Origin of the sequence: Paraburkholderia sp. SIMBA_030, from assembly GCF_046535245.1 — a bacterium.
Taxonomy (GTDB): Bacteria; Pseudomonadota; Gammaproteobacteria; order Burkholderiales; family Burkholderiaceae; genus Paraburkholderia.
Window position 1 is genome coordinate 56,474 of record NZ_JAWRXB010000008.1, and the last position, 57,129, is coordinate 113,602.

The window sequence follows — 57,129 nt, forward strand, 5'->3', positions numbered from 1 at the left end:
GTATAGACGATCAGCTTCACGAGCGCCACGCGCACACCCGACAGACGCGTCGCCTGCTCGTTGCCGCCGATCGCGTACACGTAGCGTCCGAACGGCATGCGTTCGAGCAACACCCACGCGATCGTGTAGATCACCAGCATGATCACGACCGGCGCCTGGATGCCGAGAATCTTGCCGCTGCCGAAGAAGCTGACCCAGTCAGGCAAACCGTCGATCGGGTAGCCGCCGGTGTAGATCAGTGCGAGACCGCGTGCGATACCCATCGTCGCGAGTGTGACGATGATCGGCGGCATGCCGGCGAATGCGACGAAGAAGCCATTTGCCGCACCGAAGCCCAAACCGACCGCGACGCCGATCGCAAGCGCCGCCACCGCGTTCATGCCCGCAACCATCAAGCCGGCGGAAAGCGTACCTGCTAGCGCCATCACCGACCCAACCGACAGATCGATCCCGCCGGTCAAGATCACGCAGGTCATACCGACGGCGATGATCGCGTTGATCGACACCTGGCGCAGCACGTTCTCCAGATTCGCGCCGGAGAGAAAACTGTCGCTTGCGAACACCATCACGATGCAAACCACCAGCAAGCCGATGAACGGATAAAACAGCGTCGAGCGTTTCAAAGCGGTCCATGTAAGACGCGGTGGAGCGCCCGGCGTGTGCCCCAGCGGGACTTCCTTCGGGGCGTCGCCACTAGCGGTCCGGGTTTTCGGCGTAGAAGAAGGGTTATGCATGTTCATGTGCTGCTCCACGGGTGCCGGCTGTTGCATAGGTCATCACGGCGTTCGAATCGATCTCGTCGCCTTCGAGCAGCGCCTCGATGCGGCCCTGCCGGAACACGGCGACGCGGTCGCACATGCCGACGATCTCCGGCAACTCGGACGAGATCATGATGATCGAGTAGCCGCGCGCGGTGAGTTCGCGCATCAGCAGATAGATTTCGGCTTTGGCGCCGACGTCAATGCCCCGCGTCGGTTCGTCGAAGATCAGGATGTTGGTGTGGTGATTCAGCCAGCGCGCGATCACCACCTTCTGCTGATTGCCGCCTGAGAGCGTGGCGACCTCGGTATGCATCGTCGGCGCCTTGACGCCGACGCGCTTCATGATGTCGGCGGTCGCGCGCGCTTCGCTGCGCCGGTCGATGAAGAAACGCAGCGAGCGGTACTTGCCGAGGTTGTTGATCGAGATGTTCTGCCTGATCGAGAAATCGGTGATCAGGCCTTCGGTCTTGCGGCTTTCGGGCAGGATGCCGACGCCGGCTCGCAGCGCGTCGGCGGGATCGGATAGCTTCGCGGCCGCTCCGTTGATGCGGATTTCCTTCACGTAAGCCGGGTCCGCGCCGATCACGGCCAGCGCGGTTTCCGTGCGGCCCGAACCGACCAGTCCGGCAAAGCCGAGAATCTCGCCTTCGCGCAGCGTGAAACTCAGCACCGGGCTGTCTTTGAGCAATTGCAGCTTGTCGACTTCGAGCACGGTCTTCGCATCGGCGCGCAACGGCGGCTTCGGCGGAAAACTGCTCTCGATGCGGCGCCCCACCATCATCTCGACCAGGCGGCCCACATCGGATTGCGCGACCTCGGTCATGCCTACGTACTGGCCGTCGCGCAGCACCGTAATGCGGTCGCACACCTCGAAAATCTCTTCGAGGTGATGCGAGATGAAAATCATCGCAACGCCCTGCTGTTTCAGATCGCGCATGATCGCGAACAGATGCTCGGCTTCCGCGGGCGTGAGCGTTGCGGTCGGCTCATCCAGAATCAGAATGCGCGCTTCCAGCGACAGCGCCTTGCCGATTTCGACGAACTGCTGCTGCGCGACCGATAATTCGCGAATCGGCACCGACAGATCGATCGCTACGCCGAGCCGCTCGAAAATCGCCGCTGCCGCGCGCCGCATCTTGCCGCGTTCGAGCAGACCCAAACCGTTCTTCAACTCGCGGCCGAGAAACATATTCTCCACCGCGTTCAGATACGGAATCAGGCTGAACTCCTGAAACACGATGCCGACGCCCGCAGCGACCGCATCGTGATAGTTCGTGAAGTGGCGCACCTGGCCGTCAATCGTGATGGTGCCTTCGTCCGGCTGATAGATGCCGCACAGGATTTTCATCAGCGTCGATTTGCCCGCGCCGTTTTCGCCGAGCAATGCGTGAATCTCGCCGCGCGCAATCTCCAGGTGAATCGCTTGCAGCGCCTTCGCGCCGGGAAAGCTTTTAGTGATCTGGTCGAGTTTGAGAATCGTGTCCATCGGGTCCTCCTCTGCGGCGAACTGCTGCACTCCGCAAGAGCGCAGCAACTCGCACCCGGCTTACCAGCTGAAGCCCTTCGCATTGCTCTTGTCGACCATCTTCACGTCGACGGGAATCGCTTTCGGCACATTGGCGCCCCACTTCTTCGCCAGTGCGACGCCGAGCGCGATGCGCACCTGGTCAGCCGGGAACTGCGCGGAGGTTTCGACGAACTTCGAATTCGGTTTCTGGATCGCGGCAATCGCTTCCGGCGCACCGTCGACACTGGTGAGCTTGATATCCTTGCCCGACGCTTCGATCGCCGAGAGCGCACCCATCGAGCCGCCGTCGTTCACGCTGAACACGCCCTTCAGATTCGGATGCGCCTGGATCATGTTCTCGGTGACGGACAGTGCCGTCGCGCGTTCCTGCTTGCCGTTCTGCGTATCGACGAGTTTCACGCCCGGCACTTTCGCGAGCGCCGCCTTGCAGCCGCGCACGCGTTCGAGAATCGGCACGACCGGAATGCCGTCGAGAATCGCCACTTCGCCGCTGCCGCCAATCGACTTCGCCAGGTACTCGCACGCCATCTGCCCCGCGTCGAAGTTTTTCGAGCCGACGAACGAATCGACCGGACCGTTTGCGTTCGCATCGACCGCCACCACCACCACGCCCGCCTTCTTCGCCGAGCTCACCGCCGACTGAATGCCGGTCGAATCGGTCGGATTCACAAGCAGGATGTCGATCTTCTTTTGCAGCATGTCTTCGACGTCGCTGACCTGTTTGCTGACGTCGTGATGCGCGTCGGTGACGACCACCGTTGCGCCCATCGATCCCGCCGCGTCGTTCAACGCCTTTTGCATCGTCACGAAGTACGGGTTGTTCAGCTCCTGGAATGTCATGCCGATTTTCAACGGCGTGGCTTGTGCGGCAGGCGCGGCGATGAACGACAGGCCGAGCGCGAGCGTCGCGAATGCCTTCAACGATGCCTGCTTCGAAGTGAACTGGAATTGCGTCATGGTTGTCTCCGTTATTTGAAAGTGAGCACGCCCGTCACGCTGTCGTGAACAGCGCGATGCGTGTTGAAACGCGGGTGAAATGAAACGCTTCGGCTTATTGCCTGGGCGGGGCTGCGTATCGCTACGTCGGTGGATAAGCGGCGGCTACGGTGCGAGGCAAACCTGGCGCCGGCACGATCGCGGGGGCATCGTCGATGCCCCCGCCGCGTGCCGCCGCTTCTTCGGAAGCGCCGCGGCTCGCGTCGTTCAGTTGCTGATAGCGGCGAAACTTCGAGGGCGCCATGCCCTTGACCGCGAGGAACTGTCGATTGAAATTCGACAGGTTGTTAAAACCGGCCTTGAAGCAGATATCGGTCACGCTCAGGTCGTCGTCCGTGAGCAACTGGCACGCGAGATTGATGCGCATCCGGTTCACGTACTGCACGAACGGCAGCCCGGTATGACGGCGAAAGTAACGCGAAAACGCACTGACGCTCTGCCCGGCGAGCTGCGCCAGATCCGACTCGCGCAACTCGCCCGAGAGATTCTTGCCGATATACGACAACGCGTGATTGATGCGGGTCGACGCGAAGCCCGTAGGATCGGCCTGGTACGCAGGGCTCGCGAGCGTCTCGCGATCCTCCGCGTTCATCAGTATTTCCAGCATCGACATGAACAGCACGAGACGGCGCAACCCGCGCGCCATCAGCAATTCGAGAAATAGCGGCTGGATCGCCGCGCTCGTTTGCGCGCCGAACGACACGCCGCGGCGCGAATCGGCGAGCAGTGCTTCGACCTGACGCCATTCCGGAAAACTTTCCAGACAGCCCGACACGAATTCCTGGCTGAATTGCACAACCAGATTGCGCTGCGCGATGGTTTCGCCTTCCGGCACGTCGCTGACCCAGTTATGCGGCAGGTTCGGGCCCATCAACACCAGGTTGCCGGGCGCAAAGCCGCTGATATGGTCGCCGACGAACATCTTGCCGGTCGTCGCCACGATCAGATGGATTTCGTATTCGGGATGAAAGTGCCAGCGCACCGTGCGATACGGATAGCCGTGCGACCACACTTTGAACGATTCGTCGCGGCGGACGGCAACGATTTCGAGATCGGGTTGCATCGCGTTCTCCTCCTGCTCCCTTCTTGTATAGCGAAAAGTAGACTTCTCACGCGTCGTCCGCCACTAAAAATGAAGCCGCGGACCGATACTTTTTTGCATTCGGGTTATTCCTGGCGCGCTTGAAGTCAAATTTGACGCAATGCAACAGGCTTGCTCAGACGCGGCCCATCACGCGTTGCCCGACCGCCCAGGCCACCGGAAACCCCCGTCACGCCGCGCTGCGCCACGAAAAGCCGTTCACGTCGCCTTGACTTTCGTTTCAAGCGGTACGATCATTCGCTCACAGATAGAGCAAATGCTCCACCCAAGAAAAAACGCACGCACCGAGCCGTGCGATCAAGGACATTCAGGAGACGCACATGAACGGCGGACAAGGCAGCGGCGCGGCCGCACACGTGATCCTGCACATCGGCGCGGGATCGTTCCATCGCGCGCATCAGGCGTGGTACCTCCATCGATTGAACGAGGCGCAGCCGGCCGGCGAACCGCATTGGTCGCTGACGGTCGGCAATATTCGCAGCGACATGAACGCGGTACTCGATGCGCTTGCAGCACAAAAAGGCGTCTATACGCTCGAGACCGTCACGCCGCAGGGCGAACGCGCGTACGAGACGATTCGTTCGATCGAGCGCGTGGTGCCGTGGTCCGAGAGCCTCGATGCGCTGATCGAGGCCGGCGCCGATCCGGCCTGCAAGATCATCGCGTTCACCGTCACCGAGGGTGGCTATTACCTCGACGAACGGGACGCACTCGACACCGCCAACGCCGATCTCGCGGCCGATCTGAAAGGCGGCCACACCACGATTTACGGCGCGCTCGCGGCGATTCTCGATGCGCGCATGAAACGCGGCGCCGGTCCGGTCACGCTGCAAACCTGCGACAACCTGCGCAGCAACGGCGAGCGTTTTCACGCGGGGATGAGCGAGTTTCTCGAACGGCGCGGCGCGCAAGCACTGGCGCAATGGTTCGACGACAACACCCTGTGCCCCAGCTCGATGGTCGATCGCATTACGCCGCGCCCCACCCCGGACGTGGGCGAGCGTGTCAAAGCCGCTACCGGTGTGGACGACGCGTGCCCGGTGATGGGCGAGGCATTCATCCAATGGGTGATCGAAGACCGGTTTATTGCCGGACGTCCGGCCTGGGAAAAAGTCGGCGCGGAACTGGTCGACTCGGTGGTGCCCTACGAGGAAGCCAAGATCCGTATTCTCAACGCGACGCATAGCTGCATCGCGTGGGCGGGCACGCTGGTCGGACTGAACTACATCCACGAAGGCACGCTGGACCCGGACATCTGCCAATTCGCCTTCGATTACGTGAGCGAAGACGTGATTCCGTGTCTCACCCCGAGTCCGCTCGATCTCGAACGCTATCGCGACGTGGTGCTCGAACGCTTCAGCAATCCGTATATCCAGGACACCAACCAACGCGTCGCCGCGGACGGCTTTTCGAAACTGCCCGGCTTTATCGCGCCGACGCTCGCCGAATGCTTCGAGCGCGGCGTCACACCGGCGGCGACTGCGATGCTGCCGGCGTTGTTCTTCCGCTTCCTCGACCGCTGGCAGGCCGGCAAGCTGCCATATGCGTATCAGGATGGCGTGATGGACGAGCGCGTCGCGCGTGGCTTTTTCGCGGCGCCCGATCCGTTGCAGGCATTTGCCGCGGACCGGCTGCTGTGGGGCAGCATGGCGCAGACGCCCGAACTGGAATCGGTGTTGGCGGGCGCATTGGCGCGCGTCGACGTATGGCTCGGCAAACGCGGCGCGGCTTGATTCAGCGCGGCGGCTCATGCCGCTCACGCTGCTCATGCTGCTCATGCGGCGAATACGGCGAATACGGCGGTTATGCGGCAAATACGGCGGTCACGCGGCGGTTAGCGCCGCGACCAGCGCCGTGGCTGGCGCCGCATCGACTCACCACGCTGCCAGGCTTAATGCGCATGGCACCGCTCGCCATGTACGGCTAAAGTAGCGCATCTCCAACGACGAAGGTTCCGCGCCCATGTATCTTGGCATCGACCTCGGCACGTCCGAAGTGAAAGTCCTGCTGCTCGCCTCCGATGGACGCGTGATCGGCACCGCAGGCTCACCCTTTACCGTTTCGCGCCCGCATCAGCGCTGGGCCGAACAGAATCCCGCCGACTGGTGGGCCGGCACGCGCACGGCATTAGCGGCCTTGCGCGCCAGCCATCCCGACGAATTCGCGCAGATCCGCGGCATCGGCCTCTCGGGGCAGATGCACGGCGCCGTGCTGCTCGACGCGCAAGACCGCGTGCTGCGGCCCGCGATCCTGTGGAACGACATGCGCAGCGACAAGGAGTGCGGGGAACTGACCGAGCGCGCACCGGAACTGCACAGCGTCGCGGGCAATCTGGCGATGCCGGGGTTCACCGCGCCGAAGCTGCTATGGGTCGCCCGTCATGAACCGGAAATCTTCGCGCAAACCGCCTGGGTGCTGCTGCCGAAGGATTACCTGCGTCTGCAGCTGACCGGCGGCAAGGTCTCCGATCCATCGGATGCGGCCGGCACGTTGTGGCTCGACGTCGCCAAACGCGACTGGTCCGATTCGCTGCTCGCCGCCTGCGACATGAAGCGCGCGCAGATGCCGCGGTTGTGCGAAGGCAGCGAGCCGTCCGGCACCCTGCTGCCCGAAGTGGCACGCGAATTCGGCCTGAGCGACGGCGTGATCGTCGCGGCCGGCGGCGGCGACAATGCGACCAGCGCGATCGGCATCGGCGCGACGCAACCGGGCGACGGCTTCGTGTCGCTCGGCACGTCGGGCGTGCTGTGCGTGGTCGGCGATAGTTTCAGGCCGAATCCGGCCTCCGCGGTGCACGCGTTCTGCCACGCGATTCCGGATCGCTGGCATCAGATGAGCGTGGTGCTGTCGGCGGCGAGTTGTCTGCGCTGGGTCTGCAAGCTCACCTCCACCGACGAACCGACGCTGCTCGCCGAAATCGAGGCGCTCGCGCCCGCCGCGTTGAACACCGCGCCGCTATTCCTGCCGTATCTCTCGGGCGAACGCACGCCGCATAACGATCCGTATGCGCAAGGCGTGTTCTTCGGCATGAACCACGCCACCGATCGCGCGCTGCTCGGCTATGCGGTGCTCGAAGGCGTCACGCTCGCGTTGACCGACGGCCTCGACGCGTTGCGCGCGGCCGGCACTGAGGCGAAGGCACTCTCGCTGCTCGGCGGCGGCGCACGCAGCGACTACTGGGCCCAACTGCTCGCCGATGCGCTCGACACCGCCACCCGCAAGCACGGCGGTGGCGAAACCGGCGCGGCGCTGGGCGCGGCTCGCCTTGGCTGGCTGGCAGCCGGCGGCGACCCCGCCAAGGTGCTGACCAAACCGCCGATCGAAAAGGAGTTCACGCCGAACCCGCAACGGCATGCCGAATTACGCACGCGCCTCGCAGCGTATCGCGCGCTCTACCGTCACGTGCGACCGCTGTTCGACCCGGCGCGGCAGCCGCTCGCCTAACCCGGCAAACCATAGCCGGTGCTCGCGTTGCGATACGTTGTCATACGTTGCGATGCGAGCACCGGCTGCTATCATCGGCGCACTCAAAGCGAAACGTCACCGTGCCCAAGTCCACCGAAAAACTCGACCTCGCTACGCGCGCCGCCTGGCTTTACTACGTCGCAGGCAATACCCAGAACGAAATCGCCGAGAAACTGCAGGTGTCGCGCCCGGTCGCGCAACGGCTGGTCGCCTTCGCGGTGGAGAAGAATCTGATTCGCGTGCGGGTCGATCATCAACTGGCCGATTGCCTCGCGCTCGCCGCTCAGCTGTCGAAGCGCTACGGCCTGAGCATGTGCGAAGTGGTGCCGTTCGACAGCGACACCACCGAGGAAGTCGACCGCAAGCTGGCGGTGGCCGGCGCGCAGGTGATGGAGCGCTATCTCGGCGAAGAAAAACCGATGGTGGTCGCGGTCAGCAGCGGCCGTACGCTGAAGGCCGCAGTCGATCAAATCGCGCAGCTGGAGCGTCCGCAACACAGGTTGGTATCGATGGTTGGGGCGATCGCCTCGGACGGCTCCTCGAACCGCTACGACGTCGCGCTGCACATTTCCGAGAAGACCGGCGGCAAGTATTTTCTGCTGCCCGCGCCGCTGCTCGCCGATAGCGAAGCCGAACGCGCGCAATGGTGCAATCACCGGCTGTACCGCATCGTCGAATCGCTGTCGGCGCAGGCGGATGTCGCGTTTGTCGGCATCGGCAATATCGGGCCGAAGTGTCCGCTGCACGAAGACGGCTTCATTACGTCGGCGGAAGTGAAGGAGTTGATGCAGAACGGCGCGGTCGCCGAAATGCTCGGCCTGCCGATCGACGCCGCCGGCGCGCATGTCGAATCGCCGACCGGCCGGCGCGTCACCAGCATCGCGCTCGACACGCCGCCCAAGCGCCCGACCATCGCCTTTGCCGGCGGAGCGCGCAAGCATGAAGCGGTGATCGCGGTACTGAAAGGCGGCTGGCTGTCGGGACTCGTGACGGACGAACTGTGCGCACGAGCGGCGCTCGAAGCCTGAACGCAGCACTGACCTGCGCGACCTATAGCGGCGCGGCGCCGCGCCGGACTTTCCACGATGATCCTCATGCGTGAATAAAAAGAAAGCAGCGCGTCCGCCGCTTTCCCCGTCGTCACGCGGCCAGCACTTCGACGATCTTGCGCTGGAAGGCTTTGCCTTCGCTGTCGAACAGATGGCAGTGCTCCGGCGTCGCGCCGAGTTTCTGCATCGCGCCTTTCGACTGGCGATCGAGCGGCGGAATCCGCGCGATCAACCCATCCGGCGCGACGCTCGATTCCGCATACAGATAGGCGGCATCGCCGAGCGACTCGACTGCCATCGTGCGGGCCGAGACGCCGTCTTCGGTCGTGCCGACATGCAGATGCTCCGGACGAATCCCGACCGTCACCTTGTCGCCCTGCTTGACGGTGGACGGTTCCACCGCGACGCGTTGCGTTTCGCCGGTTTCATAGAGCACTGTGACGCCGTCGCGCGACACCGACTGCACCACACCTTCCATGAAGTTCATCTTCGGCGAGCCGATGAAGCCCGCGACGAAACGGTTGGCCGGCGCGTGATAGAGCATTGTCGGGCTGCCGACCTGCTCGACGTTCCCCGCCGATAGCACGACGATCTTGTCGGCCAGCGTCATCGCTTCGACCTGATCGTGTGTCACGTAGATCATGGTCGTCTTCAGTTCGTCGTGCAGACGCGCGAATTCGAGGCGCATCTTCACGCGCAGCGCGGCATCGAGGTTCGACAGCGGTTCGTCGAACAGGAACACCTTCGGCTTGCGGGTAATCGCGCGGCCGATCGCGACGCGCTGACGCTGACCGCCCGAAAGCTGCTTCGGTTTGCGATCGAGCAGATGGTCGATGTGCAGAATCTTCGCCGCATTGCGTACCGCCACGTCGATCTCGGGCTTTTTGGCGCCCGCGAGTTTCAGGCCGAACGCCATGTTGTCGTACAGCGTCATGTGCGGATACAGCGCGTACGACTGGAACACCATCGCGATGCCGCGCTTGGCGGGCGGAATGTCGTTCACACGTACGCTGTCGATGGTCAGATCGCCGGCGCTGATGTCTTCGAGGCCGGCGATCATCCGCATCAGCGTCGATTTACCGCAACCGCTCGGGCCCACGAACACGACGAACTCGCCGTCCGCGATGTCGAGATTGATGTCGCGCATCACTTCGTTGTCGTCGTAGCGCTTCGCGATATTGCGCAGAGTCAGGCTTGCCATGATGTGTCTCCGTGTAATGCTGTGTGTTGCGTTTGCGTTTGCGTTTGCGTTGCTCTAGCTGCGTGGATTCGTTTCCGGGTGTCGTCGGGTGCCGTGCTCAGGGCGTGGCCGCTGTCGCGCTCAATGTCCATTGCGCGACCAGCTCCGGCAACTGCTGCATGTCGTCGAATACATGGCGCGCGCCGGCCGCGTGCAACGCGTCGATCTGCGTATCGCTCGCATGACCGCCGCCGATGAAGCCCAGCACCGTCATGCCAGCAGTGGTCGCGGCCGTCACACCCGTGACGCTGTCTTCGACCACGAGGCAGGCCGAAGGGGCCAAACCGAGCGCGCGCGCCGCGGCCAGATAAACGTCGGGCGCGGGCTTCGGATTCGGCACCGCGTCGGCGCAAAAAATACGATCGCCGAAAAACCTGACAAGGCCGGTGCGCGCCAGCACGAACTCCACATACGGCCGGAAGCTGTTGCTCGCGCACCCTTTGGTCAACGGCACCTGCGCCAGAGCGGCCTCGATGCCCTCGACCGTGGGCGCCTGCATCGCCGCCGCTTCCACCGCCTGCCGGATCGCGTCGATATCGTCGGCGGACAGGCTTTTGCCGAGTTGCGCCGCCGTGCCTTGCAGCACCTTCTCGATGCGCAAACCGAGCAGCGGCAGCACCACCGGCTCGACGTCGGTATCGGGCCAGCGCGCTTGCAGTTCGTGCACCAGCATGTGCGCCGCGACCGCTTCGCTGTCGATCAGCACGCCGTCGCAATCGCAGATCAGCGCGACGTTGCTTGCGGTCGTCACTGCCGTCATTTGACCGCCCCGAAGGTGAGGCCACGCACCAGCTGCTTCTGCGACAACCAGCCGACGATCAGGATCGGCGCGACCGCCAGCAGCGAAGCCGCGGACAGCTTGGCCCAGAACAACCCCTCAGGACTCGAATACGACGCGATGAACACGGTCAGCGGCGCCGCGTTCGAACTGGACAGGTTGATGCTCCAGAACGCCTCGTTCCACGACAGGATCACCAGCAGCAGTGCGGTCGACGCGAGACCCGGCAGCGACATCGGCATCAGCAGGTGGACGATTTCCTGCCAGGTCGCCGCCCCGTCGATGCGCCCGGCTTCGAGAATGTCGCGCGGAATTTCGGCGAAGTACGTGAAGGTCATCCACACCGCAATCGGCAGGTTGATCAGCGTATAGATGATGATCAGCCCCGAGACGGTATCGAGCATCCCGGTGTTCTTCCACAGCAGATAAATCGGCACCAGCACGCCGACCGAAGGCATCATCTTGGTCGACAGCATCCACAGCAGCAAACCCTGCGTGCGGCGCGTCGGAAAGAATGCCATCGCATAGGCGCACGGCACGGCGAGCAGCAGGCACACCACCGTGACGCCCGCCGAAATCAGCACCGAATTCCACGCGAACGCGAAATAGTTGCTGCGCGCGAATACCTCGCGAAAACTGTCGAGCGTAGGGATGAAGAACAGCGACGATGCGTAAGCCTGCTGCTCGGTCTTGAACGCGGTAATCGTCATCCAGAAGATCGGGAAGAACAGCAGCAGCGCAATCGCCCAGGCGACCACACCTGGAATGGCGCGCTTGAAGACGGCCCACGGCGCGTTCTTCGATGATGCCGTCGTCGATGCGACGGGTGAAGCGGCAACGTGGCTCATTTTTCGTACTCCCCTTTCAGGTTCTTCGCGAGCATCCGCACAAGGAAGAACGACACGATGTTGGCCAGCACCACGGCGAGAATCCCGCCCGCCGAGGCAAGCCCGACGTCGAACTGTTGCAGGCCGAGCGCGTAGATCAGGTAAGACAGCGTGGTGGTCGCCGTGCCGGGGCCGCCGCCCGTGGTCGTGTAGATTTCCGCGAAGATCGACAGCAGGAAAATGGTTTCCATCATCACCACGACCGCAATGGCCCGTCTAAGGTGCGGCAGCGTGATGTAGAAGAACATCGAGAACGCGCCCGCACCGTCGATCTTCGCCGCTTCCTTCTGCTCCTGGTCGAGCGACTGGATCGCGGTGAACAGGATCAGGAAGGCGAACGGCAACCATTGCCACGAGACGATCATGATGATCGCGGTGAGCGGATAGTCGGCGAACCAGTCGACCGGCCGCAGTCCGATGGCGCGCATACCCTGCGCGATCAGGCCGTACACCGGATGCAGGATCATGTTCTTCCAGATCAGCGCGCTCACGGTCGGCATGACGAAGAACGGCGCAATCGCTAGCAGCCGTGCGATACCCTGGCCGTAGAACTTGCGGTCGAACAGCACCGACATCAGCACGCCGCCCACCACCGTGATCACCAGCGTGGCGACGATCAGTTCGAGCGTATGGCCGATCGACGGGCCGAACGACGGGTCGGTAGCAAGGTACTGGTAGTTGTCGATGCCGGCAAAACCCTTTGCATCGGGGTTGAGCAGGTTGTAATGCGTGAACGAAAACCAGATCGTCATCGCCAGCGGAATCGCCATCCACAGCACCAGCACGGCCGTGGAAGGTGTCACCAGCCAGCGCGCGGACGCGGCCTTGCGCGTTTCGCGCTCTTTTTCGGTCTGGGGATGGGCATGCATGAGAGGAAGGCGCAGAGGACGCATGATGTGACCACCTGTTCGGTAATGCGCGGAACACGCGCGGCTGAGGTTCAACCCGGGGCGCCGCCGGTCGCGGCGAGGCAGGTGCGACCGGCGTGTGGCTCAGGCGTAACGGTTCAGCCGTGACGGCCCGCTGTGCTGCAAGGGCCGGCTGACTGGCGCCAGCCGGCATGTTTCACGTCACTTCAGATAACCCGCCTGACGCACGGCGCGTCCGGCGGTGGCCTGGCCGGCCGCCAGAGCCTGATCGACCGTCATCTGGCCGGCGAGCGCACCCGAGATACTCTGGCCCACTACCGTGCCGAACGACTGGAACTCAGGAATGCCGACGAACTGCACACCGGTGTACGGCACCGGCTTCGCCGTCGGATGGTTCGGATCAGCCGTCTCGATCGCCTTCAGCACGAAGCCGGCAAACGGCGCCGCCGCCTTGTACTCGGGACGTGCGTAGGTCGACTGACGGGTTCCCGGAGGCGCCGAGGCCCAGCCTTCGTCCTTCGCGACCATCTCGATGTATTCCTTCGAGGTCGCCCATTCGATGAACTTCTTCGCGGCTTCGGTCTGCTTCGACGTTTTCGGAATCGCCAGCGCCCAGGCCCACAGCCAGTGCGAGCCGTGCGGCGTGACTTCGGTCGGCGCCGCGGCAAAGCCGACCTTGTCAGCGATCTGCGATTGCTGCTTGTTGTACAGCATGCCGGCCGCCACCGTCGCATCGATCCACATCGCGCACTTGCCCGATGACATCAACGTCAGGTTTTCGTTGAAGCCGTTCGAGCTCGCTCCCGGAGGACCGTTTTTTTGCAGCAGGTTGACGTAAAACGAGACCGCCTTCTTCCATTCCGGCGAAGTGAGTTGCGGATTCCACTTCTCGTCGAACCAGCGGCCGCCGGAGGTGTTCACGAGCGTCGTCACGTACGCCATGTTCTCGCCCCAGCCGGCCTTGCCGCGCAGGCAGATACCGTAGACGCCGTTGGCCTTGTCGGTGAGCTTGTCGGCGAACTGCTGGATCTGGTCATAGGTCGGCTGATCCGGCATGGTCAGACCTTTCGCCGCAAACAGGTCCTTGCGGTAGTAAGTCATCGAGCTTTCGACGTAGAACGGCAGCGCGTACAGCGAGCCGTTGTAGGACAGCCCGTCGCGGGCCGTCTTCACGACGTCGTTCAGATCGTAGCTGGCGGGCAGGTTCGTGAGCGGCGCGAGCCAGCCGCGCTTGCCCCATTGCGGCGTCTCGTAGGCACCGATCGTCAACACGTCGAACTGGCCGCTGCCGGTCGTAATGTCGGTGGTGGCACGCTGACGCAACACGTTTTCTTCGAGAATCACCCAGTTGAGCTTGATGTCCGGATTGGCCTGCTCGAATGCCGGCGACAGCTTCTTCAGCTCGATCATGTCCGGGTTGTTCAAGGTCGCAATCGTCACCGTCGCGGCGGACGCGTTCAATGCGGCGCACGCAACGGCGGCGGCGCCGAGCGCCTTGAGCGCGGGTTTCATGACGGGTTTCATGGCTGCTATCATCACTTGTCTCCTTTCTAGTACGTTATGTTTTACTGCGTTCTCATGTAAACGGGGCAGCGAGCCGGTGACAGCACGTCCGTTAGCTCATCCAGTTACCGCCGTCGACGTTCAGGGTCTGCGCGGTGATGTAGTCGGCATCGGCGGAAGCCAGGAACAGCGCCGCGCCGGTCAGGTCCTCGGGCAGGCCCATGCGGCCGAGCGGCACCGCCTCGCCGACCAGACGCTTCTTCTCGCCCGGCTGGCGGTTCTCGTAGCGGGCGAAGAGCGCATCGACCTGATCCCACATCGGCGTATCCACGACCCCGGGGGCAATTCCGTTGACGTTGATCTTGTGCGGCGCCAAGGCGAGCGCCGCGGACTGTGTATAGCTTAGTACGGCAGCCTTGGTTGCGCAGTAGTGAGAGACGAGCGCCTCGCCGCGCCGGCCGGCCTGCGACGACATATTGATGATCTTGCCGCCATGGCCCTGCTCGACCATGCGCTGCGCAACGGCCTGCATCAGGAAGAACATGCCTTTTACATTGACCGAGAAGAGGCGGTCGAACACGTCCCAGGATTCGTCGAGCAGCGGCCGCATGTCGAACAGCGCCGCATTATTGAACAAGATGTCGATCTGGCCGAACCGTTCGAGGGTGCTCGCGACAATCCGTTGAATATCCTCGCGACGCGTCACATCGGCGCTGACGGTGAGGACCCGGTCGGCGTGGCCGGCGAGCAGCGCTTCGCCAAAACTGTCGGCCGGCTTCACGTCGACCAGCACGACGCGCGCGCCTTCATCCAGATATCGCCGGGCCACGGCTTCACCGATTCCGCTTGCCGCGCCCGTCAGAATGGCCACCTTGTTTTGCAATCGTGCCGCCACCGCTTGTCTCCGGTTCGTTTCGCTTCTTGAGGCGCAGTGAGCGAACGCTCATTGCGCGAACAATTGCTCTGCTTGTGATCGAATGATCGGATACGCACCGGGTCATGTCAAGCCGCGCGAGCAGATTTCGATGGTGCAGCGCGGCAGGATCTCAGCACTCGTCTCCGGCCCGATCGACACACATAACAAGAAACCTCGAACGGCCGGTCTGCTTTCTGTTCAACGCGCTGACAAAAGACTCGAGATACGTTATATCATTTCGACCTCGCTTCGCTTCGAAACCTTGCCCGTTCGTCAGGAGGTCCGCGCTGATGGCTACCGCGATTCGAGATTCCCGGCGGCGAACTCGCCGAACAGCGGTCGCATAGCGCGCCGGCGCACGGCTTCGATGTGCACCCGCCCACTGATCGAACTGAGCGACCTGTACGCGGCATACACTCATGCCGCCCAGCCCGGCTGCACGTCGCGATGAACGTGAGCAATTGCCATTCCTGACTTTTTTGGTTCATTCAACTCTCACTCAACAGGGGCACAACGATGAAAAAAATCGGCTCGATGTGGAACGCGGCGCGCCGTGCGCTGAAGCTGTCGAAGTACGTGGCCGTGGGCGCCGCGGCGTTCGCACTCGGTCATGGCGCGTTGGCCGCCGACGCGAAAATCCCGGTGGTCGCGGCGGAAAACTTCTACGGCGACGTGGTGCAGCAACTGGGCGGCGACCGGGTCGACGTGACGAGCATCCTCAGCAACCCCGATCAGGACCCGCATCTGTTCGAAGCCAGCCCGAAGACAGCGCGCGCGTTGCAGCATGCGAGCCTTGTGGTCTACAACGGTGCCGATTACGATCCGTGGATGGCCAAGCTGCTCGCCGCCTCGAAGAACGCGAAGCGCACCACGATCGTCGCCGCCGAACTCGTCGGCAAAAAGAGCGGCGACAATCCGCACCTGTGGTACGAACCGTCGACCATGCCCGCGGTAGCCCGCGCGGTGAGCGCGGCGCTCGTCGCGGCTGACCCGGCGCACAAGTCGGCGTACGATGCGAACCTCGCGAAGTTTCTCGATTCGCTCAAACCGATCGACGCCAAGGTCGCCGAACTGCATGCGCACTACGCGGGCGTGCCGGTGACGGCGACCGAGCCGGTGTTCGGCTACATGTCGGACGCGGTGGGCCTGACGATGCGCAACCTGCGCTTCCAGCTGGCGACGATGAACAACACCGAAGCAAGCGCGGCCGATATCGCCGCGTTCGAACGCGATCTGCGCGAAAAGCGCGTGCGCGTGCTGATCTATAACAGCCAGGCAACCGAGGCCCTGACCAAACGCATGTTGAAGCTTGCGCAGCAATCGAAGGTGCCGACCATGAGCGTCACCGAAACCGAACCGGCCGGCAAGACCTATCAGACGTGGATGCTGACGCAACTCGACGCGCTCTCCACGGCGCTGGCCGCGGGCGATGCAGGCGCAACCTCGGCCAGCAAAGGAAAAACGCAATGAATGTGACTGGCCGCGGCGCGCCAGCGAATGCACCTACAAGCGCACCAGCAAGCGCGCCCGCCAACGCGCGAGGCAACGCGCCCGTGCTCGAACTCGAACACGTGACGCTGGAACTCGGTGGCCGCACGATCCTGCGCGACACCGGCTTCGTGGTCAACCAGGGCGAATTCATCGGCGTGCTCGGGCCGAACGGCGCGGGCAAGACGACGCTGATGCGCGCCGTGCTCGGTCTCGTACCTGCCGCCAGCGGCGCGATTCGCGTGCTGGGGCAACCGGTCGAGCGCGGCAATGCGTCGATCGGCTATATGCCGCAAACGCGTAGCGCGCTGGCGGGCCGCCGCGTGCGCGGCCGCGATTTCGTCGCGATGGCCGCCGACGGCCACCGCTGGGGCGTGCCGCACGCGGACCGCACGACCCGCGCCGATGTCGAGCGGGTGCTGGACCTGGTCGGCGGCCGTGCGCTGGCCGCGCGGCCGTTGTCGGAACTGTCGGGGGGCGAGCGTCAGCGTCTGCTGCTCGCGCAATGCCTGCTGGGCAATCCGAAACTGCTGCTGCTCGACGAACCGCTGATCAGTCTCGATCCGCATCATCAGAAGAGCGTGGTCGAACTGGTGCGGCGCGTGCAGCAGGAACTCGGCATCGCCGTGCTGTTCTCGGCGCATGAACTGAATCCGCTGCTGAACTCGCTCGATCGCGTGCTGTATCTGGGCAGCGGTGTCGCCGCGCTCGGCACCGTCGACGAAGTGATTACCAAACCGGTGCTGTCGCGTCTGTACGGTTCGCCGATCGACGTGATGCGCGTGAACGGCCGCATCTTCGTGATGTCCGGCGATGTCGAAGTCGAAAAGCACGATCACGAGCACGAACAGGACGAGAACGGCGGCCATGCGCATTCGCATGCCCACAGCCACGCTCATGGTCACTCACACCAGCACGACTCACGCGACGGACACACGCACGATGTTTGAATACGATTTCATGGTGAACGCGTTCGCGGCGTCGGGGATCGTCGCGGTGCTGTCTGGGGTGGTCGGCTATTTTCTGGTGATGCGCGGACAGACCTTCGCGGGTCACGCGCTATCGCATGTCGGCTTCACGGGCGCGACCGGTGCGGCGCTGATCGGCATCTCGCCGATCTGGGGGATGATCGGCTTCACGCTGGCCGCGGGTGTCGGCATGGGCGCGCTCGGCGAACGGCTTGCCGGACGCGATGTGGCAATCGGCGTGATCCTGTCGCTGTCGCTCGGCTTCGGTTTGCTGTTCCTGCACTTCTTCACCGAGTACGCGACGCAAGTCACCGCGCTGCTGTTCGGCAACGTGCTCGGCGTGAACGCGTCGACGCTCGGCGTGCTCGCGGGTCTGGGCGTCGTCAGTTTGCTGGCGCTCGCGGCGATCATGCGGCCGTTGCTGTTCGCTTCGTTGCAACCGGAACTGGCCGAAGCCAAGGGTGTGTCGTTGCGTCTGGTGTCGGTGCTGTTTCTGGCGATCGCGGCGCTGGCGGTGGCGGCGTGTACGCAGATCGTCGGCGTGCTGCTGGTGTTCACGCTGATGGTCGGCCCGGCCGCCGCGGCGCAGAACATGACGACACGGCTTTCGACCGGTCTCGTGCTCGCCGCCGCGTTCGCATTGTTCCAGGCGTGGCTGGGTCTGACGCTGGCGTTCTATACCGACTGGCCGACGAGCTTCTGGATCACCGTGCTGTCGGGCGTCGTGTATGGCGGGAGTTTGCTGAGGCGGCACTGAACGGCCCTGAGCCGCGCTCGCCGCGATGGCGACCGCACACTTTGCATGCCGTCCCATCGCTCGGCGCGATTTCAACCGAACAGCACCTCCGCGTGATGCGCGATGTGATCTTCGATGAACGTCGAGATGAAGTAGTACCCGTGGTCGTAGCCCGCGTGGCGGCGTAGCGTCAGCGTCTGCCCTGCCGCCTTGCAAGCGGCTTCGAACACGTCCGGGTTCAACTGCTCGGCGAGAAACTGATCCGCCAGTCCCTGATCGACCAGAATCCCCGCCGCGAACTTGCGCGACGCCTGCGCGACGAGCTCGCTCGCGTCGTACTGCTTCCACGTTTCACGGTCTTCGCCCAGATAACCACCGAACGCCTTGTTGCCCCAAGGGCACCGTGAAGGCGCGGCAATCGGCGCGAATGCCGATACCGAGCGGTAAATCTCCGGGTTGCGCAGCGCCAGCACCAACGCGCCATGACCGCCCATCGAATGCCCGAAAATGCCAAGGCGCGCGCCGTCCGCCGGCAGATTCGCGAGCACCGTTTCGCGCAATTCGTCGCGCACGTACGAGTACATCCGATAGTGCTTCGACCACGGCTCTCGCGTCGCATCGACGTAGAAACCCGCCCCCACGCCGAAGTCCCACGCCGCGCTTTCGCCCGGCACGCCCGCACCGCGCGGACTCGTGTCCGGCGCGATCAGCGCAATGCCGTATTGCGCGGCAAAGCGCTGTGCGCCGGCCTTGATCGGAAAGGTCTCTTCGGTGGAGGTCAGGCCTGCGAGATAGAACAGCGCGGGCACGTTCGCGTTGGCCTGCAATGCCTGCGGCGGCAGATACACCGAGAAGCGCATCGACAGACCGATGGTTTGCGAATCGTGCCGGTAGATGCGCTGCTCGCCGCCGTGACAGGCGTGCGACGACAATAGCTCAAGCATCGCGATGCTCCTCGCTCAGTTCAGGATTAATACAGCACGACCGAGCGGATCGACTCGCCTTTCTTCATCAGATCGAAGCCTTCGTTGATCCGTTCGAGCGGCAGACGGTGCGTAATCAGATCGTCGATGTTGATCTTGCCTTCCATGTACCAGTCGACAATCTTCGGCACGTCGGTGCGGCCACGCGCGCCGCCGAACGCCGAGCCCTTCCACTCGCGCCCCGTTACCAGCTGGAACGGACGCGTGCTGATTTCTTCGCCCGCCGCCGCCACGCCGATGATGAACGACTGCCCCCAGCCCTTGTGCGTGCACTCCAGCGCCTGACGCATCACCTTCGTGTTGCCGATGCACTCGAACGAGTAGTCCGCACCGCCATCGGTGAGTTGCACGATGTGGTCAACCACGTTTTCGACTTCGTTCGGGTTGATGAAGTGGGTCATGCCGAACTTCTTCGCCAGTTCCACACGGCCAGGATTGAGATCGACGCCGATGATCTTATCCGCACCGACCATCTTCGCGCCCTGAATCACATTCAGGCCGATGCCGCCGAGACCGAACACCACCACGTTCGCGCCTGCTTCCACCTTCGCCGAATACACGACCGCACCGACGCCCGTCGTCACGCCGCAGCCGATGTAGCAGATCTTGTCGAACGGTGCGTCTTCACGCACCTTCGCGACCGCAATTTCCGGCACGACAATGTAGTTCGAAAACGTGGACGTGCCCATGTAGTGAAACAGCGGCTTGCCGTCGAGCGAGAAACGCGACGTGGCATCGGGCATCAGACCCTTACCTTGCGTCGAACGGATCGCCTGGCAGAGATTGGTCTTGCGCGACAGGCAAAACTTGCACTGGCGGCATTCCGGCGTGTAGAGCGGAATCACGTGATCGCCCTTCTTCAGCGTGCCGACACCCGGGCCGACATCGACGATCACGCCCGCACCTTCGTGGCCGAGAATCGCCGGGAAGATGCCTTCCGGGTCCGCGCCGGACAGCGTGTAGTAATCGGTGTGACAGATGCCCGTCGCCTTCACTTCGATCAGCACTTCACCGGCGCGCGGCCCTTCCAGATCCACTTCCTCGATCGTCAACGGGGCGCCTGCTTTCCATGCGATTGCTGCTTTGGTCTTCATCGTGAAGCTCCTGTGAGTCTGTGAATGCGTGGCGCGTCGCAGGATATCTCGCGGTGCGCCGGTGTTGCGGTTCGGCTGCTGCAGTTAATTCGTGTACCGCGCTGCGCACGGACGGCGTGGCCGGCGCGCGGCAGCGCGTACCCACGAATAACTTAGCGCGCGAAAGCCGTCATGGTATTGCAAAGTACGTCGCGGCGTTGTCTGAACGTGACATCGCCGCGGTTACTGAGCCTTGTCTTCGCCGAACCAGCTTTCGACGCGACCATAGAGATCGAGAAAGCGCGCGTAACGCTCGGCGAGCGCTGTATCGCCTTGCGGGCCGGCGACACGCGTTGCGCCCGGCGCCAATCCCGCCAGATCGCCCGCATGCCAATGGCCGCTCGCGAGGCCGCCGAGGATCGCCGCGCCACGCGGCGCCGCGTTGGGACAATCGACCGCATGCAACTCGACGTCGAGCGCATCGGCGAGCAACTGCCGCCAGCGCGCATCCACGGAACCGCCGCCGGCGAGCTTCAATGCGGCGACCGTCGCGCCACTCCGACGAATCGCATCGAGCCCGGCGCGCAACGAGAACGCCACGCCTTCGAAAGCTGCACGCATCATCGTGCCGCGCGTGTGGTCGAGCGCGAGGCCGAGCCAGCCGCCACGCGCGGCCGGATTGAGCCAAGGCGTGCGCTCGCCGGTGAGGTATGGCAAAAACGTGAGACCTGCTGCTGCGGCCTCGGTGCTGCCGGATGCCTCACCGAATGCTTCCCGATAAGCATCGGCCCACTCATACGACAGCCAGCCCCGCACACGTTCAAGCGCGACGCCGACGTTTTGCATCGCCGCCATCCGATACCAGTGATCGCTCGCCGCGCGATAACGATGCAGGCCTCGCACCGCGCCCGGCGTGTGTTCGGCAAGCACGACGATCTGTCCGCCGGTGCCGGTGGTAAGCAGCGCGTCGCCGTCGCGAGCGAGACCGCTGCCGAGCGCCGCGCACGGCGTATCGGCGGCGCCGGTCGCGAGCACGATGCCGGCGCGCAGACCGAGCGCTTGCGCGGCGTGCGCCGACAACACGCCGCCCGCCGCATACGAGGGCGCCAACGGCGCGAACCATTCATGCGGCAAGTCGAGCCGGCCGAGCAACGCGCGATCCCACACACCTGCGGGATCGGCAAGCGCGGTCGCGCAGGCATCGGACGGATCGGTCGCGACCACGCCGCCCAAGGCGACGCGCAACCAGTCCTTGGGTTGCAGCGCCCAACGCGTCTTTCGCGCGGACTGCGGTTCATGCTGCATGATCCAGCGCAGCAACGGACCGGCCATGCCTGGCGCAACCGGATTGGCTTGCGGCTCGGGCCATAGATCGAGCAACGCCAACGCGCGCGTGTCGGGCCAGAGCATCGCTGGGCGCACCGCTTCACCATCGGCGTCGATCAACACGACGCCGTGCATCTGTCCGGAGAAGCCGATCGCCTGAACATCGCGACGCAAATCGGCGGGCAAACGCGCCGCCGCTTCGCAGAGCGCACGCCACCAGGTTTGCACCGACGTTTCCGCCCAGCCGGGATGCGGTGTATCGAGCGCATAAGCGACGCTCGCCGCCGCTTGCTCGCGGCCGTTTTTGTCGACGATTGCTACTTTTAGAGAGCCGGTGCCGAGGTCGATGCCAAGAAAACTCATGAGCGAAAAAACGTCAGGTCAGGCATGGGAATAAGCACGCAGAAGGTGCCGGGAGTGATGCATTGTCCGTCATCGCGGACCCGCATCGGCAACGCGTCAGGACTCACGCGGAAAACTGCGATTCGCGGGTTAACCCCGCCACGTCGCGAGCCGTAAGAAAACAGTACTATGCGCTGAGCGAGATACACCTCATCGATTCTCACACATATCACCTGAAGCCGGGCTGTGCCGCGCGCTGCCACGCGTCGCCGCTGCATAGGGCTTGCCGCCGTTTTGGGCGGTGCGCGCATTTCTTCTGGCTTTCAAACGCCCTTCGCGCATATCGTCACCGGGAATGCCGGAATAGGCCCCAGCGGTCTTGTTGCACTTTTTCGTTCCGCATACCTTGGAGCCATCCCAAAACGAGATGGTGGAGAGAGACAAAATGCAATCGAACACGGTTCACCCGTGCGACGAGCGGCTGCCCGCAGGCCAGTTGCTCACGCTCGGCATTCAGCACGTGTTGGTGATGTACGCCGGCGCAGTCGCGGTGCCGCTGATCCTCGGTGCGGCACTCAAGCTGCCGAAAGACCAGATCGCGTTCCTGATCAGCGCCGATCTGTTTTCCTGCGGCATCGCCACGCTGATTCAGACACTCGGGCTGTGGATCTTCGGCATCCGTCTGCCGGTCATCATGGGTTGCACGTTCGCCGCCGTCGGTCCGATGGTCGCGATCGGCACCAATCCTTCGCTCGGCATTCTCGACATCTTCGGCTCGACGATCGCGGCCGGGGTCGTGGGCATCGTCCTCGCCCCTGCGATCGGCAAGTTGTTGCGGTTCTTCCCGCCGGTCGTGGTCGGCGTGGTGATCTCGGTGATCGGTTTGTCGTTGATGGAAGTGGGCATCAACTGGGCGGCCGGCGGCGTCGGCAATCCCGACTACGGCAATCCGGTGTATCTGGGCCTGTCACTGCTCGTGCTGATGCTGATTCTGCTCATCAACAAGTTCGCCAAAGGCTTTATCGCCAACATTTCCGTGCTGCTCGGCATCGTGGCGGGCTTCGTGATCGCGCTGGCGCTAGGCCGCGTCAACATGGACGGCGTCACGCACGCACCGTGGGTCGGCTTCGTGATGCCGTTCCACTTCGGCCTGCCGCACTTCGATCCGCTCTCGATCGCGACGATGGTCACCGTGATGTTCGTCACCTTCATCGAATCGACCGGCATGTTCCTCGCGGTCGGCGACATGGTCGATCGTCCGGTCGATCAGAAGACGCTGGTGCGCGGCCTGCGCGTCGACGGTCTGGGCACGCTCATCGGCGGCATCTTCAACTCGTTTCCGCATACCTCGTTCTCGCAGAACGTCGGCCTGATCGGCGTGACGGGCGTGAAGAGCCGCTTCGTTTGCGCGATGGGCGGCGTGATCCTGGTGCTGCTGGGCCTGTTCCCGAAGATGGCGCAAGTGGTGGCGTCGGTGCCGGCCTTCGTGCTCGGCGGCGCGGGCATCGTGATGTTCGGGATGGTCGCGGCGAACGGCATCAAGGTGCTGTCGAAGGTCGACTTCGTGAAGAACCACCACAACCTGTTCATCGTCGCGGTGAGTATCGGTCTGGGTCTGGTGCCGGTGGTGTCGCCGCAGTTCTTCTCGAAACTGCCGCCCACCCTGTCGCCGCTCCTGCATAGCGGGATCTTGCTGGCGTCGGTGTCGGCGGTGGTGCTGAACCTGATCTTCAACGGCGTCAAAAGCGAGAAGAAAGCGCAGTGTGAAATTCGCCGGGCAGGGCACGATTTCGACGGGCGCGGCGGCAATGAACCACAAGGTGACGAGATGCTGCGGGCAGCGGACATGCATTGAGCGTCACAAGCTAGCAAGCGCCGCGCAGGCGCTGCGGATAAAAAAAACGCCACGGGCATGCCGTGGCGTTTTTTGATTGCCGGCCGCGTGAGGCGGGCTCCCTGAAACAGAAACCCGCCGCACGCGCTCGCTGCGACGAGGCTTAACCCGCCGTCGCCGCGGAAGCCGCCACCGGCGCACTTGCCGCGCCATAATCGACCGGCGCATCGGCCGGACGCGGCTGCTCGCCGTTGCGTTCGATCCAGCCGCCGCCCAGAGCCTGATACAACGTGACTAGGTTCTGCAGACGCTGCATCCGCGCGGTAACCAGCAACTGCTGCGACAAATACAGATCGGTCTGCGCGGTCAGCACCGACAGATAGCTGTCGACCCCGTTCGTGTAGCGCAGATTCGACAGATCCAGCCGGCGCTGTTCGGCAAAGGCATTGCGCTCGAGCGCCTGAATCTGCTGATCGTACGTGCCGCGTGCCGCCAGTCCATCCGCCACTTCGCGGAAGGCCGTCTGGATCGCCTTTTCGTACGTCGCGATCTGGATGTTCTTCTGCACGTGGGCGAGATCGAGATTGGCCTTGTTCTGACCGCCCTCGAAAATCGGCAGCGTGATCGACGGCGCGAAGCTCCACGCCGCCGACCCCGGCTTGAACAGACCGCCGAGCGTGGGGCTGAGCGTGCCGAAGCTGCCCGTCAGCGAGACCTGCGGGAAGAACGCCGCACGTGCCGCACCGATGTTCGCGTTGGCCGCGAGGAGATTCTCCTCGGCTTCGGCGATGTCCGGCCGGCGTGTCAGCAGATCGGACGGCAAGCCCGCCGGAATGTCCGTGAGGAGATTCTGATTGTCGAGCGTCGAGCCCGGCGGCAGATCCGCCGGCAACGGCTCGCCGATCAGCAGCACCAAGGCGTTCTCAGCCTGAGCCCGCAGACGCGCCTGCGACTGCATGCTCGCGCTGGCCTGCTCGACCACCGATTGCGCTTGCCGCAAATCGAGTTCCGAACCGGTGCCGGTATCGAACTGCAGCTTGGTGATCCGGTACGACTCCTGCGCGGTCTTCAGCGTGCCCTGCGTGACTTTCAGCAGATCGTCGAGTTCGAGCACCGTCAGGTACTGATTCGCCACCTGCGACACCAGCGAGATTTCCGCCGCCTTGCGCGCCTGAGCGGTCGCCAGGTACTGGGCCAGCGCCTGGTCCTTCAGGCTCTGGATCCGCCCGAAGAAGTCGATTTCCCACGAGGCGTTCAGACCGACCGAGTAGGTGTTGGAGATCGTCAGACCAGCCACCGTCAGATCTTTCGGCGTGCGCTGTTTGGTTTGCGACGCCGCGGCGTTGAGCGTCGGGAACAGCGCCGCGCGGGTGATCTGATACTGCGCCTGCGACGCCTGAATATTCAGCACCGACACGCGCAGATCGCGGTTGTTCTTCAGCGCGATTTCGATCAGCCGCTGCAAACGCGCGTCGACGAAGAAATCGCGCCAGCCGATATCGACGGCGGCCTGACCATTCGCGCTGCGCGCGGCGCTCGATGCACCCGGTTGTCCAGTCGTGCCAGGCTGGGTCGCACCCGGCTGCGTTTCGTACACGCCGCCGGCCGGGAAGGCCCCCGACACGGGTGCGGCCGGGCGCTCGTACTTCGGCGCCATCGTGCAACCCGCGGCGAGGAACGCGACCGCCACTGCAATCAAAGAGTGTTTTTGCATCTCAATGTCCGTCCTTGCCCGAGCCGTTACCGTCCGACGCGCCACCTTGCGGATCGTGCGGATGGTGCTGGTTGTAGTGTTCGAGCGCTGCATCCGGGTCTTCCTTCTCGCCGCCGAACTTCGCGCGAATCACGACGAAGAACATCGGGATCATGAAAATCGCGAGGAAGGTCGCCGTCAACATCCCGCCGATCACGCCGGTACCGATCGCGTGCTGGCTGGCCGAGCCCGCGCCGTTACTGATCGCGAGCGGCATCACGCCGAGAATGAACGCGAGCGAAGTCATCAGAATCGGGCGCAACCGCAGACGCGCTGCTTCCAGCGCGGCCTCGATCGGCCCCATGCCTTCGCTCTGCTGCAGCTCGCGGGCGAATTCCACGATCAGAATCGCGTTCTTCGCCGACAGACCCACCGTGGTCAACAGCCCCACCTGGAAGAACACGTCGTTCTCGAGCCCGCGCAGCGTAGCGGCAAGCAGTGCGCCCAGCACGCCGAGCGGCACCACCATGATCACCGAGAACGGGATCGACCAGCTTTCATACAGCGCCGCGAGACACAGGAACACGACCAGGATCGAGATGCCGTACAGGATCGGCGCCTGCGAACCGGACTGGCGTTCCTGCAACGACAGGCCCGTCCATTCGTAGCCGATACCCGCCGGCAGTTTCGCCGCGATCGCTTCCATCGCACCCATCGCCTGGCCGGTACTCTTGCCTGGCGCTGCTGCACCCTGGATTTCGACCGCGGAAATCCCGTTGTAGCGTTCGAGTTTGGGCGAACCGTAGGTCCAGCTGCCCGACGCGAACGAGTTGAGCGGCGTCATCCCGCCCGCCGTGTTGCGCACGTACCAGTAGTTCAGATCTTCCGGATTCATCCGGAACGGCGCGTCGCCCTGCACATACACCTTCTTGATCCGGCCATCGGTATCGAGGAAGTTGTTCACGTAGACCGAGGCCCACGCGATCGAGAACGTCTGGTCGATCGCCGACAGCGACACGCCCAGCGCCGACGCCTTTTCATGATCGATCGATATCTTGAATTGCGGCGTATCGTTCAGGCCGTTCGGACGCACCTGGGCAAGCGTCGGATCCTTCCCGGCCATGCCGAGCAGCATGTTGCGCGCTTCCATCAGTTTCGCGTGGCCCAGACCGCTACGATCCTGCAACTCGAAGTCGAAACCCGATGCCGTACCCAGTTCCGGAATGGACGGCGGATTCACCGGATACACCAGCGCATCCTTGTACGACGAGAAGTGCATGAACATCCGGCCGATCAAAGCCTGCACCTTCTGGTTCGCGTGCTGGCGCGCCGCGTAGTCCTTCAGCTTCACGAATACGAGACCGGCATTCTGGCCGCGGCCCGCGAAGCTGAAGCCGTTCACCGTGAACGCCGATTCGACGATGTCCTTTTCCTGGTCCAGCACGTAGTCCGACACGTCCTTGAGGGCACGGGCCGTACGCTCCTGGGTCGAGCCGGCCGGCGTTTGCACCAGCACGAACATGATCCCCTGATCTTCATCAGGCAGGAACGACTTCGGCAGACGGACGAACAGCATACCGACCGCGACGATCACCACCAGATAGATGATGAGCCAGCGGCCCGAGCGCTTGATCACGTGGTGCACGCCGCTGTGATACTTGTCGCGGCTCGTCTCGAAGGTCCGGTTGAACCAGCCGAAGAAGCCCTTCTTCACTTCGTGATGGCCCTTCGGGATCGGCTTGAGAATCGTCGCGCACAGCGCCGGCGTGAGAATCAACGCGACCAGCACCGACAACACCATCGCCGCCACGATCGTCAGCGAGAACTGCCGATAGATCGCGCCCACCGAACCGCTCGAGAACGCGACCGGCACGAACACTGCCGACAGCACGAGCGCCACGCCGACCAGTGCGCCAGTGATCTGCTCCATTGCCTTGCGGGTGGCGTCGCGTGGCGACAAGCCCTCCTCGGCCATCACCCGCTCGACGTTTTCCACCACCACGATCGCATCGTCCACCAGCAGACCGATCGCGAGCACCAGCCCGAACATCGACAGCACGTTGATCGAGAAGCCCACCGCGCTCATGATCGCGAACGTACCCAGCAGCACGACCGGCACCGCGATCGTCGGAATCAACGTCGCCCGCAGGTTCTGCAGGAACAGGTACATCACGAGGAACACGAGCACGATGCCTTCGAGCAGCGTCTTCACCACCTCTTCGATCGACAGGCGCACGAACGGCGTCGTGTCATACGGGTACTTCACGACGAGGCCGTGCGGGAAGTATCTCGACAGATCGTCGATCTTCGCCTTCACGTTCTTCGCGGTCTGCAGCGCATTGGCGCCCGTCGCGAGCTGGATGCCCAGACCGGCGGTCGGCTTGCCGTTGTACTTCGTGTCGAAGTTGTAGTTTTCGCCGCCCAGCTCGACGTGCCCGACGTCCTTGATGCGCACCTGCGAGCCGTCCGTGTTCACCTTCAGCAGCACGTTGCCGAACTGCTCGGGCGTATTCAGCAGCGTCGCCTCGGTAATCGTCGCCTGCAGCATCTGGCCAGGCACCGAAGGAGTGCCGCCGAGCGAACCGCCCGCCACCTGCACGTTCTGCGCCTGCAGCGCAGTCTGGACATCGACCGGCGTCAGATTGAACTTGGTCAGCTTCGACGCATCGAGCCAGATCCGCATCGCGTACTGCGTGCCGAACAGCGTCACGGTACCCACGCCGTCGAGACGGCTGATCGGGTCCTTGACGTTCGACGCGACGTAATTCGCGAGGTCGATCTTGCTCATGCTGCCGTCTTCGGAATTGAACGCCAGCACGAGCAGGAAGCTGCTGCTCGACTTGGTGACGTTAATCCCTTGCTGCTGCACGATGGTCGGCAGAAGCGGCGTCGCCAGTTGCAGCTTGTTCTGCACCTGCACCTGGGCGATATCCGGATTCGTGCCGGCCGCGAACGTCAGCGTGATGGTTGCCGTACCGGAGTCGTCCGAGGTGGACGACAGGTACAGCAGGTGGTCGAGGCCGCTCATCTGCTGCTCGATCACCTGCGTGACGGTGTCTTCCACCGTCTTCGCCGACGCGCCCGGATACACGGCGCTGATCTGCACCGCCGGCGGCGCGATGGTCGGGTATTGCGCGATCGGCAGCGTAAACACCGACGCGACACCCGCGAGCATCAGGATGATGGCGATCACCCATGCAAAAATCGGGCGATCAATAAAGAACTTTGCCATGAAGCAGGCTCCCTGTTATTTCGCGGCCGATGCAGCGGAGGCAGCCTGCGCCATCGCTGCACCGCTGGCCGCCGGCGCTCCTTGAGCAGCGGCCTCGGAGGCCGGCATTGGCGCGGGGACCGTCTTGACCGTCATGCCCGGACGTACTTTGTCAGTGCCGAGCACGATCACACGGTCACCCGGGTTCAGGCCGCTTTCGACCACCCAGTTCGACCCGTAGGTCGACGAAGTGACAAGCTGGCGCACCTCGACCTTGTTTTGCGCGTCGACCACGAGCGCGGTCGGCTGGCCCTTCGGATCGTGCGTAATGCCCGATTGCGGCACGACGATTGCCTTGTCGTTGACGCCTTCGTCGATGCGCGCACGCACGAACATGCCCGGCAGCAACACGCGGTCCTTGTTCTGGAAAATCGCCCGGATCGTGACCGAACCGGTGCCCTGGTCGACCGTCACGTCGGTGAACTGCAGCTTGCCCTGCTCCGAATAGGTACGGCCGTCTTCGAGGATCAGCGTGACCTTCGCCGCGTCCGGGCCGTTCGTCTTCAGACGCCCTTCCTGTACCTGGCGGCGCAGCTTGAGCCCATCGAGGCTCGATTGGGTCAGGTCCACATAGACCGGATCGAGTTGCTGGACCGTCGACATCAGCGTCGCCGCGCTCGCCTGCACATACGCGCCCGGCGTGACCTGGGAAATGCCGACCTGGCCGGTCACCGGCGACGTCACGTCGGTGTAGCCGAGATTGATCTGCGCCGTATCGACCGCTGCCTTGCCAGAAGCCACGTCTGCCGCGGCCTGTCCTTGCGCTGCGACAGCGTTGTCGTAATCCTGCTTGCTGACCGCGTTGGCCGCCACCAGCACCTTGTAGCGGTTTGCCTGCGCGGTGGTCGTGGCGAGATTCGCCTGAGCCTTGGCAAGCGTTGCCTTGGCGCTGTTCAGCGTCGCGATATAAGGCGCCGGATCGATCTTGTACAGACGCTGGCCGGCCTTGACCTGGCTGCCTTCGGTAAATTCGCGGCGCAGCACGATGCCGTCGACCCGCGCACGCACCTGCGCCACCAGGAACGCGTTGGTACGGCCCGGCAATTCGGTGGTGACCGGCACAGCAGTCGGCTGGACCGTGACGATGGCAACCTCGGGGGTTTGTTGCGGCGGGGCCGATTGTTTGGGTCCGCACGCTGCCAGCAATACGGCAGCCGTCGCGGCACTGATTAAGCGGAATGGAACCCGTTCGACGCGCATGGAGCGACCTCTGTCAATGACTGGGAATGAAAAAGTGCGCGCATCCCTACCCCGGGGGGACAACAGCGCACACATGCGTCTTGCGACGCTTGACCGGAAACCCACCGATGCAAACCGAACCTGCAGGGGCAGCCTGAGCGAAACGCGATGCCGGGGAAATGCCGCACGAGCCGCCCGTCCGGGCACGGCGCGATACCGTTTTGAAAGGCAACAGTGACGGATATTAACCGGTCACCCCGGCTTGGGCTATCCGATCGTGGGATGCTATTATATATACATTCACGAATGCATGTAAAAGTGCGTTTACATCCCTTACGGGCGGGGACCCGCAAGATCGCTTCGTAAATCGCTTAACCGTAGATAGATTGTCATCGGGCGTACTTAAAAACGCTCGGGAAAACCCCACAATCGAGATAGATCACACCAATATGGTCAGAAGAACCAAAGAAGAGGCGCAGGAGACGCGCAACAGCATTCTCGACGCAGCCGAACGGGTGTTCTTCGAGAAGGGCGTATCGCGCACGTCGCTCGCCGACATCGCGCAGGCGGCCGGCGTCACGCGCGGCGCGATCTACTGGCATTTCGCGCATAAGAGCGACCTGTTCACCGAGATGTTCGACCGCGTGCTGCTGCCGCTAGACGAACTCAAAGCCGCCTCGCAAGACCCCAACGAGCCCGATCCGCTCGGGCGCCTGATGGAAATCTGCATTGTCTGCCTGCGCGACACCGCCAACGATCCGCGCCGCCGGCGCGTGTTCGACATCCTGTTTCTGAAGTGCGAGTTCGTCGAAGAGATGGGCCCGGTGATGGTCCGCTATCAGACCAACATGCGCGAAGGGCTCGTTAAGATCGAAGGCGGCCTGCGCAACGCAATCTCCAAAGGGCAAATGCCGGCCGATCTCGACACGAAGCTGGCGGCGGCGATGGTGCATGCGTTCGTCAGCGGTTCGCTGCGCGACATGCTGTTCCTGCCGGATGCAACCGATTTCGGCACGCACGCAGAACAGATGGTCGAAGGGATGGTCGATGCGTTGCGGTTGAGCCCGGCGCTGCGCAAGGGCCATGCGGCGTCACCGCTGCGTTAGCGCTTCAAGCCGCAGCCTGGCTGGCACGCGCTTTCTGGTTCGACGCGTAGATGCTGCCGCGTTCGAGCGGCACCCCGTCCTTCACTGCCGCAATCCATTGCGCGGTACTCGCCACCGGCGCGAAGCGCGACTGCAGCACGACGCTGAATACCCGATGAATGTCCTGCGCGCTCGCAAAGCCCGCACTGTTTTCGTACGGGACCGTGCCCGCCGCGTCATGCAGGAATTCGACCGCAAGTCCCGAGTGCAATGCGTGATTGATCGTCGAGGCGTCGCAGTTGTGCGTCATGTAGCCCACTACCGTCAGCGTGTCGATCTGTTGCGCGGCGAGCCAGTCGGCCAGATCGGTCTCGGTGAAGGCGCTCGGCAGCGACTTCTCCATATAGTGATCGCGTGCGCGCGAGCCCACCACCGGATGCAGTTCCGCGCCCGCGCTGCCGCGCGCGAACAGCGGCGAGGTGGCCGGCGCGAAGTTTTGCACGACCACCACCGGCACGCCCGCGGCGCGCGCCGCATCCATCGCGCGGCCGATGTTGGCAAGCGAGGTTTGCACATCCGGGTATTCGATCGGCAGATCGCCCGTCACGTATTCGTTCTGCACGTCGATGACGATCAGCGCGCGGCGTGGTGTGGTCATGGCAAGACTCCTGTCAGATACGGCTCGCGCTGCGTGGCCCGGGATGGGCGCTTCGGAAGCAGCGGCGATGACTGCATTGTTCGCTTGCGACCGCTTTCCCGACAGTGACCCGAATGACAAGATTCGCTAGAATCGGGCCATCATTGAATTTCATGGGGCGGCAGATGACGACACCGATCTCTTCTTCAGCCGAGGCGGCCGCCGCGCCTCGCCATATCGTCGCGGTCGTCGCGTTCGACCACATCAGCCCGTTCCATCTTTCGGTGCCCTGCGTCGTCTTCGGCGAGGACCGCAGCGGCGGCGACGTGCCCGTGTTCGACTTTCGCGTCTGCGCCGCCGAGGCGGGCGCGCTGAGCACCACCGCCGGCTTCTCGATTGCCGTCACGCACGGGCTCGAAGCGCTCGCCGACGCACAGACGATCATCGTGCCGAGCTGGCGCGATCCCGACGAAGCGCCGCCCGCGGCCCTGCTCGACGCATTGCGCGCCGCACATGCACGCGGCGCGTGGCTGGTCGGCCTGTGTCTGGGCGCGTTCGTGCTGGCCGCCGCCGGCATCCTCGACGACCGGCCGGCGACCACCCACTGGGCCTGGGCCGACGATTTCGCGCGCCGCTATCCGCGCGTGCGCCTCGACCCCGACGTGCTCTACGTCGACGACGGCAACGTGCTGACGTCGGCGGGCACCGCCGCCGGCCTCGACTGCTGTCTGCACGTGCTGCGCAAGATGTGCGGCGCGCAGGCGGCGAACTATGTGGCGCGCCGTCTGGTGGTATCGCCGCATCGGCAGGGTGGCCAGGCGCAATACATCCAGCAGCCGGTGCCGCCGAATGTACGCGGCGACCGGCTATCAGGCCTGCTCGATTGGGTCTGCACGAATCTGGACGCGCCCCACACGCTCGACACGCTCGCCGAGCGCGCATTGATGAGCCGCCGCACCTTCACGCGACGCTTCCGGCTCGCCACCGGCACGACCGTCGGTGCGTGGCTGCTGTCACAACGGCTCGCCCGCGCGCAGCAATTGCTGGAGAGCACCGACGAGTCGGTCGAAGCGATTGCGGGAATTGCGGGCTTTGGCTCGACGGCCTCGTTACGGCAGCATTTCGCGGACGCGTTCCGCACTTCGCCTTCCGCATGGCGGCGGGAGTTTCGCGGCGTGTGAGGGAGTCTGAGGGCGTCTGAGGACATGCGAAAGCGGATGAGAGCGCACGGCGCTCCGCGCAGCCAACACCGTTTCGTAGTGAATCACCGAGATTTCGTAGTCGCGCCGACGCGACAGCAACGCGCCGGCGAGTCGAGCTGTGCCGTCAGTGCTCGCTGACCCAGCGCGCCACATACAACAGCAGCGCGACCAGAAAAATCATCGCCGCCCACGCCCAGTTCGGCACCGCGTGCGGACTGGGCTGGCGATGCGAAACACCGTGCGAGACGCCGTGCGACGCACTCGCGGCGCGTCCGGTCAGCGTATGGCCAGGATCGGGCGGGCGCGGGCGCCGCGCGATGCCGCTGAGATTGATCGGCCGTAAAAAGACATGCTGACGGCGCGCCGAAGAACCGCGCGCGCGGTTCGGCCCTTGCCCATGTTTGGCCCTGACGACAGCGCCGAATTCGGTGAAAAAGTCATCGGCAAGCTGATGCAGCGCGTTTTCGAGTTGGCGCGTGGGCAGTTCGGCGAGCGGCCCGGACGACGTCGCCCAGATCGTGTAATCGATCCGCGTGCCGCGCTCCCTGCCGATGCCGTGTGCGGCATCTTCCGCGCGCAACCTCACTTCGATCTGTCCGCGCAGCGAACCGATGCCTTCGGCGCGTGCTTTGAAGTTGATGGTGCGGCGCTGGGCATCCGCCGGTCCGGAATCCTGGCCGGCGACATGGGCGCGCGCTTCATAACGCGCGCGCAAAGGCCCGAGCGGCACGGTCATTGTCAGCGCATATTCGCCGTGGCCGAGCCGCGTGAACGACTCGCAGTTGTCGAGGCTGGCACGCAACAAAGCAAGGTCCTGCAACGCGCCCCAGACGTCGGTCGGCGCGAGCGGAATCCTTAACGCGTCGTTCAGTTCCATGACAACCTCCCCGATGAACGCGCGACAGCGGGATCAGGACGTCTGATCGATGCGGTCGACGCGCGATGCGTAAAACGCGAGATACCCTTTGATCTGTTGCACCGCTTCGAGCGGCGTCTCATAGCTCCACACGGCGTTTTCAATCCGGCCGTCTTCGGTGCGCAAATGGAAGTACGATGCATCGCCCTTGAACGGGCAATGCGAGGTATGCGTGGACCGTTCGAGCCGTGCCATGTTCACGTCGGCGCGCGGAAAATAGAACACGTCCGGCAGACCGGTTTCGGCGAGCGTCAAGCCCGCTTGCGTGTCGGCCACCGTGACGCCGCCGTGAATCACGCGGACCCGGTGGCGGTTGCCGGTAATGACGATGGCGTGCGCGCCCGAGCCTGCACCGGCGCCCTGGCCGGGATTTCCGTGAGGTGTCAAGGCATCGCTCATGTCTCGGCTCCGTGATGGTGGACGGTCATGTAAACAAAAAAGCCACGGGGCGCACCCGTGGCTTCATTATCGGCCAAACTCCGCCGATTGCGCAGTCCTCCTGCACGTCGCGAGGCGGATCCGCCCGACGAAAAATCAGGGAGGCCAGGCGATTACTGGGTATTCCAGTAGAACCCGGCCCGGGCGCTGCCCTTGGCCGGGACTGTCACCGCCCTGGTCTGATCGCGATCCTTGTATTGCGCGTGAACGGTGTAGCGGCCCGGGCGCAGCTTGACCAGCATGTAAGGCCCTCGCGACGTGGTGCTCAGCACCTCGCCGTCGTGCGCATCGACCACCCGCACGTGGACGTCGGCGAGAAAGTCGGAGCCGGGACCCGTAAACTGCAACGACAGCGGCCACTGGCTTTGCGCCTGCTGCAGCGCCTTCGATTCGTCGAGACCGACGCCGCCCGACACGAACGATACGTCGCCCTGCTGCTGAATTTGCGGCAGGCCGCCGCCGTTGGCGTTGCCGGCGCTGGTTTCGTCCGTGGTCGTGCCGCCCACCACCTCGCTCGCCTGCTGCGCATAGGCGCCACCCGCCAGACCGAGCGTGAGCGCCGCGCATACCGCAGCGGCTACGACCCTGTGCTGAATGCGTTGGTTTTTCATCGGTTCGCTCCTTTTTAAGGTTCTTGCCGTCCCGTGCCCTCGGCGGGCCCTGATAGATGCAGACGCAACCTGCGTGCCAGAAAACCGGTTGCCTCTCGCGGAAACCACTGCTCCGCCGCGCCGCGCCGGGCTCAGCGCGATTCTCAATGGCGCCTGAAGCGGTAAAAGAAAGCCGGTCTGCCAGCAGTAAGTGCAACAGACCGGCAAGCGTTACTTCAAACCCTGGCTGAGGCGGCCGGGGAATCAGCCAGGACCCCAAGCCAAAACCCAGGCCAATAGTCAGGCAAAATCAGCCCAGGTCGACCGGCACGAAAATCTGCGCATTGTCGCGCTGGATCAGCAACGCGATGCTGTTACCGGCGCCGGCGATCATCTGCTTCAACTGATCGACGCTCGTCACCGGCCGGCCGTTGACCGCCAGAATCACGTCGCCCGGCTGAATGCCGGCACTTTCAGCCGCACCGCCCGATTGCTGCACCAGCAAACCGTGCGACACCGACGCGCCGCTCTTCTCTTCCGGCGTCAGCGGCCGCACCGCCACGCCGAGACGGCCCTGCAACTGCGTCGGCTGATCGGCCTTGTCCGAGGCCACCTTTACATCAGACATCGAACCGATGGTCACCTTCAGATCCTTGGTGGCCTTGTCGCGCCATACCTGCACGGTCGCCGAGCTGCCCGGCGCGAGACCGGCGACCTGCGACGGCAGATCCGACGAATCGCCGACCGGCTCGCCATTCACCGACAGGATCACGTCGCCCGGCTGCAAACCGCCCTTGGCGGCCGGGCCGCCCGGATCGACCGAGCTGACGAGCGCGCCTTGCGGCTTCTGCATCCCGAACGAATCGGCCAGCGTCTGGTTCATGCCCTGCACCGCGACGCCGAGACGTCCGCGGCTCACGTGGCCGGTCTTGACGATATCGTCCTTGACCTTGATCGCTTCATTGATCGGGATCGCGAACGAAAGCCCCTGGAAACCGCCGGTCTGCGAGTAGATCATCGAGTTGATGCCGATCACTTCGCCTTGCAGATTGAACAGCGGGCCACCCGAGTTGCCCGGATTGACCGGCACGTCGGTCTGGATGAACGGCGTGTAATTTTCGTTAGGCAACGAGCGCGACTTCGCGCTGATGATGCCCGAGGTCACGGTGTTGTCGAAACCGTAAGGCGAGCCGATCGCGACCACCCACTGGCCGACCTTGCTTTGACGCGGGTCGCCGATCTTCACGGTGGGCAGGTTGCTCGCGTCGATCTTCAATACGGCGACGTCCGACTGCTTGTCGGCGCCGACCACCTTGGCGCGGAATTCGCGCTTGTCGGTCAGCTTCACGGTCACGACGTTCGCGCCGTCCACCACGTGCGCGTTGGTGAGGATATAGCCGTCATTGCTGACGATGAACCCCGAGCCCAGGCTCGCGCTCGGCTGGTCCGGCGCATCGCCGCCGTCGCCGCCTTGCATGCCCGGCATGCCGCCGAAGAAGTGCTTGTAGAACTGGTAGAACGGGTCGCTCGGATCGATCGGCAACTGATTGCCGCCGCCGTTGCCGTTGCCGCCGCCGTTGCCACGCAAAGCGGCCTGCTTGACTACGTGCTTCGCGCTGATGTTGACGACCGCCGGGCCGTAGGTTTCGACCAACCCGGAGAAATCAGGAATGCCGGTTTTCGCGGCGGCTTCGGCGGGCATCATCGCGGCTTGCGCCGGCGTGATGACCTGCGGCGCGGGGACGTCGCGATGTCCGGCCACATAACCGGCGGACAGCGCAACGGCGACAGCAACGGCAACCGCGCCGCGGGACAAGGTTTTCGCGTTCATCGTGTACTCCTGACTGGGAGAAAGAGGCTTCTGAATGTCTCGAAGCGTACGTGGGATCGCTTAAAAGAGTCTTAAGCAGCGCCGGATCGCTTTAAGCCGGTTTTTAAGGCTGTTTTAAGTCGCTTTCCCTACAGGAAGCTGTGCGTTCAGAAGCGGATGGTGACCTGCAATCCGCCCGCCGGCGATTCGTCGAGCGTCACCTGCGCATGATGCTGGGTGGCGATGCGGCGCACGATCGCGAGGCCGAGGCCGCTGCCCGCCACGTCGGTGCGCGCGCGGTTCGCGCCTGCGCCGGCGCGATAGAAGCGATTGAACACGCGATCGCGCTCGGACGGCTCGATGCCCGGCCCGCTGTCGGCGATCCGCGCCACCGGGTGGCCGTCTTCCACATGCAGGGCGACGTCGACGCGGCCGCCGTGCGGCGTGTACTTGGTTGCGTTGTCCACCAGGTTGTTAAACATCACGCGCAGCGCTTCAGCGTCGCCGGTCACCGTGGCCGCTTCGCTCGCCTCGATGCCGAGATCGACGCCGCGATTCTGCGCAAGCGGCGCGTAGGCCACGACGCACTCCTGCAGCAGCGCGCGCAGATCGATCGTGTCGCTGACGGTGAGACCGTCCGGCTCCGAACGCGCGAGCGCCAGCAACTGTTCGGCAAGACGCGTCGCGCGCGTGACACCGGCTTGCAGATCGGTGAGCGCTTCGCTGCGCGCGGTGTCGTCTTTCGCGCGCGCCACCAGTTGCGATTGAATCTGCACGGCGGCGAGCGGTGTGCGCAATTCGTGCGCGGCATCGGCGACGAACGCTTTCTGAATGTCGAGTGCGGTGGCGAGCCGCTGGAGCAGGCCGTTCAAGGCCCGCACGAGCGGCTGCACTTCGAGCGGCAAACCCCGATCGGGCAGCGGGTCCAGCGCTTCGGGGTGACGCGCGTCGAGCGCGCTGGTCACGCGCCGCAACGGCCTGAGTCCGCGCCCGACGATCATCCACACCGCGAGGCCCATCAGCGGCAACAGCACGATCAACGGCCACAAGGTACGCAGCGCGACATTCGCCGCCAGCCGGTTGCGCACGGAAACCGGCTGCGCCAGTTGCACGACGTTATCGCCGACGATCGCGCCGTACACGCGCCAATCGCCACGTTCGGTATGCTCGGTGGAAAAGCCGAGTTCGGCGCGCGGCGCGAGCGGCGCACGCGGACGCGAGTAGTACATCAGTACGCCGTTGCGATTCCAGATTTGCAGCACGATACCTTCGTCGCCGGTATCGCGCGAACCGAGCACTTGCGAGAACGGTTCCGACGGCAGCGCCGCGGCGATCTGCTCCAACTGGTAATCGAACAGTTCGTTGGCTTCGGCAAGCGCCTGCCGGTAAATCAGCCAACCCGCGATGCCGACGCCGAGCAACACCAGCGCCAGCAGCCAGAACAACAATTGACGGCGAATCGAACTCATCGGCTCAGGCGTCCTTCGCGATCATATAGCCGAGACCGCGCACGTTGCGAATCAGATCCGCGCCGAGTTTCTTGCGCAGCGCGTGAATGTAGACCTCGACGGTATTGCTGCCGATTTCCTCACCCCAGCCGTATATTTTTTCTTCGAGCTGGCTCTTCGAGAGCACGGCGCCCGGCCGCGCGATCAACGCTTCGAGCAACGCGAATTCACGTGCCGACAATGCGACCGGCGCGCCGTCGAGCGTGACCTGGTGCGACGCGGGATCGAGCGTCAGGTTGCCGTGGCGGATAGTCGAATCGCTGCGGCCCGATTGCCGGCGAATCAACGCGCGCATGCGAGCGCCGAGTTCGTCGAGATCGAAAGGTTTGACGAGATAATCATCGGCGCCGGCGTCGAGTCCCTTGACGCGATCGGCGACCGCGTCGCGCGCGGTGACGATCAGCACCGGCAGCGAGTGGCCGCGCGCGCGCAGCGTGCGCAGCACGTCGAGCCCGTCGCGTTTGGGCAGGCCGAGATCGAGCAGCACCAGATCGTAAGGTTCACCGGCCACCGCGCTTAGCGCCGCTTCGCCGTCTTCCACCCAGTCGACCGCGAAGCCTTCGCCGCGCAGCGCCTTGCGCACCCCCTCGGCGATCATCCGGTCGTCTTCGACTAGCAATATGCGCATGGCAGTACGGTCCTGAATCGTTTGATGATGCCGCATTCTAGCGCCCGGCCCTGACGTGCGCGTCGCGCGACGTTTTTCACCGCAGCGCAGCGGCATGTCTCTACAATGGGCGCTTTGCGTCGCGCAGCTGGATTCGTGGGCTCGCTCCGCTGCGTATGCGGGATGCGTAAATGCGCCGCCGCGTTCGCACGATCGATCGATGCCACACTCGCGAGCGCACGACGAAACCACTGCCCGGACAGGTCACGCGATGCATCAGCGCACTTTCAATTGCCGCGTGCCCTACGCCCCGAAATCCGGCTTTTTCGCCCGTTCCTTTTTCGCCCCTCCAGCCCGTCCATGAAGCACGCTTTCCTGACTTCTCTTGCACGCCATGTAGCGCCGCGCCCGCTCCGCTGTTCCACTGCCGATCTCACGCCCCGCCGCTTCGTGCCGCGCACGGCGGCGTTGCTACTCGCCTGCGCCGCACTCGCCTGCGGCACGGCGCTGCCGCTGTCCGCGCAGGCTCGCGTCAAGGCAAAGCATCCGAGCGTCAACGTCAGCACGGTCTTGCCGCAGCCCGTGATGGCCGGCTTGCAGCGCGCGCGCGTGCCCTTGTCGTCGATCAGCGTGGTGGTCGAAAAGGTCGGCGACCGCACGCCGATCGTCGCGCTGAACGCCGGCAAGCCGATGATGCCCGCCTCGACGATGAAGCTCGTCACCACCTACTCCGGCCTGTCGATACTCGGTCCGGACTATCGCTGGCGCACGAGCGCCTACTCTGACGGCACGCTCGACGGCAACGGCGTGCTGCACGGCAATCTGTACATTCAAGGCACGGGCGATCCGAAGCTCGTGCCCGAAGAACTGATCGATCTCGTGCAGAAGATCCACAAGGCGGGCATCACCGGCATTGACGGCGCGCTGGTGCTCGACAAACGCTACTTCGACACCTCGACGCGCGACCTGCCGCCCTTCGACGACGATGCCACCGCGCCGTACAACGTCGGCCCCGATCCGCTGCTATATGCGTTCAAGTCGCTGTCGTTCACGCTGACGCCGTCGACTGACGGCAGCGTCGCCATCGACGTGCTGCCCGCGCTCGCGCAGTTGCAGATCGACAATCAGATGCGCGCGGTCAACGGCCCGTGCCGCGGCGACGCGGCTGCCGTCTCGCCGAGCGTCACGCCGCAGCCGGACGGCAAGGTGGTGGCATCGTTCACCGGCGACTACCCGGTGCGCTGCGGCCCGCGCACGATCAACGTTGCCGTGCTCGATCACTCCACGTTCTTCGCGGGCGGCTTCCTCGCGTTATGGCAGCAAACCGGCGGCACCTTCAGCGGCGCGACCCACGAAGGCCCGGTGCCCGCCGGCGCGCGCCTGATCGCTACGCACCAGGGGCCGATGCTGTCCGACATCGTTCGCGACATCAACAAGTTCAGCAACAACACGATGGCGCGCAACCTGTACCTGACGATCGGCGCGACGGAAGAAAAGCCGCCCGCCACGCCGACCAAATCGGCGCGCGCGATCGAGGCATTTCTGAGCCGCGACGCCATCAACATGGAGTACCTGACGCTCGACAACGGCTCGGGCCTCTCGCGCGACGAGCACATTACCGCGCTCGCGCTTGCCGATCTGCTGCAGCGGGCCAATGCGAGCCCGGTGGCGCAGGTGTTCGTCGAGTCGCTGCCGATTGCGGGCGTCGACGGCACCATGCGCAACCGCCTGGCCAACCAGGGCGCGGGCGGCAACGCGCACATCAAGACCGGTACGCTGCGCGACGTGCGGGCGATCGCGGGCTATGTCGCGTCGGCGGACGGCAACAGCTATGTCGTGGTCAGCCTGATCAACGACCCGCATTCGGAAGCCGCGCGCGCCGCGCACGACGCGCTGCTCGAATGGGTGTACCAGGGACCGGCTCAGGGCTTCACCAAGGTTGCCGACGCCGTCGAGGAACCGCGCGGCAAGCCCAGGAAAAACCCGCACAAGCGCGGAGCCCATTGAGGATTCCTTCTAGCGAAGCCGCGCGCGGCAACGCGTCCAAACGTGTACGCTGTCGGGCAGTGTTTGAGGCGCGCGGAAAACGCAATGCGTGGCGCGCGAACGGTGCGCCGGTTACGGTCTCCCAAGGGGACGCGCGGCCCCATCAAACGATAACGACAACGTTCGCCGCGGCAAGCGCAGCGTTCAGGGACCACGGAGGAAGACACGATGCAATTCGATGCCGAATTGCTGCTGCTCGCCATGGCGCCAGTCTTTCTCGCATGCATCGGCTGGGAGGCGTGGCACCTGCGGCGCACGCGCCCGGGCGCGCAACTCTATAGCTGGCGCGACACGCTCTGCAACGCCGCGCTCGCCCTGATGCAGCAAGCCGCCGACAAACTCGCGTGGCTCGCGATCATCCCTGTCTACGCGTTTTTCTACGATCACTACCGCGTCTATACGTGGCAGGCGAGCTGGATCTCGTTCGTCGTGCTGTTCGTCGCTCAGGATCTGCTCTATTACGGGTTTCACCGTTGCAGCCACCGGGTGCGCTGGCTGTGGGCCGCGCATGTCGTGCATCACTCGTCGATGGCCGCCGATTTCGCGAGCGTGCGCGGCTGGCGCAATAAATTGCGTGCGCTGTTTGCGCCGCCCGCCTGGGCTGCCGGCTATCACGCGCGCCGCGCCGCCGGGTCAGGGGTATCGGGCGGCGCGGCCAGCGTGAATGAAAACAACAATGCGGCCGCGTGTCGAACATCGCGCAGACCGTAGAAGATTCTGTAAGCTGTCGCCACGCCGCCGACGCGGCGGGCGCTGCCTGCAACACATGGCGCAAGGGCCAAAACATACGAGGAGATGTAGTCAACATGAAACAAACAACATCGAAGAAGCGTCATTTCACGCGCGTCACGCAGGTCGCCATGGCCAGCGCGGCGTTTGCCCTGCTCGCGGCTTGCGGCGGCAGCGACAACAGTTCCAGCAGCAGTAGCACGCCGGCAGGCGGCGTCAAATTGCAGGTTGTGTCGTTCGGCGACAGCTTGTCGGACGTCGGCACGTATGCGCCGGTGATTCAGGCGAGCTTCGGCGGCGGCCGCTTCACGACCAATCCGGGCGAAGTGTGGACGCAGAAGGTTGCCGAATACTACGGCGACACGTTGACGGCCGCGTACGTGGGCGGCTTCGGTAAACCGCTGGTCGCGACGGGCGGGTATGGCTACGCGCAAGGCGGCTCGGACGTCGTCAACGTCCAAGGCGAAGGTTGGGCACCGAACAGCATGGCGGCTACGACGGTACCGGTGGTGACCCAGGTGGCAAACTACCTGAGCGCACATACGAGCTTCAACTCGAACCAGCTCGTGCTGGTGAACGGCGGCGCGAACGACATCTTCCAGTTCTCGACCACCGCTAATCTGACGGCGCTCGGTGCCGCGCTACAGACGCAATACCCGCTGCTCGTGCAGGCCGGCAAACTGCCGAACTCGCAGGCAGGCCAGGTAGAGTTCATCGCCGGCTACCTGCAGCAGCTGGCCAACCCCCAGATCGCGACGGCCGCCACGCAGCTCGCCGCGCAAATCCAGGCCATCGTCAACTCGGGTGCGATCCACGTGGTGGTGTCGACGGTGCCGGACATCGGCAATACGCCGCAAGGCGTCGCAGCCAACGCGGCCTCGCCTGGCGCGGCTCAACTGTTGACGGGGATTACCGCGGCGTATAACGCTCTGCTGGTCCAGAACCTGACGACCCTCGGCCTGGTGGGTACAGGCAAGGTCATCGTGGTCGACGCGTTCACGTGGATTGATCAGCAGTTGCCGAACTATCAGGCGCTCGGCTTCACGGTGTCCAACACCGGCACGGCGTGTAACCTGGCGTCGATGGAGGCCAACGCAACCGCGTACGCCACCGCCAATCCGAGCGCAACGAACGGACTGACCCCGGCCCAGTACGGCGCCCAGTTCGGCTCGTCGCTGTTCTGCTCACCGCAGACCTACACGGTGGCCGGCGCTGACCAGACCTACATGTTCGCGGACTTGGTCCACCCGAGCTCGCACTTGCACGCCTTGTTCGCACAGTTCGTCGAGCAAAAGATCGCGGCGACGGGTTTGGGCAAGTAATGAAGTGAAGCGGCGGATCCGGGTGATCTGCCGCCGTTACCTTTGTGGTGGTGAAAGGCCCGGCTGGGCGAGAAACCCTAACCCTGCGCTTCGAACGCCGCCGCCGCCCGGCCGAGCCGGTCGTTCACCGCGATCCATTCGATCGTATCGGGCAGCTTCTCGATCAGGATGCGCGTCACGTTCGCCCGGTCGAGTGCACGCAGCAAACTGTAGAGTTCACGCGCGTACACATGGGGATCTTCGGGCGCGGCCATGAAGTGCACACCGTCGGCATCGGCCCAGCGGCCGGCGCGCGACACGCGGGCCACCAGCGCCACGCGCTCGTTCGGCTCGCGCGCCGCCAGCAAGGGCTCCAGCGCCTCGAACGGCAGCAGCGCAAGCGGCGTCCGTGGCGCGTAATGCGCTTTCAACGTCCCCGAAGCCCGCGGCGCAGTCGCATCCGATCCATCCGCCAACCGTGGCGCCTCGCCGAGCACATCGGCAATATCCTGCGGCGTCACATGCCCAGGCCGCAGCAATGCGGGAAATCCACGCGATAAATCCAGAATCGTCGATTCAATTCCGACGTCCGACGCGCCGCCGTCCAGCACATGAATCGCCCCGCCAAACTCATCCCGCACATGTTGCGCAGTAGTCGGACTGACATGGCCAAAGCGATTCGCCGACGGCGCAGCCACACCACCATGCCCGCCGCGCAACGCACTGAACGCATCCAGCAAAGCCTGCGCAACAGGATGCGACGGGCACCGTAACCCCACCGAATCCTGTCCGCCGCTCACCGCCGCAGGAATCCTCGCGGCGCGCTTCAGAATCAACGTCAACGGCCCCGGCCAGAACGCGTCGATGAGGCGTTGCGCCTCCGCTGGCAAATGCTCGACCCAATAGTTCGGATCGCCCTGCGGCGCCAGATGCACGATCACCGGATGGTTCGCCGGCCGCCCCTTCGCCGCGTAAATGCGGGCGACGGCGTCCGGGCTCTCGGCATCGCCGCCCAGCCCGTAGACGGTCTCGGTCGGAAACGCGACCAGTTCGCCCGCGTCCAGCAACGCCGCCGCGTGCTCGATCTGCGCAGCGCTTACGGGCGCGGCGCTCACGGCCCTATCAGCGGGTTTGGTTCGATCCGGCATAAGGCTCGCGTCAGCTCGTCAGGATATGCAGGAGCCGCGCGCAATCGCGTGCGGAGGTGCGGGCTTCATCGAGCGTCGCGGCAGTGAAATTCACGTGACCCATCTTGCGGCCACAACGCGCCTCTTCCTTGCCGTACAGATGCAGACGCGCCGCCGGCATCGCCGCCACTTCGTGCCACGGCGGGGTGACCGCCGCGCGCTTCGGACCGTCCGGGAACCAGACGTCGCCGAGGATGTTCAGCATCACCGCCGGCGAATGCTGGCGCGTGTCGCCGAGCGGCATGCCGGTCATCGCGCGCACCTGCTGTTCGAACTGGCTGGTCGCGCAGGCATCGACGGTGTAATGGCCGGAATTGTGCGGACGCGGCGCCATTTCGTTCGCCACCAGCGAGCCGTCTTCCAGAATGAAGAACTCGACGCACAGCACACCGACATAGCCCAGCTTGTCAGCGATTTGCAGTGCGGCTTGCTGCGCCTGGGCAACCAGCGTCGGGCTCGCATCCGGCGCGGGAACGATGGTGTGCGACAGCACGCCGTCGCGATGCGAATTCTGCGCGAGCGGATAAACCGCCGACGCGCCGCTCGACGCGCGCGCGATCAGCGCGGACACTTCGAATTTCAGCGGCAAGCGCTTTTCCAGCACGCAGGGCACGCCCGCCAGCGACGCATGCGCCTCGCGCACTTCCTCGGCGTTGCGCACACGAATCTGGCCCTTGCCGTCGTAGCCGAGGCGCGCGGTTTTGAGGATGCCGGGCAGCACGGCCTCGAGCTTCGCATCCTCGAGCGCGGCGAGCGCATCCGACGACTCGATCACCACGTGCGGCGCCACCGTCACGCCCGACGACGCGATAAAGCGCTTCTCCACAATCCGGTCCTGCGCCACGGCGACACAACGGCCGGCCGGGCTGACGAAGGTGGACCTGGCGAGAAAGTCGAGGCTCGCGGCCGGCACGTTCTCGAATTCGGTCGACACCGCCGCGCACAGCCGCGCGAGTTCGGTCAACGACGTTTCGTCGTCATACGCCGCGCGCAGATGGCGGTCGGCGACGGCGCCCGCCGGACTGTTTTCGTCCGGGTCGAGCACGGCGACGCGATAGCCCATCGCCTGGGCGGCAAAGCAGAACATGCGGCCGAGCTGGCCGCCACCGACCATGCCAAGCCATGCGCCGGGTAGAATCGGTGAAACCGGTGTGTTGTCTGGGTTCATCTTAGTGGTCGGTCGCGACCGGGCGCACATGCGTTCGTGCACGCGTGCCCGGCCGGGGGTCAGACATGGGGACGTCTAAAAGCAATCCGCTATCGCGCTTACAGCGCCGGCAGCACCATCGCGTGGGCCGCTTCGTTCTGGCGCACGCGAAACGCTGCCAGTTTCTCCGCATACCCGGCGTTCGTGCCGCTCAGGATCGACACCGCGAACAGCGCCGCATTCGCCGCGCCCGCTTCGCCGATAGCAAATGTCGCGACCGGCACGCCCTTAGGCATCTGCACGATCGAATGCAACGAATCGACGCCCTTCAGATACTTGCTCGCCACCGGCACGCCGAGCACCGGCACCGTGGTCTTGGCGGCCAGCATGCCCGGCAGATGCGCCGCGCCGCCCGCGCCCGCGATGATCGCGCGAATGCCGCGCTCACGCGCGCTTTCGGCGTACGCAAACATCTCGTCGGGCATCCGGTGCGCGGACACGACCTTCGCTTCGTACGGCACGCCGAACTCCTGGAGAATCGCCACGGCGTTCTTCATCACTTCCCAATCGGAACTGGACCCCATCAGCACGCCGACGACGGGCGCGCTATGTGTATGGGCGGTCTGGACTTCACTCATCTTACGGCTTCCTTGTCTCTCACGCGGCGCGGATCTAACCAGCTGCGCGTGATTAAGCGAGCTTCTGCCCGGTCAGGCGTTCGAGCGCTTCCTGGTACTTCTTACCCGTCTTCGTGACGACGTCGTCCGGCAGCTTCGGTGCGGGCGGCTCTTTCTTCCACGGCTGGGTTTCCAGCCAGTCGCGCACGAACTGCTTGTCGAACGACGGCGGGTTGGTGCCGACCTGGTACTTGTCCGCGGGCCAGAAACGCGACGAATCGGCAGTCAGCGCTTCGTCCATCAGATACAGCTGGCCGTGATTGTCGAGACCGAATTCGAACTTCGTATCCGCGATGATGATGCCGCGCGTGGCCGCGAAGTCAGCGGCTTCCTTGTACAGCTTGATCGAGATGTCGCGGATCGTGGCCGACAGTTCGGTGCCGATGCGGCGTTCCATCTCGTTGTACGTGATGTTTTCGTCGTGGTGGCCCATTTCGGCCTTGGCTGCCGGCGTGAAGATCGGCTCGGGCAGCTTTTGGGCGTTTTGCAGCCCCGGCGGCAATTCCACGCCGCAGACCGCGCCCGTTGCCTGATAGTCTTTCCAGCCGCTGCCGGCCAGATAACCGCGCACCACCGCTTCGACGAGGATCGGCTCGAGGCGCTTCACCACCACGGCGCGGCCTTGTACCTGCTCGACTTCGTCTGCCGCCACCACCGATTCCGGCGCCACGCCCGTCAGATGATTCGGCACGATGTGCTTGAGCTTCTCGAACCAGAAGTTGGCCATCTGGTTCAGCACGCGGCCCTTATTCGGAATCGGCTCGCCCATGATGACGTCGAAGGCCGACAGACGGTCGGTCGTGACGATCAGCAACTGGTCGTTGCCCACCGCATAGTTGTCGCGGACTTTACCGCGGCCGAGCAGCGGCAGCGAGCGGAGCGTGGATTCGTAGAGGGTAGACATCGTCGTGGTTCGCTAAAAATGAGGCAAAAAGTGTGACCGGAACAAAAGGGAAACGCCGTTCCCCGGATGATGCGGGAACGGCGATCTAACGACAACCTGGCCGTCCGGCCAGGTCTTAGGGTATTGACAGCCTGGTTGACAATTTAGCGGACAACTTGCGCGAGGTCGCCCGACTTGTACTTCTCCGCGATTTTATCAAGCGAAACCGGCTTGATCTTGCCGGCCTGGCCTTCGCAACCGAATTGCGTGTAACGCTCGATACAGATCTTCATCGCGGCTTCGCGCGCCGGCTTAAGATAATCGCGCGGATCGAACTTGCCCGGATTCTGCACCATGTAGCGGCGGATCGCACCGGTGATCGCCAGACGCAGGTCCGTGTCGATGTTGACCTTGCGCACGCCGTTCTTGATGCCTTCCTGAATTTCCTCGACCGGCACGCCGTAGGTTTCCTTCATGTCACCGCCGAATTCGCGGATTTCCGCGAGCAGCTCCTGCGGCACCGACGACGAACCGTGCATCACCAGATGGGTGTTCGGAATGCGCTGGTGGATTTCCTTGATGCGCTGGATCGACAGAATATCGCCCGTCGGCTTCTTGCTGAATTTGTACGCGCCGTGCGACGTGCCGATGGCGATCGCCAGTGCATCGCATTGCGTCAGCTTGACGAAGTCCGCAGCCTGCTCCGGATCGGTCAGCAGTTGCTCGCGGGTCATCGTGCCTTCCGCGCCGTGGCCGTCTTCCTTGTCGCCCTTCATGGTTTCCAGCGAACCGAGCACGCCCAGTTCCGCTTCCACCGTGACGCCGATCGAGTGCGCCGCTTCGACCACCTTGCGCGAGACTTCGACGTTGTATTCGTACGAGGCAACCGTCTTGCCGTCGGTTTCGAGCGAACCGTCCATCATCACGCTGGTGAAGCCGCTGCGGATCGCCGCCATACAGACCGCCGGCGACTGCCCGTGATCCTGGTGCATCACGACCGGAATGTGCGGATACGACTCGACCGCTGCTTCGATCAGGTGGCGCAGGAACGCCTCGCCCGCATACTTACGCGCGCCGGCCGATGCCTGCATGATGACCGGCGCATTGACCTTGTCGGCCGCCGCCATGATCGCCTGCACCTGCTCCAGGTTGTTCACGTTGAATGCCGGAAGGCCATAGCCGTTTTCGGCAGCATGGTCCAGCAGTTGACGCATTGATACGAGAGGCATGCTGTAACTCCTTAGATTGAAACGAATTCTGTGCCGTCGGCATCTTTTGGGCGATTTTATCGTGAAGCAAGCCACATACCCGTGCACACATTCCCTAAAGCACGTTTCCTTCACGCGCGATTGGAGCCTGTGCGCCGCCTCTCGCGGGGGCATTGCAGCCTGCTTCCCTCAATCAGGCCGGTGCCGATCGAGCCGTCTCCCGGCTAATCAATACGGCTCACCGACCCGTACGATTTTCAGCGTGTTCGTCCCGCCGGCCTGACCCATCGGCTCGCCGACCGTCAGCACCACCATGTCGCCGCGCGACGCGTACCCCTTGCCGACCACGGTTTCCAACGCCTGTTGCAACGCGGTGTCGCGGTCGGTGTTGGTGTCCAGGTGCAGCGAGGTCACGTTGCGGTACAGCGCCATGGCCCGTTCGCTGCCGACCCGCGGCGTGAGCGCGAAAATCGGCACGTGGGTCGAGTGGCGCGACATCCACAGCGCGGTCGAACCGGATTCGGTCAACGCGACGATCGCCTTCGCGCCCAGATGATAGGCCGTGAAGAGCGCGCCCATCGCGATCGACTGGTCGATCCGGGTGAACGTGCGGTCGAGGAAATCCTTGTCCAGTTGCGACTCTTCCGACTTCTCGGCTTCGAAACAGATCGCCGCCATCGTTTCGATGGTTTGCACCGGATACTTGCCCGCCGCCGATTCCGCCGACAGCATCACCGCGTCCGTGCCGTCGAGCACGGCGTTGGCGACGTCCGACACTTCGGCGCGGGTCGGCACCGGCGCGTGGATCATCGATTCCATCATCTGGGTCGCGGTGATCACGAACTTGTTCGATTCGCGCGCCATCCGGATCATGCGCTTTTGCAGCGCGGGAACGGCGGCATTGCCCACTTCCACGGCCAGATCGCCGCGCGCGACCATGATCCCGTCCGACGCGTCGAGAATGCCCTGCAGCGCCGGAATCGCTTCGGCGCGCTCGATCTTGGCGATCATCTTCGGCTTGATGCCGTACGGCGCGCCGGCGATATTCGCGAGCTGGCGGGCCATTTCCATGTCGGTGGCGTTCTTCGGGAACGATACCGCGACAAAATCCACGCCGATCGACATCGCGGTGCGGATGTCTTCCATGTCTTTCGCCGTCAGCGCCGGCGCCGTCAGGCCACCGCCCTGGCGGTTGATGCCCTTGTTGTTCGACAGTTCCCCGCCGATCTTCACGGTCGTGTGAATCTCGCTGCCGAGCACGCGGACCACGTTCAGCACGATCAGGCCGTCGTTGAGCAGCAGCACGTCGCCCGGTTTCAGGTCGCGCGGCAGGTCCTTGTAGTCGAGGCCGACGCGATCGTCGTTGCCGAGTTCGCAGTCGGCGTCGAGGATGAATGGATTGCCCACGATCAGCGTGGTCTTGCCGTTTTCGAATTTGCCGACCCGAATCTTCGGGCCTTGCAGGTCGGCCATGATGGCGACTTCGCGGCCTGCCTGACGGGCCGCGTCGCGCACGAATTCGGCGCGCTGGCGGTGGTCGTCGGCGGTGCCGTGCGAGAAATTGAGCCGCACCACGTCCAGTCCTGCCTGCATCATTTGCAGCAGGATTTCCGGCGTGCTGGAAGCCGGTCCGATGGTAGCGACAATCTTGGTGGCGCGATGCATGAGTCTCCTCGTCTGGATAGGATCGCTGGAATGAGCGCTGCGAGTCGGATGCGGAGGCTGCGCACCGAAGGTTGCTGCCGGGGGCTGCGCGCCGGTTGAAACCAGCGTCGCTTTATGGGGTGAAGCGGTGTTCGACACCAGCACGGGGGGCGCTGGCGGGGATGCGAGCGCCACTTCTTCGTCGTGGAGTTCTGTCTGCGATTGGGCGGCTTGTCCGCTGGACAATTCCGCTGCCTCGTTGGCAGTGGTCAACTCCGCGAGCGCGAGGGGCGACCCGGATTCTTCTTGCTGAGCGGTAACAGATTTAACAGCGGCCGGCCTGGCGGCGGAGCGCGCTGCGCGCTCCCCTGCCGTAGCTGCTGCGGTATTGCGCGGCGACTTGCCGCCGCGCGTTTTTGCAGACTTGCCCGTTGGGGAGCGCGTCGCCACGTTAAGCCCGCGATTCCAGAACTTCGACGGCGGGCAGCTTCTTGCCTTCGAGGAACTCGAGGAAGGCGCCGCCGCCCGTCGAGATGTAGCTGACCTTGTCGTGGATGCCGTACTTGGCGATCGCCGCGAGCGTATCGCCGCCGCCTGCAATCGAGAACGCCGACGATGTGGCGATCGCGTCAGCCAGCGTCTTCGTGCCGTTGCCGAACTGGTCGAATTCGAACACGCCGACCGGGCCGTTCCACACGATCGTGCCGGCTTTTTCCAGTTGTGCGGCGAGCACCCTGGCGGTTTCCGGTCCGATGTCGAGGATCAGATCGTCGTCTTGAACGTCGGCGACGGCCTTCACTTCGGCCTTGGCGGTCGGCGAAAATTCTTTGGCCGTGACCACGTCGGTCGGGATCGGCACCGAGGCGCCGCGCGCTTTTGCTGCGTCGATGATGGCTTTGGCTTCGTTCACCAGATCGGCTTCGGCAAGCGACTTGCCGATCTTCAGCCCCGCGGCCAGCATGAACGTATTGGCGATGCCGCCGCCGACGATCAGCTGATCGACCTTCTCGGCCAGCGACTTCAGGATGGTCAGCTTGGTGGACACCTTCGACCCGGCGACGATCGCCACCAGCGGGCGCTTCGGCGCTCCGAGCGCATTGCCGAGCGCGTCGAGTTCAGCCGCCAGCAGCGGGCCGGCGCAAGCAATAGGCGCGTACCTGGCGATGCCGTGCGTGGTCGCTTCGGCGCGGTGCGCGGTGCCGAACGCGTCGTTCACGTAGACGTCGCAGAACTTCGCCATTTTTTGCGCGAGCTCGTCCGAATCCTTCTTTTCGCCCTTGTTGACGCGGCAGTTTTCCAGCAGCACAACCGAACCGGGCGCAACGTTCACGCCGTTTTCGACCCAGTTCGCGACCAGCGGCACGTCGCGGCCGAGCAACTCGGCCAGACGCTTCGCGACCGGCGCGAGCGAGTCTTCCGGCTTGAAGTCGCCCTCGGTCGGGCGGCCCAGGTGCGAGGTGACCATCACGGCGGCGCCTGCGTCCAGCGCGGCCTTGATAGCCGGCACGGAGGCGCGGATACGGGTGTCTTCGGTGATGTTGCCTTGATCGTCCTGCGGCACGTTCAGATCGGCGCGGATAAACACGCGTTTGCCGGATAGCTTGCCTTCGGCGATCAGATCGGAGAGACGCAATACCTTGTTCATGGGCGTGTATGTGCGAGTTGATGAGAAGGCGGTGGCGGGCAACGCACTGACGGACAGCGCAAAACAGAACTCCAGCGCTTCGGCACGGCAGCGGCTCCGCTGAATCGGGGGCCGGCGGCACGAGCCGCGGCTCTCGCGCCGTGCACCGGCGAGGTTATCCCGAAAACGCCCATTTTAACCGATCCACACTGCCTTCTGACCCGCGACGGGGCGAATGTCCCGTATTTGACGGATGCGCGATGCGCGCTGCATCGCAGCATTTCAGGCCCACGCGTTTACCTGCGAAATTGCATGTATTACATGAATAGCCGCATGAGCGTGAACACCACCATCCCGACGACGATCGTGCCCAGCATGGTGCGGCGCCACAAAAACCACGCAAGACCGGCTAGCGTCGCGTAAAGCTCGTGATTCGACGGCCCAAAAGAAAGGCCGTCGGGAGTCGCCAGCACGTCGGGCAGTACGACGGCGGCGAGCGCCGCAGCCGGCGCGTAGCGCAGCATTCTTTGCACGCGCTCCGGCAACACGGTGCGCTCGCCGCCGATTAGAAACATCGCGCGTGTCACCGCGGTGACGAAAGTCATGCCGACAATGGCAAGCCAGATCTGCGTGGAAGTCATGGGGAATCTCCGGCGCTGTTACGGATGCGGCGCAAGTCGGCGCGCTCGACCATCAGATCGGCCGCGCTGCCCGCGACGATCGCCGCGATCACCGCCAGCGGCAGCGCGAGCCGGTACGGCAAATCGAGGGCGAGCAGCGACACCACGCCGGCAATACTGACCGCGACCAGCGTGGAGCGCGTCGCGATCGCCGACACCATGATCGGCAGCAGCGCCAGCGTGCCCGCCAGCGCGAGACCCCAGTTGTCCGGAATCAGGCTCGCCAGCAGAATGCCGGCGATCGACGACACCTGCCACGACAGCCAGCTGCAGATCGCCATGCCCCAGAAATACGCTTCCTTGCCCGGCACGTAACCGGTCTGGAAGCTTTTCTTCTGGAACAGCAGATAGATCACGTCGCCGTTGAAATAGCCGAGCACGATGCGCCGCCACATCGGCAGATAGGAGAAATGCGGCGCGAGACCGGCGCTGAAGATCACGAAACGCGTATTGACCATCGCGGCCGTGAGCAGCACGGTCCACACCGGCAGCTTGGCCGCGAGGAGCGGCAGCACCGCCAGCTGCGACGAGCCGGCATAGCACAGCAGCGACATGGCGAGCGCCTGCGGCAGCGTGAGCACAGACTTGCTCATCGCAATGCCGGTGACCAGGCCCCAGGAGGAAATCGCCATCAGCGTGGGCGAATAGTCGCGCGCGCCCCCACGGAAGGCACGGTGATCGGTATCTGACAGGCGAGCGAGCATGAGACGAAAGGCGTTGGCGCGGGGCGCCGCAACGAAGGGAAGTCGGCGCCAGGTCGTCAAGCACCCGCTGGCGCATCCGGATTTGAATTATGCGTGCGCCGAATTATAGCGCCCGGCATGCGGCCAAATGCCCGTTCCGTGTGCAAAAGACGCTAAAATGACGCTCCTCGCTACGCCTCACAAGAAAACGCCGGGCTGCCCCCCGGGTTTTCCGCCCCGAAGGAAGTCCCCTTGGGGGATTGGGGGATTGCCCCCTCGGGGAGCCTGGCGCGAAGCGACAGGTTTAGGGGCACTCACAACCGCACCCGCTGGAGAATCGTATGTCAATGGCCGACCGCGACGGCAAGATCTGGATGGATGGCAAGCTCATCGAGTGGCGCGATGCCAAAATCCATGTGCTCACCCACACGCTGCATTACGGCATGGGCGTTTTCGAGGGCGTGCGCGCTTACAAGACAGCCGACGGCGGCACCGCGATTTTCCGCCTGCAGGAACACACCAAGCGCTTGCTGAACTCGGCGAAGATCTTCCAGATGGACGTGCCGTTCGACCACGAAACGCTCGCCGCCGCACAGCGCGAAGTCGTCCGCGAAAACAAGCTCGAGTCCTGCTACCTGCGCCCGATCATCTGGGTCGGCTCGGAAAAGCTCGGTGTGTCGGCCAAGGGCAATACGATCCACGTGGCGATCGCCGCCTGGCCGTGGGGTGCGTACCTCGGCGAAGACGGCCTGAAGAAGGGCATTCGCGTGAAGACCTCGTCGTTCACGCGCCATCACGTGAACGTGTCGATGGTCCGCGCCAAGGCGTCGGGCTGGTACGTGAACTCGATCCTCGCCAACCAGGAAGCCACCGCCGACGGTTACGACGAAGCGCTGCTGCTCGACGTGGACGGCTACGTGTCGGAAGGCTCGGGCGAGAACTTCTTCCTCGTGAACAACGGCAAGCTGTACACGCCGGACCTGTCGTCGTGCCTGGACGGCATCACGCGCGACACGATCATCACGCTGGCGAAAGACGCGGGCATCGAAGTGATCGAAAAACGCATCACGCGCGACGAGGTCTACACTTGCGACGAAGCGTTCTTCACCGGCACCGCCGCCGAAGTCACGCCGATCCGCGAACTCGACAACCGCACGATAGGCTCGGGCGCACGCGGCCCGATCACCGAGAAGCTGCAAGCGGGCTTCTTCGATATCGTGAACGGCAGGAGCGAGAAGTACGCGCACTGGCTGACCAAGATCTAACGCGCGCTGCGCCGGCCTTTTTAACGGCGCAACGCACGCACCCTGCATACAACGAGAAAGTCCCCATGAGCGAAATCAAGGAAATGCCGCTGGTCGAACTGTCGGCAAGAGACCTGCCGGCGTACTGCCCGAATCCGGCCATGCCGCGCTGGAGCGCGCATCCGCGCGTCTTTATCGATGTCACGCACGGCGAAGCGCGTTGCCCATACTGCAGCACGCGCTACAAGCTGCGCGACGGCGAAGTGGTCAGAGGTCATTGAACACTGAACGCTGAGCGCTTGCGCCGCTGCTCGTGGCCCTGTTGGCTTCGCCCGCTGCCCGGTTTGTCGTTTGACTTGCCGTATTGGCCGTATTGGCCGTATTGGCCGTTGCAGCAGGTGATCGGGCGAGCGCGTCGCAGCAACGCCGCAGCCGCGGCGGGTCCGGCTGTGCCGGGTCCGCGCCGCGCGACTCGCGGCATATTCCCTTTTACACATCCGAACGCCACGCGCATAACGCGCGCGGCGCTTCGTTTCGACACCGGATACTCACTCTGATGCGTCGCGCGTTGGTTATCGCACCGAACTGGATCGGTGACGCATTGATGGCGCAGCCGCTGTTCGCGCGCCTCGTGAAATTGCATCCGCGCATCGTGATCGACGCGGTCGCGCCTTCGTGGGTCGCGCCCGTGCTCGAACGGATGCCCGAGGTCCGCGACGTCTACGCAACCGATCTCGCGCACGGCAAGCTGCAGATGCTGCGCCGCTGGCAACTGTCGAGCGACTTGCGCGACGTCGGCTACGACGCGGCCTACGTGCTGCCGAACTCGTTGAAGTCGGCGCTGATTCCGTGGATGGCGGGCATTGCGCTGCGTATCGGCTATACCGGCGAAAGCCGCTACGGCCTCCTGAACGTACGCCACGCGAATCCGCGCAAGGACGAGCGCCCGCCAATGGTCGGCCATTACGCCGCCCTCGCCTACGCGCCCGGCGCCAAAGTCCCCGGCGATCTGCCGATGCCACGGCTCGACGCGGACCTGAACGAGGCGTCGCGCGTGTCGGCGCGCTTCAATCTGGATACGCGCGTACCGCTGCTGGTGTTCTGCCCCGGCGCCGAGTACGGCCCGGCCAAGCGCTGGCCGCCCGAGCGTTTCGCGGCGCTTGCGCAGATGGTCGGCCAGTCGTTCCCATACACGCAGATCGTCGCGCTCGGTTCGCCGAAAGACGCGCCGCTGGCGCAGGCGATCGCCGAGAAGGCGCCGAACGTGCGCAACCTGTGCGGCCAGACCGCGCTCGGCGAGGCTTGCGCGCTGATCTCGCGGGCCAACGCGGTCGTCACCAACGATTCGGGCCTGATGCACGTGGCCGCCGCACTGCGCCGGCCGCTCGTGGCCGTGTACGGCTCGACCGATCCGCGCCACACGCCGCCCTTGTCCGAGCTTGCGAAGGTACAATGGCTCCATCTCGAATGCAGCCCCTGTTTTCAGCGCGAGTGTCCGCTTGGCCATCTGAACTGCCTGAAGCAGTTGAGCGCCGAGCAGGTATTCGGCGATTTGCGCGGCATGTTGCTCGCGCAACGCTGAACCAACTGATACCTGCACGCAACACCGCACGCACCTGAGCGCGTCGCGTCATGTTCGCGCCTTGCGGCACGGGCATTCTCGCGCTTGGGTGTAATTGTCCGGTGCTCCGGACTGTCCCGCTGACTGCCCCGCAACCGCGCGCCGCGCACAAGAGACTGACGAGCCATGCCACGTTTTGCCCATATCTTCGAAGCCGCCGCCGATACTCTGAACGCCTACTACCAGGCCGTCGCCGAGGTCAATATCGACAGCTTGATGGGTCTGTGGATCGATGAGGAGTTTGTCAGTTGCATCTGCGCCGACGGCTCGCATCTGCACGGCCTCGACAGCATTCGCGCCGGCTTGCAGATCCAGTTGGAAGTCACGCCGGTGTCGATCGAGCCGCTCGATATCCGCGTCTACGACAGCCTCGGCACCGTCGTCTACGCAATTGCCGAAGCGCACCGGCCGGCCAATCCGTCCGCGACGCCGACAATGGTGTTCACCACTTATGTGATGGTCCATGAGCGCGGCGAGTGGCGCATTGCGCACATTCACGCAAGCCCGATGCCGAACGAGGCCGCGAGCCAGTTCGCCGCGAAGATGCGGCATGGCCAAGGGGCGTTGCATTGACTTTTTGTTGAAGCTTCACGTTTTTGTTCCGACGCTGGTATGAGCACGCCCCGCAGGAAGTCTCCCGCCCCGAAGGCAGTCCCTCTGCGGGATTGGGGGACGACGCACGACAACAAATCCGCTTCTCCCGGCACGGCCCGCGCCGCGGCTGCCGTCGAGGCAACTGTCGATCTGCTCTACCGCGCGCCGCTCTGGCTGCCGAACCGGCATGCGCAAACCATCGTCCCGTCATTGTTCGCGCGCCGCCCGGCGGTCACTTTCCGGCGCGAGCGCTGGAACACGCCAGACGGCGACTTCATCGATTTCGATTGGGTTGTGCACGATGGCCAGTCCGTTGGCCCGTCGAGCGCCTTCGACCCTGCGCAAGCGCCAGCCGACGAAGCCCCACTGTTCGTGCTGTTTCATGGCCTCGAAGGCAGTTCGGCATCGCACTATGCTTTGTCGCTGATGGCCGGTGCGCGCGAATATGGCTGGCACGGCGTGGTGCCGCACTTTCGCAGTTGCAGCGGAGCGTTGAATCTGCTGCCGCGTTTCTATCATCTTGCCGACAGCAACGAAGTGGACTGGGTGCTGCGGCGCTTGCGTGCCGCGCATCGCGGGCCGATCGTGGCCGCGGGCGTGTCGCTCGGCGGCAATGTGCTGCTGCGTTGGCTCGGCGAGCGGCGCGAGGACGCGTCGTCGGTCATCTCGGCCGCCGCGGCGGTGTCGACGCCGATCGACGTCCATGCCGGCGGACGCGCGCTGTCGCAGGGATTCGGCATGATCTATACGCGCAGCTTCCTGAAGACGCTCAAGCAGAAAGCCGAGCAGAAGCTCATCCAGTTTCCGGGTTTGTTCGATCGTGACACGATGCTCGCGAGCCGCACGATGTATGAGTTCGACAACGTGGTAACGGCGCCGCTGCACGGCTTTCGCGATACCGACGACTACTGGCGCAGCGCGACCACGCGGCCATTGTTGCCGCATATCGCGGTACCGACGCTGGTGTTGAACGCGCGCAACGATCCGTTCTTGCCGAGCGAGGCGTTGCCTTCGCAGCATGAAGTGTCGGCGGCCGTCGAACTCGATCAACCCAGGCACGGCGGCCACGCCGGCTTTATGA

51 protein-coding genes (2 of these 51 only partly in view) are annotated in these 57,129 nt (G+C 64.1%); 18 read left to right on the forward strand and 33 right to left on the reverse strand.

Going from position 1 to position 57,129, the window contains the following annotated elements; translation table 11 throughout:
- The 4 genes from SB772_RS15170 to SB772_RS15185 form a co-directional block, all read right to left on the reverse strand.
- Nucleotides 1-740 carry the 5' portion of an ABC transporter permease gene (locus SB772_RS15170; protein WP_410834061.1) on the reverse strand. It extends 295 nt beyond the left edge of the window, so 740 of the gene's 1,035 nt are visible here — the first part of the coding sequence; it begins with the start codon at nt 738-740; its stop codon lies off the left edge, out of view.
- Complete coding sequence (locus SB772_RS15175; RefSeq protein WP_410834062.1) at nt 727-2,247, reverse strand: sugar ABC transporter ATP-binding protein; 1,521 nt, start codon at nt 2,245-2,247, stop codon at nt 727-729. The genes SB772_RS15170 and SB772_RS15175 overlap by 14 nt, the downstream gene beginning before the upstream one ends.
- Before the next feature lie 60 nt (nt 2,248-2,307).
- Complete coding sequence (locus tag SB772_RS15180) at nt 2,308-3,246, reverse strand: substrate-binding domain-containing protein (RefSeq protein ID WP_410834063.1); 939 nt, start codon at nt 3,244-3,246, stop codon at nt 2,308-2,310.
- A gap of 121 nt (nt 3,247-3,367) precedes the next feature.
- Nucleotides 3,368-4,348 carry an AraC family transcriptional regulator gene (locus SB772_RS15185; RefSeq protein ID WP_410834064.1) on the reverse strand — a complete coding sequence of 327 codons (981 nt, stop codon included), beginning with the start codon at nt 4,346-4,348 and terminating at the stop codon, nt 3,368-3,370.
- A 359-nt stretch (nt 4,349-4,707) separates the two neighbouring features.
- Between SB772_RS15185 and dalD the strand changes: the two genes are divergently transcribed.
- From dalD to SB772_RS15200, 3 genes are all read left to right on the forward strand, one after another.
- The gene (gene dalD, locus SB772_RS15190; protein ID WP_410834065.1) at nt 4,708-6,120 is read left to right on the forward strand and encodes a D-arabinitol 4-dehydrogenase; all 1,413 of its coding nucleotides are present in this window, start codon (nt 4,708-4,710) and stop codon (nt 6,118-6,120) included.
- 229 nt (nt 6,121-6,349) lie between these two features.
- Nucleotides 6,350-7,831 (forward strand): xylulokinase, encoded by a 1,482-nt coding sequence (gene xylB / locus SB772_RS15195; protein WP_410834066.1) that lies wholly within the window; start codon nt 6,350-6,352, stop codon nt 7,829-7,831.
- Nucleotides 7,832-7,932: 101 nt separating this feature from the next.
- Nucleotides 7,933-8,880 carry a sugar-binding transcriptional regulator gene (locus tag SB772_RS15200; protein ID WP_410834067.1) on the forward strand — a complete coding sequence of 316 codons (948 nt, stop codon included), beginning with the start codon at nt 7,933-7,935 and terminating at the stop codon, nt 8,878-8,880.
- Between the two features lie 112 nt (nt 8,881-8,992).
- Here SB772_RS15200 and SB772_RS15205 read toward each other — a convergent pair whose 3' ends face one another.
- The 6 genes from SB772_RS15205 to SB772_RS15230 all read right to left on the reverse strand — a co-directional run bounded on the left by SB772_RS15205 (nt 8,993) and on the right by SB772_RS15230 (nt 15,073).
- Entirely contained in the window at nt 8,993-10,102 is a 1,110-nt protein-coding gene (locus tag SB772_RS15205; RefSeq protein WP_410834068.1) for an ABC transporter ATP-binding protein, read from the reverse strand.
- 97 nt (nt 10,103-10,199) lie between these two features.
- Nucleotides 10,200-10,901, reverse strand: a complete 702-nt coding sequence (locus SB772_RS15210; RefSeq protein ID WP_410834069.1) for an HAD family hydrolase — start codon at nt 10,899-10,901, stop codon at nt 10,200-10,202.
- Nucleotides 10,898-11,767 (reverse strand): carbohydrate ABC transporter permease, encoded by an 870-nt coding sequence (locus SB772_RS15215; protein WP_410834070.1) that lies wholly within the window; start codon nt 11,765-11,767, stop codon nt 10,898-10,900. Before SB772_RS15215 ends, SB772_RS15210 begins: the two co-directional genes overlap by 4 nt.
- Nucleotides 11,764-12,699, reverse strand: a complete 936-nt coding sequence (locus tag SB772_RS15220; protein WP_410834071.1) for a carbohydrate ABC transporter permease — start codon at nt 12,697-12,699, stop codon at nt 11,764-11,766. Before SB772_RS15220 ends, SB772_RS15215 begins: the two co-directional genes overlap by 4 nt.
- A 177-nt stretch (nt 12,700-12,876) precedes the next feature.
- Nucleotides 12,877-14,199, reverse strand: a complete 1,323-nt coding sequence (locus tag SB772_RS15225) for an ABC transporter substrate-binding protein (protein WP_410834319.1) — start codon at nt 14,197-14,199, stop codon at nt 12,877-12,879.
- A gap of 91 nt (nt 14,200-14,290) precedes the next feature.
- A complete protein-coding gene (locus SB772_RS15230) occupies nt 14,291-15,073 on the reverse strand; it encodes an L-iditol 2-dehydrogenase (RefSeq protein WP_410834072.1) in 783 nt (260 codons plus the stop codon).
- Between the two features lie 82 nt (nt 15,074-15,155).
- On the opposite strand from SB772_RS15230, the gene SB772_RS15235 reads away from it, so the two are divergent.
- The 4 genes from SB772_RS15235 (at nt 15,156) to SB772_RS15250 (ending at nt 18,307) form a co-directional block, all read left to right on the forward strand.
- Nucleotides 15,156-15,545, forward strand: coding sequence for a hypothetical protein (locus SB772_RS15235; RefSeq protein WP_410834073.1), 390 nt, complete (start codon nt 15,156-15,158; stop codon nt 15,543-15,545).
- A 65-nt stretch (nt 15,546-15,610) separates the two neighbouring features.
- Nucleotides 15,611-16,564 (forward strand): metal ABC transporter solute-binding protein, encoded by a 954-nt coding sequence (locus SB772_RS15240; RefSeq protein WP_410834074.1) that lies wholly within the window; start codon nt 15,611-15,613, stop codon nt 16,562-16,564.
- Nucleotides 16,561-17,532 carry an ABC transporter ATP-binding protein gene (locus SB772_RS15245; protein ID WP_410834075.1) on the forward strand — a complete coding sequence of 324 codons (972 nt, stop codon included), beginning with the start codon at nt 16,561-16,563 and terminating at the stop codon, nt 17,530-17,532. Before SB772_RS15240 ends, SB772_RS15245 begins: the two co-directional genes overlap by 4 nt.
- Nucleotides 17,525-18,307, forward strand: coding sequence for a metal ABC transporter permease (locus tag SB772_RS15250; protein WP_410834076.1), 783 nt, complete (start codon nt 17,525-17,527; stop codon nt 18,305-18,307). The genes SB772_RS15245 and SB772_RS15250 overlap by 8 nt, the downstream gene beginning before the upstream one ends.
- A gap of 71 nt (nt 18,308-18,378) precedes the next feature.
- On the opposite strand, the gene fghA is transcribed toward SB772_RS15250, so the two are convergent.
- The 4 genes from fghA to SB772_RS15270 all read right to left on the reverse strand — a co-directional run bounded on the left by fghA (nt 18,379) and on the right by SB772_RS15270 (nt 22,469).
- The gene (gene fghA / locus SB772_RS15255) at nt 18,379-19,230 is read right to left on the reverse strand and encodes an S-formylglutathione hydrolase (protein WP_410834077.1); all 852 of its coding nucleotides are present in this window, start codon (nt 19,228-19,230) and stop codon (nt 18,379-18,381) included.
- Nucleotides 19,231-19,256: 26 nt separating this feature from the next.
- The gene (locus SB772_RS15260; protein WP_028197996.1) at nt 19,257-20,363 is read right to left on the reverse strand and encodes an S-(hydroxymethyl)glutathione dehydrogenase/class III alcohol dehydrogenase; all 1,107 of its coding nucleotides are present in this window, start codon (nt 20,361-20,363) and stop codon (nt 19,257-19,259) included.
- 222 nt (nt 20,364-20,585) lie between these two features.
- The gene (locus tag SB772_RS15265) at nt 20,586-22,031 is read right to left on the reverse strand and encodes a xylulokinase (protein WP_410834078.1); all 1,446 of its coding nucleotides are present in this window, start codon (nt 22,029-22,031) and stop codon (nt 20,586-20,588) included.
- A gap of 189 nt (nt 22,032-22,220) precedes the next feature.
- Nucleotides 22,221-22,469 carry a hypothetical protein gene (locus SB772_RS15270; protein ID WP_410834079.1) on the reverse strand — a complete coding sequence of 83 codons (249 nt, stop codon included), beginning with the start codon at nt 22,467-22,469 and terminating at the stop codon, nt 22,221-22,223.
- On the opposite strand from SB772_RS15270, the gene SB772_RS15275 reads away from it, so the two are divergent.
- Nucleotides 22,456-23,865: a nucleobase:cation symporter-2 family protein gene (locus tag SB772_RS15275; protein ID WP_410834080.1), complete on the forward strand. Its 1,410-nt coding sequence runs from the start codon at nt 22,456-22,458 to the stop codon at nt 23,863-23,865. The two genes, SB772_RS15270 and SB772_RS15275, sit on opposite strands and share 14 nt — an antisense overlap.
- Nucleotides 23,866-24,007: 142 nt before the next feature.
- Here SB772_RS15275 and SB772_RS15280 read toward each other — a convergent pair whose 3' ends face one another.
- Genes SB772_RS15280 through SB772_RS15290 form a run of 3 tightly spaced genes read right to left on the reverse strand, consistent with a single transcriptional unit; the run spans nt 24,008 to nt 30,008 of the window.
- Nucleotides 24,008-25,558, reverse strand: a complete 1,551-nt coding sequence (locus SB772_RS15280) for an efflux transporter outer membrane subunit (RefSeq protein WP_410834081.1) — start codon at nt 25,556-25,558, stop codon at nt 24,008-24,010.
- Between the two features lies 1 nt (nt 25,559).
- On the reverse strand, nt 25,560-28,769 hold the full coding sequence (locus tag SB772_RS15285) for an efflux RND transporter permease subunit (RefSeq protein WP_410834082.1): 3,210 nt from the start codon (nt 28,767-28,769) through the stop codon (nt 25,560-25,562).
- A gap of 15 nt (nt 28,770-28,784) precedes the next feature.
- On the reverse strand, nt 28,785-30,008 hold the full coding sequence (locus tag SB772_RS15290; RefSeq protein ID WP_410834083.1) for an efflux RND transporter periplasmic adaptor subunit: 1,224 nt from the start codon (nt 30,006-30,008) through the stop codon (nt 28,785-28,787).
- A 428-nt stretch (nt 30,009-30,436) separates the two neighbouring features.
- Here SB772_RS15290 and SB772_RS15295 point away from each other — a divergent pair, with 428 nt between their 5' ends.
- Complete coding sequence (locus SB772_RS15295) at nt 30,437-31,093, forward strand: TetR family transcriptional regulator (RefSeq protein WP_410834084.1); 657 nt, start codon at nt 30,437-30,439, stop codon at nt 31,091-31,093.
- A 4-nt stretch (nt 31,094-31,097) separates the two neighbouring features.
- On the opposite strand, the gene SB772_RS15300 is transcribed toward SB772_RS15295, so the two are convergent.
- The gene (locus tag SB772_RS15300) at nt 31,098-31,730 is read right to left on the reverse strand and encodes a cysteine hydrolase family protein (protein ID WP_410834085.1); all 633 of its coding nucleotides are present in this window, start codon (nt 31,728-31,730) and stop codon (nt 31,098-31,100) included.
- A 164-nt stretch (nt 31,731-31,894) separates the two neighbouring features.
- Between SB772_RS15300 and SB772_RS15305 the strand changes: the two genes are divergently transcribed.
- Nucleotides 31,895-32,890: a helix-turn-helix domain-containing protein gene (locus SB772_RS15305; RefSeq protein ID WP_410834086.1), complete on the forward strand. Its 996-nt coding sequence runs from the start codon at nt 31,895-31,897 to the stop codon at nt 32,888-32,890.
- Between the two features lie 145 nt (nt 32,891-33,035).
- Here the strand turns inward: SB772_RS15305 and SB772_RS15310 are convergent, their stop codons facing one another.
- The 6 genes from SB772_RS15310 to SB772_RS15335 all read right to left on the reverse strand — a co-directional run bounded on the left by SB772_RS15310 (nt 33,036) and on the right by SB772_RS15335 (nt 38,801).
- Entirely contained in the window at nt 33,036-33,788 is a 753-nt protein-coding gene (locus tag SB772_RS15310; protein WP_410834087.1) for a CoxG family protein, read from the reverse strand.
- A gap of 33 nt (nt 33,789-33,821) precedes the next feature.
- A complete protein-coding gene (locus SB772_RS15315; protein ID WP_410834088.1) occupies nt 33,822-34,226 on the reverse strand; it encodes a DUF427 domain-containing protein in 405 nt (134 codons plus the stop codon).
- Between the two features lie 152 nt (nt 34,227-34,378).
- Nucleotides 34,379-34,876, reverse strand: a complete 498-nt coding sequence (locus SB772_RS15320; protein WP_410834089.1) for a carboxypeptidase regulatory-like domain-containing protein — start codon at nt 34,874-34,876, stop codon at nt 34,379-34,381.
- Nucleotides 34,877-35,165: 289 nt separating this feature from the next.
- Nucleotides 35,166-36,686, reverse strand: coding sequence for a DegQ family serine endoprotease (locus SB772_RS15325; protein ID WP_410834090.1), 1,521 nt, complete (start codon nt 36,684-36,686; stop codon nt 35,166-35,168).
- 146 nt (nt 36,687-36,832) lie between these two features.
- Nucleotides 36,833-38,134: an ATP-binding protein gene (locus SB772_RS15330; protein WP_410834091.1), complete on the reverse strand. Its 1,302-nt coding sequence runs from the start codon at nt 38,132-38,134 to the stop codon at nt 36,833-36,835.
- Nucleotides 38,135-38,138: 4 nt separating this feature from the next.
- Nucleotides 38,139-38,801, reverse strand: a complete 663-nt coding sequence (locus tag SB772_RS15335) for a response regulator (RefSeq protein ID WP_410834092.1) — start codon at nt 38,799-38,801, stop codon at nt 38,139-38,141.
- A 339-nt stretch (nt 38,802-39,140) separates the two neighbouring features.
- Between SB772_RS15335 and dacB the strand changes: the two genes are divergently transcribed.
- From dacB to SB772_RS15350, 3 genes are all read left to right on the forward strand, one after another.
- Nucleotides 39,141-40,787 (forward strand): D-alanyl-D-alanine carboxypeptidase/D-alanyl-D-alanine-endopeptidase, encoded by a 1,647-nt coding sequence (gene dacB, locus SB772_RS15340; protein WP_410834093.1) that lies wholly within the window; start codon nt 39,141-39,143, stop codon nt 40,785-40,787.
- Nucleotides 40,788-40,994: 207 nt separating this feature from the next.
- The gene (locus tag SB772_RS15345; RefSeq protein WP_410834094.1) at nt 40,995-41,537 is read left to right on the forward strand and encodes a sterol desaturase family protein; all 543 of its coding nucleotides are present in this window, start codon (nt 40,995-40,997) and stop codon (nt 41,535-41,537) included.
- A gap of 95 nt (nt 41,538-41,632) precedes the next feature.
- Nucleotides 41,633-42,877: an SGNH/GDSL hydrolase family protein gene (locus tag SB772_RS15350; RefSeq protein WP_410834095.1), complete on the forward strand. Its 1,245-nt coding sequence runs from the start codon at nt 41,633-41,635 to the stop codon at nt 42,875-42,877.
- 77 nt (nt 42,878-42,954) lie between these two features.
- Here the strand turns inward: SB772_RS15350 and SB772_RS15355 are convergent, their stop codons facing one another.
- The 9 genes from SB772_RS15355 to SB772_RS15395 all read right to left on the reverse strand — a co-directional run bounded on the left by SB772_RS15355 (nt 42,955) and on the right by SB772_RS15395 (nt 52,610).
- Nucleotides 42,955-44,004, reverse strand: coding sequence for an L-threonylcarbamoyladenylate synthase (locus SB772_RS15355; protein ID WP_410834096.1), 1,050 nt, complete (start codon nt 44,002-44,004; stop codon nt 42,955-42,957).
- 10 nt (nt 44,005-44,014) lie between these two features.
- Nucleotides 44,015-45,211, reverse strand: a complete 1,197-nt coding sequence (locus tag SB772_RS15360) for a 5-(carboxyamino)imidazole ribonucleotide synthase (RefSeq protein ID WP_410834097.1) — start codon at nt 45,209-45,211, stop codon at nt 44,015-44,017.
- 98 nt (nt 45,212-45,309) lie between these two features.
- On the reverse strand, nt 45,310-45,828 hold the full coding sequence (gene purE / locus SB772_RS15365; RefSeq protein WP_410834098.1) for a 5-(carboxyamino)imidazole ribonucleotide mutase: 519 nt from the start codon (nt 45,826-45,828) through the stop codon (nt 45,310-45,312).
- Nucleotides 45,829-45,880: 52 nt separating this feature from the next.
- Entirely contained in the window at nt 45,881-46,771 is an 891-nt protein-coding gene (locus SB772_RS15370) for a phosphoribosylaminoimidazolesuccinocarboxamide synthase (protein ID WP_410834099.1), read from the reverse strand.
- 143 nt (nt 46,772-46,914) lie between these two features.
- On the reverse strand, nt 46,915-47,979 hold the full coding sequence (gene fba / locus SB772_RS15375; protein ID WP_410834100.1) for a class II fructose-bisphosphate aldolase: 1,065 nt from the start codon (nt 47,977-47,979) through the stop codon (nt 46,915-46,917).
- A gap of 207 nt (nt 47,980-48,186) precedes the next feature.
- Entirely contained in the window at nt 48,187-49,623 is a 1,437-nt protein-coding gene (gene pyk / locus SB772_RS15380; RefSeq protein ID WP_410834101.1) for a pyruvate kinase, read from the reverse strand.
- Between the two features lie 430 nt (nt 49,624-50,053).
- Nucleotides 50,054-51,247, reverse strand: a complete 1,194-nt coding sequence (locus SB772_RS15385; protein ID WP_410834102.1) for a phosphoglycerate kinase — start codon at nt 51,245-51,247, stop codon at nt 50,054-50,056.
- A gap of 296 nt (nt 51,248-51,543) precedes the next feature.
- Nucleotides 51,544-51,867: an AzlD domain-containing protein gene (locus SB772_RS15390; protein WP_410834103.1), complete on the reverse strand. Its 324-nt coding sequence runs from the start codon at nt 51,865-51,867 to the stop codon at nt 51,544-51,546.
- A complete protein-coding gene (locus SB772_RS15395) occupies nt 51,864-52,610 on the reverse strand; it encodes an AzlC family ABC transporter permease (RefSeq protein WP_410834104.1) in 747 nt (248 codons plus the stop codon). Before SB772_RS15395 ends, SB772_RS15390 begins: the two co-directional genes overlap by 4 nt.
- A gap of 320 nt (nt 52,611-52,930) precedes the next feature.
- Here SB772_RS15395 and SB772_RS15400 point away from each other — a divergent pair, with 320 nt between their 5' ends.
- The 5 genes from SB772_RS15400 to SB772_RS15420 all read left to right on the forward strand — a co-directional run.
- Nucleotides 52,931-53,854, forward strand: a complete 924-nt coding sequence (locus tag SB772_RS15400; RefSeq protein ID WP_410834105.1) for a branched-chain amino acid transaminase — start codon at nt 52,931-52,933, stop codon at nt 53,852-53,854.
- 65 nt (nt 53,855-53,919) lie between these two features.
- Nucleotides 53,920-54,114 carry a zinc-finger domain-containing protein gene (locus SB772_RS15405; protein ID WP_410834106.1) on the forward strand — a complete coding sequence of 65 codons (195 nt, stop codon included), beginning with the start codon at nt 53,920-53,922 and terminating at the stop codon, nt 54,112-54,114.
- A 275-nt stretch (nt 54,115-54,389) separates the two neighbouring features.
- A complete protein-coding gene (gene waaF, locus SB772_RS15410) occupies nt 54,390-55,415 on the forward strand; it encodes a lipopolysaccharide heptosyltransferase II (RefSeq protein WP_410834107.1) in 1,026 nt (341 codons plus the stop codon).
- Nucleotides 55,416-55,580: 165 nt separating this feature from the next.
- Nucleotides 55,581-56,027, forward strand: coding sequence for a nuclear transport factor 2 family protein (locus SB772_RS15415; protein ID WP_410834108.1), 447 nt, complete (start codon nt 55,581-55,583; stop codon nt 56,025-56,027).
- A 39-nt stretch (nt 56,028-56,066) separates the two neighbouring features.
- Nucleotides 56,067-57,129: the 5' portion of a YheT family hydrolase gene (locus SB772_RS15420; RefSeq protein WP_410834109.1), read on the forward strand. It continues 80 nt past the right edge of the window; 1,063 of the gene's 1,143 nt are visible here — the first part of the coding sequence; it begins with the start codon at nt 56,067-56,069; its stop codon lies beyond the right edge, outside the window.

Excerpts from the sequence above, each read along its gene's own strand:
- SB772_RS15175 (WP_410834062.1), bottom strand. The coding sequence starts at position 2,247 with ATGGACACGATTCTCAAACTCGACCAGATCACTAAAAGCTTTCCCGGC.
- SB772_RS15180 (WP_410834063.1), bottom strand. The coding sequence starts at position 3,246 with ATGACGCAATTCCAGTTCACTTCGAAGCAGGCATCGTTGAAGGCATTC.
- SB772_RS15185 (WP_410834064.1), bottom strand. The coding sequence starts at position 4,348 with ATGCAACCCGATCTCGAAATCGTTGCCGTCCGCCGCGACGAATCGTTC.
- dalD (WP_410834065.1), top strand. The coding sequence starts at position 4,708 with ATGAACGGCGGACAAGGCAGCGGCGCGGCCGCACACGTGATCCTGCAC.
- xylB (WP_410834066.1), top strand. The coding sequence starts at position 6,350 with ATGTATCTTGGCATCGACCTCGGCACGTCCGAAGTGAAAGTCCTGCTG.
- SB772_RS15205 (WP_410834068.1), bottom strand. The coding sequence starts at position 10,102 with ATGGCAAGCCTGACTCTGCGCAATATCGCGAAGCGCTACGACGACAAC.
- SB772_RS15210 (WP_410834069.1), bottom strand. The coding sequence starts at position 10,901 with ATGACGGCAGTGACGACCGCAAGCAACGTCGCGCTGATCTGCGATTGC.
- SB772_RS15215 (WP_410834070.1), bottom strand. The coding sequence starts at position 11,767 with ATGAGCCACGTTGCCGCTTCACCCGTCGCATCGACGACGGCATCATCG.
- SB772_RS15220 (WP_410834071.1), bottom strand. The coding sequence starts at position 12,699 with ATGCGTCCTCTGCGCCTTCCTCTCATGCATGCCCATCCCCAGACCGAA.
- SB772_RS15225 (WP_410834319.1), bottom strand. The coding sequence starts at position 14,199 with ATGAAACCCGTCATGAAACCCGCGCTCAAGGCGCTCGGCGCCGCCGCC.
- SB772_RS15235 (WP_410834073.1), top strand. The coding sequence starts at position 15,156 with ATGATCGGATACGCACCGGGTCATGTCAAGCCGCGCGAGCAGATTTCG.
- SB772_RS15240 (WP_410834074.1), top strand. The coding sequence starts at position 15,611 with ATGAAAAAAATCGGCTCGATGTGGAACGCGGCGCGCCGTGCGCTGAAG.
- SB772_RS15245 (WP_410834075.1), top strand. The coding sequence starts at position 16,561 with ATGAATGTGACTGGCCGCGGCGCGCCAGCGAATGCACCTACAAGCGCA.
- SB772_RS15250 (WP_410834076.1), top strand. The coding sequence starts at position 17,525 with ATGTTTGAATACGATTTCATGGTGAACGCGTTCGCGGCGTCGGGGATC.
- fghA (WP_410834077.1), bottom strand. The coding sequence starts at position 19,230 with ATGCTTGAGCTATTGTCGTCGCACGCCTGTCACGGCGGCGAGCAGCGC.
- SB772_RS15260 (WP_028197996.1), bottom strand. The coding sequence starts at position 20,363 with ATGAAGACCAAAGCAGCAATCGCATGGAAAGCAGGCGCCCCGTTGACG.
- SB772_RS15265 (WP_410834078.1), bottom strand. The coding sequence starts at position 22,031 with ATGAGTTTTCTTGGCATCGACCTCGGCACCGGCTCTCTAAAAGTAGCA.
- SB772_RS15275 (WP_410834080.1), top strand. The coding sequence starts at position 22,456 with ATGCAATCGAACACGGTTCACCCGTGCGACGAGCGGCTGCCCGCAGGC.
- SB772_RS15280 (WP_410834081.1), bottom strand. The coding sequence starts at position 25,558 with ATGCAAAAACACTCTTTGATTGCAGTGGCGGTCGCGTTCCTCGCCGCG.
- SB772_RS15285 (WP_410834082.1), bottom strand. The coding sequence starts at position 28,769 with ATGGCAAAGTTCTTTATTGATCGCCCGATTTTTGCATGGGTGATCGCC.
- SB772_RS15290 (WP_410834083.1), bottom strand. The coding sequence starts at position 30,008 with ATGCGCGTCGAACGGGTTCCATTCCGCTTAATCAGTGCCGCGACGGCT.
- SB772_RS15295 (WP_410834084.1), top strand. The coding sequence starts at position 30,437 with ATGGTCAGAAGAACCAAAGAAGAGGCGCAGGAGACGCGCAACAGCATT.
- SB772_RS15300 (WP_410834085.1), bottom strand. The coding sequence starts at position 31,730 with ATGACCACACCACGCCGCGCGCTGATCGTCATCGACGTGCAGAACGAA.
- SB772_RS15305 (WP_410834086.1), top strand. The coding sequence starts at position 31,895 with ATGACGACACCGATCTCTTCTTCAGCCGAGGCGGCCGCCGCGCCTCGC.
- SB772_RS15310 (WP_410834087.1), bottom strand. The coding sequence starts at position 33,788 with ATGGAACTGAACGACGCGTTAAGGATTCCGCTCGCGCCGACCGACGTC.
- SB772_RS15315 (WP_410834088.1), bottom strand. The coding sequence starts at position 34,226 with ATGAGCGATGCCTTGACACCTCACGGAAATCCCGGCCAGGGCGCCGGT.
- SB772_RS15320 (WP_410834089.1), bottom strand. The coding sequence starts at position 34,876 with ATGAAAAACCAACGCATTCAGCACAGGGTCGTAGCCGCTGCGGTATGC.
- SB772_RS15325 (WP_410834090.1), bottom strand. The coding sequence starts at position 36,686 with ATGAACGCGAAAACCTTGTCCCGCGGCGCGGTTGCCGTTGCTGTCGCC.
- SB772_RS15330 (WP_410834091.1), bottom strand. The coding sequence starts at position 38,134 with ATGAGTTCGATTCGCCGTCAATTGTTGTTCTGGCTGCTGGCGCTGGTG.
- SB772_RS15335 (WP_410834092.1), bottom strand. The coding sequence starts at position 38,801 with ATGCGCATATTGCTAGTCGAAGACGACCGGATGATCGCCGAGGGGGTG.
- dacB (WP_410834093.1), top strand. The coding sequence starts at position 39,141 with ATGAAGCACGCTTTCCTGACTTCTCTTGCACGCCATGTAGCGCCGCGC.
- SB772_RS15345 (WP_410834094.1), top strand. The coding sequence starts at position 40,995 with ATGCAATTCGATGCCGAATTGCTGCTGCTCGCCATGGCGCCAGTCTTT.
- SB772_RS15350 (WP_410834095.1), top strand. The coding sequence starts at position 41,633 with ATGAAACAAACAACATCGAAGAAGCGTCATTTCACGCGCGTCACGCAG.
- SB772_RS15355 (WP_410834096.1), bottom strand. The coding sequence starts at position 44,004 with ATGCCGGATCGAACCAAACCCGCTGATAGGGCCGTGAGCGCCGCGCCC.
- SB772_RS15360 (WP_410834097.1), bottom strand. The coding sequence starts at position 45,211 with ATGAACCCAGACAACACACCGGTTTCACCGATTCTACCCGGCGCATGG.
- purE (WP_410834098.1), bottom strand. The coding sequence starts at position 45,828 with ATGAGTGAAGTCCAGACCGCCCATACACATAGCGCGCCCGTCGTCGGC.
- SB772_RS15370 (WP_410834099.1), bottom strand. The coding sequence starts at position 46,771 with ATGTCTACCCTCTACGAATCCACGCTCCGCTCGCTGCCGCTGCTCGGC.
- fba (WP_410834100.1), bottom strand. The coding sequence starts at position 47,979 with ATGCCTCTCGTATCAATGCGTCAACTGCTGGACCATGCTGCCGAAAAC.
- pyk (WP_410834101.1), bottom strand. The coding sequence starts at position 49,623 with ATGCATCGCGCCACCAAGATTGTCGCTACCATCGGACCGGCTTCCAGC.
- SB772_RS15385 (WP_410834102.1), bottom strand. The coding sequence starts at position 51,247 with ATGAACAAGGTATTGCGTCTCTCCGATCTGATCGCCGAAGGCAAGCTA.
- SB772_RS15390 (WP_410834103.1), bottom strand. The coding sequence starts at position 51,867 with ATGACTTCCACGCAGATCTGGCTTGCCATTGTCGGCATGACTTTCGTC.
- SB772_RS15395 (WP_410834104.1), bottom strand. The coding sequence starts at position 52,610 with ATGCTCGCTCGCCTGTCAGATACCGATCACCGTGCCTTCCGTGGGGGC.
- SB772_RS15400 (WP_410834105.1), top strand. The coding sequence starts at position 52,931 with ATGTCAATGGCCGACCGCGACGGCAAGATCTGGATGGATGGCAAGCTC.
- SB772_RS15405 (WP_410834106.1), top strand. The coding sequence starts at position 53,920 with ATGAGCGAAATCAAGGAAATGCCGCTGGTCGAACTGTCGGCAAGAGAC.
- waaF (WP_410834107.1), top strand. The coding sequence starts at position 54,390 with ATGCGTCGCGCGTTGGTTATCGCACCGAACTGGATCGGTGACGCATTG.
- SB772_RS15415 (WP_410834108.1), top strand. The coding sequence starts at position 55,581 with ATGCCACGTTTTGCCCATATCTTCGAAGCCGCCGCCGATACTCTGAAC.